Source organism: Bacteroides faecium, assembly GCF_012113595.1.
Lineage (GTDB): Bacteria > Bacteroidota > Bacteroidia > Bacteroidales > Bacteroidaceae > Bacteroides > Bacteroides faecium.
The window spans coordinates 1,903,156-1,960,826 of sequence record NZ_CP050831.1 but is presented as its reverse complement, the minus strand read 5'-3'; the positions used below and the strand labels follow the sequence as shown (position 1 = coordinate 1,960,826).

The 57,671-nt window shown below is 42.7% G+C and carries 47 protein-coding genes (2 of these 47 only partly in view); 22 read left to right on the top strand and 25 right to left on the bottom strand.

Features of this window, described 5'->3' with window-relative positions; all coding sequences use genetic code 11:
• The 6 genes from BacF7301_RS06890 to prfB all read right to left on the bottom strand — a co-directional run.
• Window positions 1-163, bottom strand: partial view of a hypothetical protein gene (locus BacF7301_RS06890; protein ID WP_167961445.1) — the beginning only. 1,211 nt of this gene lie to the left of the window's left edge; 163 of the gene's 1,374 nt are visible here — the first part of the coding sequence; its start codon is at window positions 161-163; the stop codon falls past the left edge of the window.
• Window positions 163-1,398: a DUF3575 domain-containing protein gene (locus tag BacF7301_RS06885; RefSeq protein ID WP_245208395.1), complete on the bottom strand. Its 1,236-nt coding sequence runs from the start codon at window positions 1,396-1,398 to the stop codon at window positions 163-165. Before BacF7301_RS06885 ends, BacF7301_RS06890 begins: the two co-directional genes overlap by 1 nt.
• Before the next feature lie 406 nt (window positions 1,399-1,804).
• On the bottom strand, window positions 1,805-3,097 hold the full coding sequence (locus BacF7301_RS06880) for an MgtC/SapB family protein (RefSeq protein ID WP_167967134.1): 1,293 nt from the start codon (window positions 3,095-3,097) through the stop codon (window positions 1,805-1,807).
• 55 nt (window positions 3,098-3,152) lie between these two features.
• Window positions 3,153-3,620, bottom strand: a complete 468-nt coding sequence (locus BacF7301_RS06875) for a CYTH domain-containing protein (RefSeq protein ID WP_167961441.1) — start codon at window positions 3,618-3,620, stop codon at window positions 3,153-3,155.
• 133 nt (window positions 3,621-3,753) lie between these two features.
• Window positions 3,754-4,806 (bottom strand): porin, encoded by a 1,053-nt coding sequence (locus BacF7301_RS06870; protein ID WP_167961439.1) that lies wholly within the window; start codon window positions 4,804-4,806, stop codon window positions 3,754-3,756.
• A 449-nt stretch (window positions 4,807-5,255) separates the two neighbouring features.
• Window positions 5,256-6,372, bottom strand: a protein-coding gene (gene prfB, locus BacF7301_RS06865) for a peptide chain release factor 2 (protein WP_167961437.1) whose coding sequence is annotated in 2 segments (ribosomal slippage) — window positions 5,256-6,308 and window positions 6,310-6,372 — 1,116 coding nt in all. Because the reading frame shifts where the segments join, the coding sequence is not laid out codon by codon here.
• A gap of 99 nt (window positions 6,373-6,471) precedes the next feature.
• On the opposite strand from prfB, the gene BacF7301_RS06860 reads away from it, so the two are divergent.
• Window positions 6,472-9,390, top strand: a complete 2,919-nt coding sequence (locus tag BacF7301_RS06860; protein WP_167961435.1) for a M16 family metallopeptidase — start codon at window positions 6,472-6,474, stop codon at window positions 9,388-9,390.
• Between the two features lie 96 nt (window positions 9,391-9,486).
• On the opposite strand, the gene BacF7301_RS06855 is transcribed toward BacF7301_RS06860, so the two are convergent.
• The gene (locus BacF7301_RS06855) at window positions 9,487-11,298 is read right to left on the bottom strand and encodes an AMP-dependent synthetase/ligase (RefSeq protein ID WP_167961433.1); all 1,812 of its coding nucleotides are present in this window, start codon (window positions 11,296-11,298) and stop codon (window positions 9,487-9,489) included.
• A gap of 110 nt (window positions 11,299-11,408) precedes the next feature.
• Here BacF7301_RS06855 and BacF7301_RS06850 point away from each other — a divergent pair, with 110 nt between their 5' ends.
• Entirely contained in the window at window positions 11,409-12,476 is a 1,068-nt protein-coding gene (locus BacF7301_RS06850) for a M20 family metallo-hydrolase (protein ID WP_167961431.1), read from the top strand.
• Window positions 12,477-12,721: 245 nt separating this feature from the next.
• Complete coding sequence (locus BacF7301_RS06845) at window positions 12,722-13,180, top strand: hypothetical protein (protein WP_167961429.1); 459 nt, start codon at window positions 12,722-12,724, stop codon at window positions 13,178-13,180.
• Between the two features lie 98 nt (window positions 13,181-13,278).
• Here BacF7301_RS06845 and BacF7301_RS06840 read toward each other — a convergent pair whose 3' ends face one another.
• The 6 genes from BacF7301_RS06840 to BacF7301_RS06815 all read right to left on the bottom strand — a co-directional run bounded on the left by BacF7301_RS06840 (window position 13,279) and on the right by BacF7301_RS06815 (window position 21,445).
• The gene (locus tag BacF7301_RS06840; RefSeq protein ID WP_167961427.1) at window positions 13,279-14,286 is read right to left on the bottom strand and encodes a DUF2059 domain-containing protein; all 1,008 of its coding nucleotides are present in this window, start codon (window positions 14,284-14,286) and stop codon (window positions 13,279-13,281) included.
• 51 nt (window positions 14,287-14,337) lie between these two features.
• Complete coding sequence (locus BacF7301_RS06835) at window positions 14,338-15,240, bottom strand: hypothetical protein (protein WP_167961425.1); 903 nt, start codon at window positions 15,238-15,240, stop codon at window positions 14,338-14,340.
• A 256-nt stretch (window positions 15,241-15,496) separates the two neighbouring features.
• Window positions 15,497-17,452, bottom strand: coding sequence for a hypothetical protein (locus BacF7301_RS06830; RefSeq protein ID WP_167961423.1), 1,956 nt, complete (start codon window positions 17,450-17,452; stop codon window positions 15,497-15,499).
• Window positions 17,453-17,507: 55 nt separating this feature from the next.
• Entirely contained in the window at window positions 17,508-18,671 is a 1,164-nt protein-coding gene (locus tag BacF7301_RS06825) for an IS4 family transposase (protein ID WP_167961421.1), read from the bottom strand.
• A gap of 139 nt (window positions 18,672-18,810) precedes the next feature.
• Window positions 18,811-20,289 carry an O-antigen ligase family protein gene (locus BacF7301_RS06820; RefSeq protein ID WP_245208393.1) on the bottom strand — a complete coding sequence of 493 codons (1,479 nt, stop codon included), beginning with the start codon at window positions 20,287-20,289 and terminating at the stop codon, window positions 18,811-18,813.
• 499 nt (window positions 20,290-20,788) lie between these two features.
• Window positions 20,789-21,445 (bottom strand): hypothetical protein, encoded by a 657-nt coding sequence (locus BacF7301_RS06815; RefSeq protein ID WP_167961417.1) that lies wholly within the window; start codon window positions 21,443-21,445, stop codon window positions 20,789-20,791.
• Between the two features lie 479 nt (window positions 21,446-21,924).
• On the opposite strand from BacF7301_RS06815, the gene BacF7301_RS06810 reads away from it, so the two are divergent.
• Window positions 21,925-22,632, top strand: a complete 708-nt coding sequence (locus BacF7301_RS06810; protein WP_209319508.1) for a hypothetical protein — start codon at window positions 21,925-21,927, stop codon at window positions 22,630-22,632.
• 275 nt (window positions 22,633-22,907) lie between these two features.
• On the opposite strand, the gene BacF7301_RS06805 is transcribed toward BacF7301_RS06810, so the two are convergent.
• The 3 genes from BacF7301_RS06805 to BacF7301_RS06795 all read right to left on the bottom strand — a co-directional run bounded on the left by BacF7301_RS06805 (window position 22,908) and on the right by BacF7301_RS06795 (window position 25,932).
• The gene (locus BacF7301_RS06805; protein WP_167967132.1) at window positions 22,908-23,708 is read right to left on the bottom strand and encodes a hypothetical protein; all 801 of its coding nucleotides are present in this window, start codon (window positions 23,706-23,708) and stop codon (window positions 22,908-22,910) included.
• A 230-nt stretch (window positions 23,709-23,938) separates the two neighbouring features.
• A complete protein-coding gene (locus BacF7301_RS06800; protein ID WP_167961415.1) occupies window positions 23,939-24,574 on the bottom strand; it encodes an HU family DNA-binding protein in 636 nt (211 codons plus the stop codon).
• A 65-nt stretch (window positions 24,575-24,639) separates the two neighbouring features.
• A complete protein-coding gene (locus BacF7301_RS06795) occupies window positions 24,640-25,932 on the bottom strand; it encodes an ISAs1 family transposase (RefSeq protein ID WP_167961413.1) in 1,293 nt (430 codons plus the stop codon).
• A 359-nt stretch (window positions 25,933-26,291) separates the two neighbouring features.
• Between BacF7301_RS06795 and tnpB the strand changes: the two genes are divergently transcribed.
• The 3 genes from tnpB (at window position 26,292) to BacF7301_RS06780 (ending at window position 30,240) form a co-directional block, all read left to right on the top strand.
• Window positions 26,292-26,801: an IS66 family insertion sequence element accessory protein TnpB gene (tnpB, locus tag BacF7301_RS06790; protein ID WP_073347688.1), complete on the top strand. Its 510-nt coding sequence runs from the start codon at window positions 26,292-26,294 to the stop codon at window positions 26,799-26,801.
• Window positions 26,802-26,870: 69 nt separating this feature from the next.
• A complete protein-coding gene (gene tnpC, locus BacF7301_RS06785; protein ID WP_167959613.1) occupies window positions 26,871-28,484 on the top strand; it encodes an IS66 family transposase in 1,614 nt (537 codons plus the stop codon).
• A 391-nt stretch (window positions 28,485-28,875) separates the two neighbouring features.
• On the top strand, window positions 28,876-30,240 hold the full coding sequence (locus BacF7301_RS06780; RefSeq protein WP_167961411.1) for a VapE domain-containing protein: 1,365 nt from the start codon (window positions 28,876-28,878) through the stop codon (window positions 30,238-30,240).
• Between the two features lie 159 nt (window positions 30,241-30,399).
• Here BacF7301_RS06780 and BacF7301_RS06775 read toward each other — a convergent pair whose 3' ends face one another.
• The 7 genes from BacF7301_RS06775 to dut all read right to left on the bottom strand — a co-directional run bounded on the left by BacF7301_RS06775 (window position 30,400) and on the right by dut (window position 39,436).
• Window positions 30,400-31,488, bottom strand: a complete 1,089-nt coding sequence (locus tag BacF7301_RS06775; protein ID WP_167961409.1) for an acyltransferase — start codon at window positions 31,486-31,488, stop codon at window positions 30,400-30,402.
• 34 nt (window positions 31,489-31,522) lie between these two features.
• Window positions 31,523-32,653, bottom strand: a complete 1,131-nt coding sequence (locus tag BacF7301_RS06770; protein ID WP_167961407.1) for an aldose epimerase family protein — start codon at window positions 32,651-32,653, stop codon at window positions 31,523-31,525.
• An 11-nt stretch (window positions 32,654-32,664) separates the two neighbouring features.
• On the bottom strand, window positions 32,665-35,142 hold the full coding sequence (locus BacF7301_RS06765) for a glutaminase domain-containing protein (RefSeq protein ID WP_167961405.1): 2,478 nt from the start codon (window positions 35,140-35,142) through the stop codon (window positions 32,665-32,667).
• Window positions 35,143-35,336: 194 nt separating this feature from the next.
• Window positions 35,337-36,650, bottom strand: a complete 1,314-nt coding sequence (locus BacF7301_RS06760; RefSeq protein ID WP_167961403.1) for a murein hydrolase activator EnvC family protein — start codon at window positions 36,648-36,650, stop codon at window positions 35,337-35,339.
• Window positions 36,647-37,213, bottom strand: coding sequence for a lipoprotein insertase outer membrane protein LolB1 (lolB1, locus tag BacF7301_RS06755; protein ID WP_167961401.1), 567 nt, complete (start codon window positions 37,211-37,213; stop codon window positions 36,647-36,649). Before lolB1 ends, BacF7301_RS06760 begins: the two co-directional genes overlap by 4 nt.
• Entirely contained in the window at window positions 37,210-38,979 is a 1,770-nt protein-coding gene (locus BacF7301_RS06750; protein ID WP_167961399.1) for a tetratricopeptide repeat protein, read from the bottom strand. The genes lolB1 and BacF7301_RS06750 overlap by 4 nt, the downstream gene beginning before the upstream one ends.
• Window positions 38,980-39,004: 25 nt before the next feature.
• Complete coding sequence (dut, locus tag BacF7301_RS06745; RefSeq protein ID WP_044653486.1) at window positions 39,005-39,436, bottom strand: dUTP diphosphatase; 432 nt, start codon at window positions 39,434-39,436, stop codon at window positions 39,005-39,007.
• 124 nt (window positions 39,437-39,560) lie between these two features.
• On the opposite strand from dut, the gene BacF7301_RS06740 reads away from it, so the two are divergent.
• A complete protein-coding gene (locus BacF7301_RS06740; protein ID WP_209319507.1) occupies window positions 39,561-40,907 on the top strand; it encodes a deoxyguanosinetriphosphate triphosphohydrolase in 1,347 nt (448 codons plus the stop codon).
• Here BacF7301_RS06740 and glsB read toward each other — a convergent pair.
• Window positions 40,879-41,892, bottom strand: coding sequence for a glycine N(alpha)-acyltransferase GlsB (gene glsB, locus BacF7301_RS06735; RefSeq protein WP_167961397.1), 1,014 nt, complete (start codon window positions 41,890-41,892; stop codon window positions 40,879-40,881). The two genes, BacF7301_RS06740 and glsB, sit on opposite strands and share 29 nt — an antisense overlap.
• 26 nt (window positions 41,893-41,918) lie before the next feature.
• Window positions 41,919-42,737, bottom strand: coding sequence for a lyso-glycine lipid O-acyltransferase GlsA (gene glsA, locus BacF7301_RS06730; RefSeq protein WP_167961395.1), 819 nt, complete (start codon window positions 42,735-42,737; stop codon window positions 41,919-41,921).
• A 258-nt stretch (window positions 42,738-42,995) separates the two neighbouring features.
• Here glsA and BacF7301_RS06725 point away from each other — a divergent pair, with 258 nt between their 5' ends.
• From BacF7301_RS06725 to ftsA, 14 genes are all read left to right on the top strand, one after another.
• Window positions 42,996-43,499 carry an RNA polymerase sigma factor gene (locus BacF7301_RS06725; RefSeq protein WP_167961393.1) on the top strand — a complete coding sequence of 168 codons (504 nt, stop codon included), beginning with the start codon at window positions 42,996-42,998 and terminating at the stop codon, window positions 43,497-43,499.
• A 468-nt stretch (window positions 43,500-43,967) separates the two neighbouring features.
• Window positions 43,968-44,438 (top strand): division/cell wall cluster transcriptional repressor MraZ, encoded by a 471-nt coding sequence (gene mraZ / locus BacF7301_RS06720; RefSeq protein ID WP_044654523.1) that lies wholly within the window; start codon window positions 43,968-43,970, stop codon window positions 44,436-44,438.
• Window positions 44,425-45,339 carry a 16S rRNA (cytosine(1402)-N(4))-methyltransferase RsmH gene (gene rsmH / locus BacF7301_RS06715; RefSeq protein WP_044654532.1) on the top strand — a complete coding sequence of 305 codons (915 nt, stop codon included), beginning with the start codon at window positions 44,425-44,427 and terminating at the stop codon, window positions 45,337-45,339. Before mraZ ends, rsmH begins: the two co-directional genes overlap by 14 nt.
• Window positions 45,340-45,345: 6 nt before the next feature.
• Window positions 45,346-45,702: an FtsL-like putative cell division protein gene (locus BacF7301_RS06710; protein WP_167961391.1), complete on the top strand. Its 357-nt coding sequence runs from the start codon at window positions 45,346-45,348 to the stop codon at window positions 45,700-45,702.
• 72 nt (window positions 45,703-45,774) lie between these two features.
• On the top strand, window positions 45,775-47,904 hold the full coding sequence (locus BacF7301_RS06705) for a PASTA domain-containing penicillin-binding protein (RefSeq protein WP_167967130.1): 2,130 nt from the start codon (window positions 45,775-45,777) through the stop codon (window positions 47,902-47,904).
• Window positions 47,905-47,934: 30 nt separating this feature from the next.
• Window positions 47,935-49,383 (top strand): UDP-N-acetylmuramoyl-L-alanyl-D-glutamate--2,6-diaminopimelate ligase, encoded by a 1,449-nt coding sequence (locus BacF7301_RS06700; protein ID WP_167961389.1) that lies wholly within the window; start codon window positions 47,935-47,937, stop codon window positions 49,381-49,383.
• Between the two features lie 54 nt (window positions 49,384-49,437).
• Window positions 49,438-50,706, top strand: coding sequence for a phospho-N-acetylmuramoyl-pentapeptide-transferase (gene mraY, locus BacF7301_RS06695; protein ID WP_167961388.1), 1,269 nt, complete (start codon window positions 49,438-49,440; stop codon window positions 50,704-50,706).
• 183 nt (window positions 50,707-50,889) lie between these two features.
• On the top strand, window positions 50,890-52,224 hold the full coding sequence (gene murD / locus BacF7301_RS06690; protein WP_167961386.1) for a UDP-N-acetylmuramoyl-L-alanine--D-glutamate ligase: 1,335 nt from the start codon (window positions 50,890-50,892) through the stop codon (window positions 52,222-52,224).
• A gap of 37 nt (window positions 52,225-52,261) precedes the next feature.
• Window positions 52,262-53,587 (top strand): FtsW/RodA/SpoVE family cell cycle protein, encoded by a 1,326-nt coding sequence (locus tag BacF7301_RS06685; RefSeq protein WP_167961384.1) that lies wholly within the window; start codon window positions 52,262-52,264, stop codon window positions 53,585-53,587.
• Window positions 53,588-53,640: 53 nt separating this feature from the next.
• The gene (gene murG, locus BacF7301_RS06680; RefSeq protein ID WP_167967129.1) at window positions 53,641-54,759 is read left to right on the top strand and encodes an undecaprenyldiphospho-muramoylpentapeptide beta-N-acetylglucosaminyltransferase; all 1,119 of its coding nucleotides are present in this window, start codon (window positions 53,641-53,643) and stop codon (window positions 54,757-54,759) included.
• Between the two features lie 41 nt (window positions 54,760-54,800).
• Window positions 54,801-55,187 (top strand): GxxExxY protein, encoded by a 387-nt coding sequence (locus BacF7301_RS06675; RefSeq protein WP_167961382.1) that lies wholly within the window; start codon window positions 54,801-54,803, stop codon window positions 55,185-55,187.
• A 29-nt stretch (window positions 55,188-55,216) separates the two neighbouring features.
• Window positions 55,217-56,593 carry a UDP-N-acetylmuramate--L-alanine ligase gene (locus tag BacF7301_RS06670; protein ID WP_167961381.1) on the top strand — a complete coding sequence of 459 codons (1,377 nt, stop codon included), beginning with the start codon at window positions 55,217-55,219 and terminating at the stop codon, window positions 56,591-56,593.
• A 5-nt stretch (window positions 56,594-56,598) separates the two neighbouring features.
• Window positions 56,599-57,336 (top strand): cell division protein FtsQ/DivIB, encoded by a 738-nt coding sequence (locus tag BacF7301_RS06665; protein WP_167961379.1) that lies wholly within the window; start codon window positions 56,599-56,601, stop codon window positions 57,334-57,336.
• Between the two features lie 78 nt (window positions 57,337-57,414).
• Window positions 57,415-57,671, top strand: partial view of a cell division protein FtsA gene (gene ftsA, locus BacF7301_RS06660; protein WP_167961377.1) — the 5' end (the start) only. 1,198 nt of this gene lie beyond the right edge of the window; only the first 257 of its 1,455 coding nucleotides appear in the window; it begins with the start codon at window positions 57,415-57,417; the stop codon falls past the right edge of the window.

Genomic DNA, 57,671 nt, shown 5'->3' with positions numbered 1-57,671 from the left:
GTGTCTCATCATCCGACAATTCTAAACCGCTCCAATCGTATGTTACAGAAAAACCATCCACCACATGAGGATGTGTTCCCTCGTCACATAAATCCACTTTCGTACAACCGACCAGCAATAATGACGCAAATATGATCTGATATATATTAGTAGTTGCTTTCATCATTCTTCACCTCCCATATTTGTAGTTTCCGGATTATCCTCCCGACTTCCTGAAGATGGTGGAGTCACAGCCTGCGGATCAGACGACTCTGGCTCCGTAGACTGCTTCTCCTGAACAGGTTGCTGTTCATCTGGGGATTGTTCTTTTATCTCCGGTGTTTCCACACCTTCTTCTATTCTTTTATCTTTTTTCTTTTCTTTCGAACGCTTCTTTTCTTCTTTGGCAACATTCTCCAAAGAGTCTTTCATTAGCTTGGCCTGTTCTTTCTCTAGTTTTTGAACTTGTTCCAAAGAGTCCTTCATCAACTTAGCCTGCTCTTTGTCAAGCTTACGGACTTGTTCCAAAGAATCTTTCATTAATTTGTCCTGCTTCTTTAGCGAATCCTTTATTTGCGATAAAGAGTCCTTAGCCAAATCCAAAGAATCTTTCTGTAGCTTTTTCAGTTCTTTAATCTTTGTCCTGGCCTCACCAATAGAGTCACGTCGCAACTGCTTTTGTCGTTTAGCTTCCGCACGCGCATTGATTTTATCGTAATCTATCAACTTATATTTGTTCTTGACAGAAGTCGAAAAACGATAGACAAATGCCACACGCAAGTCACTAACGACCGGGAATGGAACCAAATGCCCACCCTTGCTCTTTTCAGGCAAACGGGGATAACAATTACTTTCTTCATCATGCCGATAAGCATCATATTTAGTATATACAAATCCTACACTAGCACCTAATTCCAAATCTACAAAATTGTCACGATAGCCGTATAAAGGAATACTAAACCCTCCCGATACACCAAGTCCCAAAGCAGAACCCTGCATACCACGCTTGCCGAACTTAAAATTATAGTTAGCGTAATCGGCATATACTCCCCAATAGTAGGCACGCCAATAACGGGGATGGAAACGTTTGATTGTAAACACCTCTTCTTTTAAACGCTGAAAAAAACTGGCTGAGTCCAAATGATGGAAGTTTCGCTGAGTAGTACGAAAGTAGTTCCGAAACTCCAAGCGAGTATCGAACAGATTATAAACAATACTTGGCTTGTAATTTTGAGAGGTACTCCAATTACCTTTTATGCCAAGACTCAATGTGTAATGTTTATAAGGAGAGCCGAATAGATCGAATTCGGCAGTAATATTAGGTAATAACACAAGCCAATCGACCGCATTTGTCTTAAATGCCAGCCGAGACTTGAAAGGCATGATTGAATCTTTGTTCTCTACTGCCTTTTTACGCATAGTTGGAGATTGAGCATAACACTCCACTCCAGATAAGAAAAATAAAGAAAATAAAATACAATACAGTATTTTCGTTCCATTATATTTCCCCTTTCTTACGCATTTTCCTATAAATAACACCAGCTTTCCTTGTACAAGGAAAGCATTATGTTCGCCCTCATTTCCCATAATCCGCGTTTGCGCCCTTATTTTTGTTTATTTGTCCGCATTGTTCCCTAATACAATGCTACTCTGGCTGCAAATGTATGGCAAATGCCTAAATATAACAAATAAAATCGAAGATTTAATATAAAGAAATTTAAAATACAAATCAAAACTTCTTTATTTTTGCACTATTTCCGTCCAAAAAATCATAATATAAAGAAAGAGAATAAATTAGCAAAAGAATGATATGACAATCTTTTTCTTAAAGATAAAAGAACAGTAACAAAACAAGATTGCAGCCAATCACCACTCCGAATCCTCCCAAAATCCAGGGACGGAGCTTACTTCCCTTTCCTGCAAAAAACAGTGCATAAAGCATGTTTACCAGTATATTACTGATAATAGCCTGCATACTACAAGCAGTAATAATCAGTACGGCAACACTACCCGTATTCTGCAACAGGTTTAATATAAAAGGAGTGATATCACTAAAGCCGGATACAAAAGAAAGAAGATTCAGTCCGCCTGTACCGGCATAGACCAATGTATAATGAGTCAGAATAGTAAAGACTACAAAAAGTACGGCAAAAATTAATGCCACTTTGAATTCCAACGGATTACTACTATCATCATCGTCTTCTGTAGCAGGCTGACCTTCCGGGCGTTTTTGCCGGGAATGAATAAACCATCCCACAACAGCAGCCACTACCGACATAATCAACAGATACGGATAAATGGTAAGGAAGATTTCTCTGCTAAAGATAAGTATTAGTATCATAAAACGCAGGAACATCATGCTAATAGCCAATAACATGGCAGCAACGTATTCCGTAGCTTCCTCCGCCGAAGCTTTCCGGCTCTTACGGGCGAGTACAGAGATAGTGGCCGTACTGCTGTACAATCCACCAATAATACCTGATACTAAAGTTCCGGATTCATGGAACACATACCGCTTCAACAAGTATGAAAGATAGGAGATACCGGATACCACGACTGTTGCCAGCCAGATAGAATAAGGAGTCAGATTTATATCGGGAATCAAATTCTTGTTTGGAAGCATTGGTAATATAATACCACTGATAGCCAGGAACTTCGCCAACGTAATCATTTCGTCGTTCTTCATTCGTTGGGCAAATTCGGTAAAGGTATGTTTGAGCTCAGTCAATAGAAGCACTGTTACTATTACCATAACGTAGAACCAGGAAGGCTGGGTGGCTACGATAGGAGCCATACAATAAGTAATCAAGGCAATGATAATAGTGGTAACGCCAAAGACATGGAATTGGGATTGCTTTACATAATAGTTCAACCCCAGCAGTAAACCCAGCACTGCACCGCCACCCATAAACAAACGCATGTCCGTAGGATCCAGTATATAGAGCAAATATCCCAATATACCTATAAAAGTAAAAGTACGGTCGGTTCCGAAAAGAGTAGTTTCTCCCTCACGCTTCAAGCTAATCCGACGCTGTGAGAGTCCGATTAATAAAGAAAACAAGGTCACCAGAATAAAAGTGACCAATTCCCGCGGCACATAATTGTACAACTGTTCCATATCCATATATTGCTCTTTTTAGATAAAAACAAATATACGGTTTATTTGTTAACGCTCACCACGTTTTATACGGTTTTTTCATTAACTGGGAATTGTAATAGCGTATATCTCCTGTAACCTCTTCACCAATAAAGTCAGGTTTCACAAATGCTTCATCCTCCGATTCAAGCTCTACTTCCGCCACAACAAGCCCTTCGTTCTCACCATAGAACTCGTCAACTTCGAATAGATGTTCGCCGCTACGTACCAGATAACGGGTCTTATCAATGATACCCGGTTCGCAAAGCTTCATCAACTCTTCCGCTTCAGATAAAGGAAGTTCCTTCTCCCACTCATAGCGACTGGTGCCGGAAGCATTGGAAGCGCCCTTAATAGTCAGATACCCTTTATCATCTCGAATACGAACCCGGACAGTTCTCCCGCGAGCACTGCTGATATACCCTTGTACGATACGGCTCTGCGCAAATGCAAAAGGCTTGAATTCTCCAGAAACTAAAAATTTACGTTCTATTTCTTGTGCCATGGCACAAAGATAAATTAAAAATTGAAAATTGAGAATTAAAAAATGATAGTTTAGTACCTCACACCTCATACCAGAAAACTACAATGTTTTAAATCTTCATTCTCAACTCTCAATTCTCAACTCTCAACTTATTTCAGAACCTCGTCATAAATTCAATTACGATTTTATCCTGTTCCGATTCTTTAGGTATGCCGGACTTCTTATAGAAATACTTCTCGAAGTTCAATCGCAGGTCGGCTATAAAAGCTTTAGAAAGACTTAATGTGATTCCGCCTGTCACACGATGGCGGGCATAGTCATTGATTATCAAAGCTTTAGCATCCTCATCCATTTTACCGTCACTATGGTCCGTCATCATGTCATAACGGGCAAGGAAGGAAATCTTATTGAACACCTTCTTTAACGGTAAATCATAATTAATGAAACTATTCACAGCATGTACATCTTTAAAAGCTTCATGCCCGTACATCTTATATAAGTATTCCGCTTCAATATGAAAACGATTGTTCTGATAATAAATACCGGCATCGTACATATTAATCCGCACCTCTCCCGGTTTTATCATTTGGGTGCTGAGCGTTACATTCCAATTTTTATTAGGTAATAGCTGTGCTTTCACCGAATAATTCAGTGTCTTATGCCATTCCTTCTGATTGGTCAGACCGGAACCGTTGAATAATCCACCTTCAAGAATAAAAGGAAGACCGCCTTTATTTGTATAGGCAGCAGTAAAACCGACATCACGCACATTACCCACTTGCTTGGCAATGAACGAACGGTTGGCGAAATATTGCTGATGAGGAGAACGATGGGCGTCTATCGTGAAAGGAACACGCATCTGCCCTATTGTAAAATTCAGGTCTTTCAGTGGAAAGACACGCGCATATGCATCGAGCATCTTGATAGAACCCTCGTCAGAAAGATCAATTTCAGCTTTATAAGCCACCAAAGGATGCACATTCCCCGAAACGCTGAAACGCGCATTACGTACTTCGAAACGACTTTCCTGTGTTTCCGTCTGGAATTCGTATTTCCCCCGGATTGTTCCATGAATTTCGGGCAGATAATCCTTAAATTCCATTGTTTCCATCTCCAGTTTCTTGCCATCCCCGGCATCTTCTTTGGCCTGCCCGAAGGCCGCTGTCGCTAACAGAAGTGTAACGACTGTTGTTGTGATTCTACTCATTTCAGTTGTTTGCTACTTAATTCGTGGCAAAAGTACAACTGTGAGGATACACAAAAATGACAATTTGAATACGGATGAATTACAGAAAAGTTACATTCCCGTTACATGGGTTACAGAAGCATTACAAAACAAAATTCACCACAGATTATATGATTTGCCGGAGTGTTCAACAACTGAGACGTAACCGTTTCAGTTTCTCTGCATAATCTCTATAATCTGTAGTGAATCAATCAGCCGAAAAAGGAATATGCGATCAGCATAATCAGTGCCAAAATAATTAATGAGACGAATACTATTTTGACAACTTTCTGGGCTTTCTCTTCTTCCTTCTTACTTATCGCTGTTTTTTTCTTACTCTTACCCATAATAGTTAGCTTTAAAGTTCAACGCTAACAAAGTAAGAACAATTCTTTTAACTTTCCAAAAATAACACTCGCTAATTTTGCTTTTTATGATTCCTGTGAAGAGAATTCCATCAGATAAGCTTTGATGAAGTCTTCTATTTTACCGTCCATCACTCCGTTTACATCCGAAGTCTGATAGTTGGTACGATGGTCTTTCACACGTCGGTCATCAAACACATAGCTTCGTATCTGCGAGCCCCATTCGATTTTCTTCTTGCCGGCTTCCACCTTTGCCTGTTCAGCCATGCGGTGCTGCAACTCCTTATCATATAAGATAGAGCGTAATTGGCGCATTGCATTCTCACGGTTCTTCGGTTGGTCACGGGTTTCGGTATTTTCGATCAGGATTTCTTCTTCCTCGCCGGTATAAGGGTCTTTGTACTGATAACGCAGACGAACACCGGATTCTACCTTGTTCACATTCTGCCCACCGGCACCACCACTTCGGAAGGTATCCCACGAGATATTGGCAGGCAAAATATTCACCTCAATACTGTCATCCACCAACGGAGTAACGAATACAGAGGCAAAAGAAGTCATACGTTTCCCCTGTGCATTATATGGAGAAACACGTACCAGCCGATGCACACCGTTTTCCCCTTTCAGGTAACCGTAAGCAAAATCTCCTTCGATATTGATTGTACAGGTTTTAATTCCCGCCTCGTCACCTTCCTGAAGGTTGGCAATGGTAGCCTTATAACCATTTGTCTCGGCATAGCGCAGATACATACGCATCAGCATGGAAGCCCAGTCCTGACTTTCCGTACCACCGGCACCGGAGTTGATTTTCAACACGCAAGCCATCTGGTCGGCTTCATCACGAAGCATATTTTTGAGTTCGAGTGCTTCCACAGCTTCGTAAGCTTTCGCATAAGCCGCGTCCACATCTTCCTCAGTCACCAATTCTTCCTTATAGAAATCAAATGACAGTTCGAGTTCATCTGCCAGCGTCTTGATTTCATTATAGCCGTCAATCCACTTTTGCAGGTCTTTCACCAGTTTCATTTGAGCTTCAGCTCTCTTCTGGTCGTCCCAGAATCCCGGAGCTTGTGTTCTTAATTGTTCTTCTTCGACTTGAATTTTCTTCCCGTCGACGTCAAAGATACCTCCTCAGCGCATCAGTGCGCTCTTTCACGTCTTTAAGTTGTTCAATAGTAATCATTTGATTTAGAATTTTATTATTTACAAATTTCTGATATCGGGCACAAAGATAAGCAAAAATCCGCTACCTTTGTTTCTGATACTAAAATGTTATCACATTATGAACAAACGACTAAAGCTTTCATGCTTCTCACTTCTCCTCGCATTAGTGATCGGCAGTTGTAGCGCACCAGAGAAGTACAGCTACGAGACAGTGCCCTATGACCCGCTAAAAGCCCGCATTTACACACTGGACAACGGACTAAAAGTTTACCTTACCGTAAACAAGGAAACTCCACGCATTCAAACATTTATCGCCGTACGAGTGGGTGGAAAGAATGACCCGGCCGAAACGACCGGACTTGCTCATTACTTCGAGCATCTGATGTTCAAAGGAACAGACAAATTCGGCACACAAGACTACGCGACCGAGAAACCACTGCTGGACGCCATCGAGCAACAATTCGAAATTTACCGCAAGACTACGGACGAAGCAGAGCGCAAGGCTATCTACCACACCATCGACAGCCTTTCTTACGAAGCATCCAAGTATGCTATCCCCAATGAATACGACAAACTGATGGCTGCCATCGGTTCTACCGGAAGCAACGCCTATACATGGTATGATCAGACTGTTTATCAAGAAGATATCCCTTCCAACCAAATAGAAAACTGGGCAAAGATTCAGTCCGACCGTTTTGAGAACAATGTTATCCGTGGTTTCCATACGGAACTGGAAGCTGTATATGAAGAGAAAAACATGTCGCTCACCCGTGACAACGAAAAAGTGCAGGAAGCCATCTTCTCCTCTCTTTTCCCAAAGCATCCATACGGAACGCAAACGGTACTGGGTACGCAAGAGAATCTGAAGAATCCTTCTATCACCAACATCAAGAACTATTATAAACAATGGTATGTGCCCAATAATATGGCTATCTGTATGTCCGGCGACTTAGACCCGGAGAAGACAATCGCCCTAATCGACAAATATTTCGGCCGACAGCAACCGAATCCCGAACTTCCAAAACTCAATCTGCCGAAAGAAGAGCCTATCAGCCAACCGGTTGTGAAGGATGTATTAGGCCCCGATGCTGAAAGTATTGCACTGGCATGGAGATTCCCCGGCGCATCCGACAAGGATTTTGAAACCTTGCAAGTAGTTTCGCAAGTATTATATAACGGTACGGCAGGACTTATCGACCTGAACCTAAACCAACAACAAAAGGTATTGAACAGCTACGGTTACCCGATGGGACTGGCAGATTATTCGGTATTGCTATTAGGCGGGCTTCCCAAGCAAGGTCAGACGCTAGACGAAGTAAAAGACCTCCTGCTGAAAGAAATCAATAAACTCCGTACCGGAGACTTTGACGACAAGATGCTGGAAGCCAATATCAACAACTTCAAACTTGCCCAATTGCAAAGCATGGAAAGCAATGAAGGACGTGCCGATATGTTTGTCAGTTCATTTATCAACGGAACGGACTGGAAAGACGAAGTGAACGCCATCGACCGTATGTCCAAACTGACCAAAGAGGATATCGTAGCCTTCGCCAACAAATATCTCAAAGAAAATAATTATGCCGCCATCTACAAAAAACAGGGAAAAGATCCGAACGAAAAGAAGATGACGAAACCGGAGATTACTCCTATCATATCCAACCGGGATGTAGCGAGTCCCTTCCTTGCAGAAATACAAGAAAGCGCCGTGCAACCCATCGAACCTGTATTCCTCGACTTTAAGAAAGACCTGAACCAGTTGACCGCAAAGTCAGACATCCCCATTCTTTATAAACAGAATGTCACCAACGACCTTTTCCAACTAATCTACGTCTTCGACATGGGCAATAACCACGACAAAGCTTTAGGTACCGCTTTCGACTATCTCGAATACCTCGGAACTTCCGACATGACACCGGAAGAACTGAAAAGCGAATTCTATCGCCTGGCCTGTACTTTCTTCGTATCTCCGGGCAACGAACGTACCTACGTTGTACTTTCCGGCCTGAACGAGAATATGCCCGATGCCATGCAACTGTTCGAGAAGTTACTGGCAGATGCACAAGTCAATCAGGAAGCTTATATTAGTATGGCAGGAGACATATTGAAAGCCCGCGCAGATGAAAAGCTAAATCAAGGGAAGAACTTCTCACGCCTTATGAGCTATGCCATGTACGGTCCTGATTCTCCTACTACCAACTTACTGACAGAAGCAGAGCTGACTAAATTGAATCCGCAAGAATTGGTAGACCGGATTCACAATCAGAACAGCTATAAGCATCGCATCCTATATTACGGTCCTAGCAGTAGCAAAGACCTGTTGGCTATCATCAACCAACATCATCAGGTTCCGGAAACCCTGAAAGACATTCCCGCCGGAAATGAATATCCTTATCTTGAAACTCCGGCTACTAAAGTCCTGATAGCTCCTTATGACGCCAAACAGATATATATGGCGCAAATCTCCAATCTGGATAAGAAATACGATCCGGCCATCGAACCTGTCCGCGAATTGTACAATGAATATTTCGGCGGCGGAATGAACTCCATTGTCTTTCAGGAAATGCGTGAGACACGCGGACTGGCTTATTCAGCCTGGGCAGGCATGATGGCGCCAAGCTATCTGAAATACCCGTACGTATTACGTACGCAGATTGCGACACAGAACGACAAGATGATTGATGCCGTCAATACATTCAACGACATTATCAACAATATGCCGGAATCAGAAGCTGCCTTCAAACTAGCCAAAGACGGATTAATCAACCGGATGCGCACCGACCGCATCATCAAAGGTGATATTATCTGGAGTTATATCGACGCACAGGATTTGGGACAAAGTGTAGACCCGCGTATCAAGCTTTACAATGATGTGCAAAATATGACATTGAAAGACATCGCCGATTTCCAAAAGCAATGGGTGAAAGGACGTACCTATGTTTATTGCATCCTGGGAGACAAAAAAGACCTGGAACTGGATAAGTTGAAGACAATCGGTCCTATTGAAGAACTGACACAGAAACAAATCTTCGGCTATTAAAAAGAAAAGAAACAACTAATCAATAAACGCCAAACGGTGAACAAGCTGCATTATTTCGCATCCTTGTTCACCGTTTATCATTTATGCCTTATCGCTTTACACGTTTTCTTCGTACATCTTTTCAATTATATCCTTATAATTTTCAGAAACAACCGAGCGTTTCAGCTTCAACGTATTAGTCAGCTCTCCACGTTCCATGCTGAACGGTTCGGGAAGCAAAGTGAAACGTTTGATTTGCTCATAATGCGCAAACTGCTGTTGTAAAGTTTCTATCCGTGCACGGAACAGACCTACAATCTTGGGATGCTGCAACAACTCAGCCATATCTTTATATTCGATGCCTTTCTCCTTTGCGTACTCTTTCACATATCCATACACAGGAACAATCAGAGCAGAGACAAACTTACGCTGATCGGCGATAATGGCAATCTGGTCAATATAGCGGTCGATAACCAGTTTCGTTTCCAAAGCCTGCGGAGCAATATACTTACCGTTCGATGTTTTGAACAAGTCCTTGATACGTTCCGTCAAGAAAAGCTGGCCATTCTTGAAATATCCCGCGTCACCTGTGTGAAACCATCCATCGGGTTCAATGGCGGCAGCCGTAGCTTCCGCTTTCTTATAATACCCTTTCGTGATAGTTTTACCCCGGAGCAGAATCTCATTGTCTTCGCCAATCTTCACTTCAATTCCCGGCAATACAACACCTACCGAACCAATATCATAACCAACCGGCAACGTACAGGATACAGTAGCCGTAGACTCTGTCAGTCCATAGCCAACTACCATATTAATGCCTACCGAATGAACAAATTCATTGATTTCATCGGGCACGGCAGCACCGGCTGTCGGGAAAAAGTTACCGTTCTCAATGCCGATAGTCTTCTTCAGTAAAGAATAGATAGTCTTTTCGTAGAACTTATATTTCAGTTGATTCATCACCGGCGGAGTCTTACCCTGACGCAGATAATCCAAATTATGGATTCTACCTACCCGGATAGCATCGAGCATCAACGCTTTCTTCACACCTGTCGTTTCATTTATTTTCTCCTGCACACCTGCATATACCTTTTCCCAAAAACGGGGAACACTGCACATCAGTGTTGGGCGAATCTCCTTAATGGTTGTCTGAATATCCGCCGGGCGAAGATTGATGCAAATCTGCACTCCCTTATGGATACAGAGATAACACCATGCTTTCTCGAACACATGAGTCAAGGGAAGGAAGTTCATAGATACATCCTTATCGGACATCGTAGTCAGACGGTCATCATGTGTATGGAATTGTTCCAGGTAGCAGGAATGATGAAGCATTACTCCTTTCGGCTCACCCGTTGTTCCGGATGTATAGAGGATATTCGCCAAATCATCATAAGAAGCACGGTCCGTGCGTTCTTCCACCACATCATTTTGCAGAAGTCCCTCTCCCATCGCCATAAACTCATCAAAATAGATAGACGATACGTCACGAGGGTCTTTCACCACCGAACGGTCAAAGATAATCAACTGTTGCAAAGAAGAACAGAAACCAAAGATACTGAAAGCAGCATCATACTGATATTGTTCACCTACAAAAAGGTAACGTATCTGTGCATCATTGATAATATATTGCGCTTGAGCCGGAGAACTGGTTGCATAGAACGGAATGGTAACAGCCCGGTTGGCGAATGCCCCAAAGTCTACATAAAACCATTCGGGCTTATTCTGCGAAAAGATTCCAATATTTTCTTGTTCCTCTACTCCCAGTGCCACAAATGCGTTGGCAGCCTGCTTCACTGTTCCGGAGAATTGATTCCAGGTAATCGGAATCCATTGTGCTGTCTCATAGTCACGGTATTTCAGAGCTACCTTGTCGCCATACTTTTCAGCCTGACGATGGACTAAGACAGATAAATGATGATAAGTCATACTCTTTGTATTAGTAAATATGGTACAAAGGTATTAGTTTTATTTGAAACTATTGCGCAAAACGACTATCTTTGTGCAAATATTATGGTAATAGATAAAAGATTTGCACTATGAAATATGATATTCCGTATATGGCAACAGAGGCTGTAAGCCTGCTCAAATCATTAATTAGCATTCCCTCAATCAGCCGGGAAGAGACTCAGGCTGCGGATTTCCTGCAAAACTATATTGAAATGGCAGGCATGCAGACCGGACGCAAGGGAAACAATGTATGGTGCCTCAGCCCGATGTTCGACCTGAAGAAACCGACTATCCTGCTTAACTCTCACATTGACACGGTGAAACCTGTCAACGGCTGGCGGAAAGACCCGTTCACTCCGCGTGAAGAAAACGGCAAACTGTATGGTTTGGGAAGCAATGATGCCGGTGCCAGCGTTGTCTCTTTATTACAGGTGTTCCTGCAACTATGTCGCACTTCGCAGAAGTATAATCTCATCTACCTTGCTTCCTGCGAAGAAGAAGTTTCAGGTAAAGACGGAATTGAAAGCGTACTGCCGGGACTTCCGCCTATTTCATTTGCCATCGTAGGCGAACCGACGGAGATGCAACCTGCCGTTGCCGAAAAAGGGCTGATGGTATTGGACGTTACCGCAACAGGCAAAGCCGGACATGCGGCACGCAATGAAGGAGACAATGCTATATATAAGGTATTGAACGATATTGCCTGGTTCCGCGATTATCATTTTGAAAAAGAATCCCCACTGCTGGGTGCTGTAAAAATGAGTGTGACTGTAATCAATGCAGGTACGCAACATAATGTAGTTCCCGACAAATGCACTTTCGTAGTTGATATTCGCAGCAATGAGCTTTATTCCAACGAAGAACTATTTGCCGAAATCAAGAAACATATTTCTTGTGATGCCAAGGCACGTTCATTCCGCCTCAATTCTTCACGAATTGACGAGAAGCATCCGTTTGTACAGAAAGCGGTAAAATTGGGATGCGTTCCATTCGGCTCTCCCACCCTGTCCGACCAGGCATTAATGTCCTTTCCATCGGTAAAAATAGGACCGGGACGTTCTTCACGCTCGCACACGGCAGAGGAATATATCATGCTGAAAGAGATAGAGGAAGCTATCGGAATCTATCTGGAGTTATTGGACGGACTTCTGATTTAGCCACACCGTCTTCATTATACTCTTTATTGATTGTCATCACATCTACTTTACTTAATACAAACCACTAACAGCTTTTTCAACACAAAGTTGTCAGTGGTTTTTTCATTACTACCGAAGCTTCTTTATGGCATTTAACTTTTTTATACTTTCCCGTTGTGGGGATAGCCTCTTTTCAAGTGTATTTATATAAAGAAAGGCTCAAAAGCATAAACCAATGCCACTTTAAACTAATAAAAAATAGAACCATGAAAAAAAGAATTTTATTACTATGCTTACTTTGCATCACTTTAGGTTTCACCCATGCACAAACTCCCATCCGGCATATTACAAGTAAAGTTACCGTCCATACATACGACACGGAAACAACCGCCCTTATTAAAAACGAAAATCTGAATAAAGCATGGAAGCCATCATATATCCATGTAATTTCAGTAAATCCAAAAACCAATCTTAAAGCCTTTATGCGTCTGGAAAAGTTGTTGACAGAAACCCCTATGTTATATAATCCGAAGAATACACTGATTATCTGTAGTGATGAAAATGAAAAGTTTGTAAGAGAAGCAGCAACGGGATATAATATTTTGAAATTGCCGGCATTAGGTTCTGCCGAATCCATGATTCTTGAAGGGACGATAAGACCTCTAATAAAAGAAGATAACGAGCCGGAATACGACTTCAAATTTACATCGGAGAGAAGTATATAACTATAAGGCGGCTCAGTATTTCCGGATAGTCACTTTGCCTACCCGAAAATACAGTGGTGGAATGGCAAATGCATTTGAGGTTCCACCAGCCGCTTAAACTAGAAATAGACCTTTTTATTTTTTTTCCTGGAAGAAACCTGGTAGTCCTTCACCCTTACATTAAAATATGATTTAGCCTTTCCGTCGTCATTAGAAGGCAATAGTTCCTTATCCTTTGCATGAGGCAATTCAAGGATATCAATATCCTTCACACTTTTCTTCAATTTCGGGAATAGGAGACTGATATAAATATATTTATGATTAAACCCTTCAACAGTCAACAGTTTATTCATAGAGGCCCCACCATCATATCCTCTCACATTATATTCGTCACCACTTTCTTTATCTATAATCTTGAATCCCGGACTATAATACAACCATTGCGAATCCCAATAAACAGGTTGTGCGAATGTAACTTTAGTATCATTCTTTCTTCTCTCAATCGAGTACAATGAAGGAGTTGTAGACATTCCGTTCTTATAGACTTTTCCGGGGACTACGACTATACTATCTTTCGGAAGCATATAAGCCTGTGAATACAATTCTTTATCACGTTTTCTTTTTTGCTCATACTCTGTCATTGCCTGTTTGTTCTCAGTCATTTGTTTATCCATGTCAGGCCTCACCTCTTTAAACATCTCTGTCTGGAGTTCCTGCACCAATAATGGCATTGCTTCACGCATCACAGCCAATGAGCTTTCTTTATATTTTCTGCCGACAGGAGATTCATAAAACGCGGCAACTGCTTTCAGTTCTTCCAATGTCAAATGTTTCTTATAAACAGGCGTACATATTTCGATCACCCTATTTTCTATTTTTTCTTTCCAACCTTTAGCAAATTCATTCCAATAGGCATCATCTTTTCCCGGCGCATTAAGTTTCATTACAGAAAGCATTTTCGGATAAAGGTCGTCCGTAGTAGCCGCAGTTCCGGAAAGCTCCATTATCTTCTTCAATGTTTCTTTGTATTCATCTGTCGCATTCGGGTTTTGTGCAGAAACCGGCAAAGTTAAAGTAAACAGTGCAATTACACACACTATTACCTGGGAAGGAAAAAAGTTTTTCATAATTATCGAATTTTCTTTATTAAATAAAACATATTATCATCTTTTCTATTCTTAGTCTAGCCATGCCATGAGTTTCTTTAGAAACTGTAATTCATTCTGTTCTTTCCGGTTATCATTATTTCCCAGAAAGTGTACCTTTTCTCTAACTCTAATTATTCCGTTTCTATCTATCACATACCATTGATATAAAGCAGAGCTATCGAGACAAGACTTATCTTTATCAATGTAAACAATCGGGAACTTTGTCTCTTTTGAAAATTGAGTTTTTTGATTCAGTTCTTCAAGCTTGTCAAGACAAATCAGAGATAATACAGCGACCTCTTTATTTTCTTTAAACTCATCCTGTACTTTCTGTAAGAAAGACAATCCGATTTCATTTGCCTCATCGTTTTCGCCGCCGACATAAACAATCAGGTTTTTGTTCTGAAAATAAGTTGTGATACTATCCGACAGCAAAGAAGAATCTGCTTGTTTTAAGATTTCAACGACTTCCAATTTATCAAACCTGCTATCTTTAACAAAGTCCAACTCATTCCAAACGACAAAGCCATAAGAAGATATAGCAGTACAGACCAATAAATTTACTATTGCCAGCGTCACCTTTCCTATGTTATTGAGCCGGGCATACCACCAACCTGATAAAACGACTATTATCTGTAAAAAAGTATCAGGGAATGAAGGCAATGCGATAATGAAATGCCCCATAAACACCCTGACAATAATATCCGGTAGTAAGTCCGCCAGTAACACCAACAATACAATTTTGTATGGCTTCACTATACTACTATATTTGGCAAGAAAATAAACAGTCACTCCCCAAAAGATTACTCCACGTATCAATGTGCCCAAATAAAGTGGAGGATTCTCGAAAAGTTGGAACATACGCAATGGTGCAACTGCAAAAGTGAGTATCAAAGATATTACCAGAATAAGAAAATACGCTTTGTGTTTCATAAGTGTGTCATTTTTCAATTATCAACAATGTCCGTCAAACAATCCTAAAAAGAATATTTTCTATAAAGATAGGAAATATTTAATTATCAGACAAAGAAATGTCATACGGTTTTCATCAATTTCCTCTGACTATTACTGCATATAAATAAACCTCTGCTGTCCGTTATCATCTATATAGAATGGAAGTTCCTCTCTTCCCCCTGTCAGATTCCTGAGCCATAAGAGTGAACCGAACGGAACACTGACCGCAAAATAGTTATGCCTGTTGACTCAGGATTTTCTTCCATTCGCCATTATCCCAACAGAACAACTCATATTGATTGCCCGCTATAATACCATTGTCAGCATTCAATGGCATCATTCGTACTTTTGTGACCAACTGAGGTTTCTTCAACATAAAACGTATAGTCGGGTAAGGCTCCGGAGATGTTTGCGGATTACCATCATATTCAGCCTTCCACTTAATCCGTTCCAAAGGTTCATCCATAAGCCGAACTTCTGTATTATCTTCTGATAAAGTATCCCCAGATGACAGTATCGGCAAAGGAGATGCTGGAATGACATTCTCATATCCATATCGAATATCAGTAATAAATTCCAGTTCCGACAGGACGGCATGAGGATATTCATTCGTTGTCTTTACTTGGTAATATTGATAAGGTCCTTTTTTCATGTCAAGTTTTATATCTTGAAAATAAGGTTGCAGTGTATCCGCTATTATCCCAACTGTATCACAGGGCTGAAAACTGGGTTCATTGCTCGCCTGAATTATCGTTCCAATCAATTTTACCGCCTTATCCACCAACCCTTGCTTCATAGGGAACTTACGAAGCAATGTCACATCGTCAGCCTTTCCTTCTATATGAGATTTTATTATCTTCCCATCTTTGTCGAGATAAAAAGGCTTTCCAAAAGAGAATGACTTGCCAAATGGTGAATAGTAGACAGGGAAATAGTATCTATCTGGAATTACGGACAAGAAAGTGACATTCTGTTTCGTACGGTTTATTTTCCCCCAAGTTACGGGAATGATGCCAGAGGGCACTCCACTATTAAAAGCGGCAAGATATGCCAGATTATTATTGCCGGTTTCCTGATAAGGAAGAATCAATGGAACAGTCTTCAACAGATGAGAAGTTACGTCTTTCAGAAATGGAGAATCAAAAATGTCCGGGATATATTCACCATTCTTCTCCATAAAGAAAGGCGTATCTTTTTGTTCTGAAAACATAAAACGATAAATATTCAGTATGTCTTTCGTATCAAAAGAACTATTGTCGCTGGTCGGTATTGACGATTCCGGATTAAACGCCAGCCAATTTCCATTTTTATCCAATACTACTCCATGATAATGCCTTCCTTGAAACTGTTTATAACATGCATTAAACTCCACAGCAGCAGGTATACCACAAGCCCTCAATATAGACACACCATAACTTGCAATCGGGATGCAGTCATGAAAGCCATAAAAAAACAGTTCCTGATAACCTATTTCTTCTTTATAAGGATATAAAGGAAAAAATTTACATAACTGATTTATTACGAAATTATATCGCTGAACCACATTTTGCACGGAATCTTTATCAATATCCTTCAAATATTTATCCATAAAAGCAAAATATATATCCGAAAAATCAGTTAATGAGTTATCGGGAATACTTCGATAAGGAAGAACATATTCATAAAAATCCTCCGTAGGCAACTGTCGTATACTATTCATCTGCCTCTTCCACTCAAAAACATGATCTATATGATTGATTAATTGCTTGGCTGTAATCCAATTAAAATCATAATCTTCTTTCCAGAATGTTTTGACAGATTGCTCCGAAACTCTGACATCATTTTGTTCTCTGAATCCAATGCGAACACTATCTATCAATTTTTGTATATTCCCATTATGAAAACTATCAGTAGCCATATACACTGAATAATAGAAAAGAGAGTCCGCGGCTCTTGTCAATGAGTCTAACAACGGATGTTGCCGTGGATTCCTTACGGAATAATACGAATGGTGATATCGCATATTCGCAATCAAGAACTTTGCGGCTTTCAATTTTTGAGGTTCATGCTTATAATGCTTCAAAACAGTTTCCAACTCAGTCCTGTTCGACCCGGAGATTGACAAGACAGTATCAACACGTTTATCAACTTCACTTGCACAGCCTGACAATAGAAACAGAAAAAAAGTAATAACAAGGCTCTTCTTTGTCATATTCAATTCTATTTTATAATATGATTTCATTGCTGTCCACTAAAAAAGCGGACGGTTAAAATTTAAATAAACTTGGTTCACTAAAACCGCATCGTTCTTTGTCATTATTGAAATTAGTTTTGTTAAAGAGGTCTCTAAGTCTAGTTTTATCAGTTAGCGATATGCTCAGGATTTGAAGAATCTCATAAGTTGTTCTATCAATTTCCATGTCATGCTGAATAATTGCTACAAGGCAATAGGCAATGATTGCAGAGTATATTTGTATTCTTACAGCATTCTCTGTATTGCCCCAGAACTTCTTTATTTTCAGATGTTGCTTAAGCCATTTAAAGAAAAGCTCAATCTGCCACCTGTTTTTATAAAGTTCTGCAATTTGTAGCGGAGATAAATCCATAGCATTGGTAAGGAACGTAAACTTACGTTTTTGCTCTTCATCCCAAAAACAAACCTTTCGTATGTGAGAAGGATAATCCTTGGAGCTTTTATAAATAGTGAGTTCGCCAATTGCATCAGAAAGTATATTTCTGGGTAAACGGCGTTTCCAATTTATAGCTTTGAACTGTAAGTTTGATTTTGCTCTTACAACGAAATAGGACTCTAAGGTTTCTATTTTGAAAAGACTCTTAAAACAGTTATAACCACGGTCAAAGATGTAGTAAGCACCTGTCTCATAAGGAATTTCACTCATAGCTTTGCTATCGTGAACCGAAGCTGTAGTTATATGGAAGAATGCAGGTATTTGAGTTTCTATATCATATAGTGTATGTATTTTAATACCTCCTTTTTTCTTTCGGAACTTTGCCCACCAAAATACAACCAAACACAAGTCAATGGTTGTAGAATCGAAAGCATAAACATTACTACCGAGATTAAAGATACTAGTTTTGAGTTTCTTTTGTGCCTGTTCAACCATGTAATAAGCAAAAGATTCAAAGATACGGTAGTCTCTATTTTGATTGGCTTTGGATAAATTGCTTCTGGTTACATTTTTTCCAAGACCTAAATGGTATGTTTTCCCTTGATGGGCTTCCAAAGCGATAATAAGGTCGCGTAGACTTTCTCTGTTTGAGAGTTGCCCGAACATCAAAGCTAGTAGTTGATTCCAGCATGTGAAGTACTTCACATATTTGTCTCCATCATACTTAGTAACGATGCGATTAAATTTACTTCGGTCAAGGAATGATACCAACTGTGAGAAAACGTATTTATCTTGATGCATCTGCTATCATATTTAATATGATGCAAATCTACAATTTCAAATCCGTTCTCTCAGGAATCCTTTGTAACTAACTATATTTCAAATATTTCAAAGAACTATTGCGATTTTTTAGTGGACACTAATGATATGATTTCTTTAGTCATTCAAAATTCTCTTCTGCCAACAACCTCGTTTGTTCTCTTTTCATTTCCCTTTTCATCATCCTGATAGCTGAGGTTTTAATTTTCATAGGTTTATCTATAATCGCTCCGGCAGTATCAAGCATATGTTCCCGGCTACCCACATCCTTATATAAATGAAATAACTTATAAAAAGGCATGAAACGGGAAGGGCACATCATAGATGCATTATTATAATACTTCTCCGCCAGCCCATGTTCATCCAATTCCTGATAGTTTTCACCGATTATAAGTTCCAAATCATAGTCCGCCCAATACTTACGGCATTGCAATGCTATTCTCAAGCTCTCTTCATATTGCTTATTTTCCAAAAGTATGGCTGCATAGTTATAAAGAAAATAAGGATTATCTTCAAATTTCTTCTCTAACTCTTTATAGTCCGAAAGAGTCTTGCCGGACGCTCCGCAAAGTGCAAGTCCGGACGTCTTGCCCCATTCTTTTTCCGCCATTACGCGTTCCACTAATTTGTAAATTCCTCCAAGTGAACAAAAAAGAACGAAAACACATATAGTATTCTTTATCATTGGACGAGCAAAAATCATAGCAACATATTCCCTTGTAAGAATGACGATGCACAAGAGCATAACAATCCACGTAAAAGGATAAGTGAACGGATAGGAGAAGAATGAAAATAGACCTATTGAAATAAGGGAATAAAGAGCTATTCGTTTCTCCAGGCAAGGATATTTTTTATAGCAGTACATTATCAAAGTTATCATTGCAAGCATCACTAACAAGCCGACAAATCCAAAATTCAGGAGAATTCCCAAATATTCATTAAAAGGATGTTTCACATTATCAGCTAACATGGAATAACGATTCTGCCCATGTTGTCGGAAATAATCTGCTTGATAATCCATATAGCGAGCCTCAAAACTACCTATTCCATGTCCCAACCACGGTGCATCTTTTACCATATTTACACTGCATCGCCAAATAAGTAACCTGCCATCAGCGGAATCTTTTTTCATCCAGTAACATCCTGACAATAATAAGACGAAACAGACTAAAGAGAGATACTTCATCCATCTTTTATGAAAGAACTTCATATTCAAAAGAATAAAACAGATAAAGGCAATACTCATAATGCCAGCTCTTGATTGCGACAGAATCACAGCTACCGCAATTACGAATCCTGCCATCCATCCTCCATACCTGATATATTTATTATTATCCGACAATAAGAATCCGACAAAAGGGAAGCCTGCACAGAGACATGCCGCAAAACCTGCAGGATTGTCAAAACTTCCTGTAACTCTGAAAGCAGTAGATGCCTGAAAGAAACCGAAAAACTGAACAACCCCGAATATTGCTTGCAAAAAGCAAGCAGTAACAATGATAAAACCATATACTGAGTTCCCTATATCTTTCTGCTTATTCTGCCTGCCAAATAATATATTTACAGCTTCATATACTAATATTACTAATAATATAAACACAACAAAGCACCATTTAGGAACAATGTACGAGTCCGTAAATTGTCGTGAATAGACAAAAAGACTGCCTAAACACAATGCAGCAAACAGATAATGAGATGTTCTTATCATTTTACTCCATCCTTACAAATTGTATGATTTAGATATTTGCAATATTCCAAAGTCAAATTCATCTATCAGTAGATACTTATAGAAGAGAGAGATAAATCCAACTTCGGAATTTTTCTTACATTAAATTATTTATCATTCTATAAATAATCATCAATATCACCAGAACTATACAAAACATTGACAAATAAATCCAGATACTTTTTTTTTCTTTATTCAAGTTTATTTTCGCCAATATAAACAGTAACATTGCCCATACTAATATACTGCCTAAAGAAGAATACAGAGTATCTATTCGATAGAAGATATCTACTGCAATGATTATTATGTCAAACAAACATAAAAGACATAACGCAATATAATAACGTTTCATTTGTTTAGTCTGTATCTAATTCTAGTGAATACTTCTCATGCAATCCTCATAAGCTCTATCCGCAAGTCTTATATCGTTTGCATAATTGGCCATAGCAAGCGCATAACATGCGCAGGCTGCAATTGGTATCTCCCATAAGCATGTACAACCTATCAGAGCGATATCTGCTTGAGCTCTAGCCCATGAGTAGTCTTGAGCTCTTCGTTGGTCACACTCATTAGAAGTCATTTCCGAACGAGTTTTCAACATAATTGAAGAATTTCGCTTCGCAGTTTCTAAAAAAAGCTTAGTCCGCTCCGTTTCATTCAAATTTAAAAAATCTGTATTATTTAAAAGTTTTTCCTTTGCTTTTGTGATTGCTGATATCTCATTCTTAATATTAGCTTTAGTCACAAATTCTTCCATATAATCATCATTATTCAAATTATACACAAGCTCGTCAAACTCTTCTTGAGATAAAGTAGAGGTATAAGATAATGTCTTTTTGGACAAGACTTCACTCATATCCACAAAATCAATAAATTCATCAGACTCTGCAACAGAATCCATTAGTGCATTTTTAGTTCTGTTATCAGAGCCATCTTCATCAGAACTACAACTAGAAATAACCACACTCATGCCGGCGATAAAAATAATAGCACCAAAGCACAAAACCTTTTTTTTAAAATTCAAATTCATACTCTTTTTTATTAGATTTAATTTATTAATAGTTATTCAAATAGCATACATGAATATCACACAACAGATACATTGTCTGTATTATTTTATTGCAAATGTATGAGCTATTTTTACACAATACAAGAGAGTGTTACACTCATTCAAGCTTTACAAAAGCCCAGAAAGGATTCTAGCACAATATTTTTTCATCTTTCTCCAATATTGTAACAATATAAAATGGATTTCATGTTCTTTGGAAAAATGAATTTATCCTTTTCAGAATAGGTCTACTTCTATTCTTATAAATGTTACACTCATAAAGTCGCTAAACCAATCCAGAAAAGATTCTCACAGCTTTCTATCTCTTAATTTAATACAATATTGTAACACTGTAATATGTATCAAAGCTAAATACGTCCTTATTTTTTTCCTTAAAAATCATCCTTAGAATATTTTTTTTCGTTACTTTACACTCTAAATCTAACCAAACACTTATAATCATGAGAAAGAAAAGACATTTTTTGTATTATGCAATGGCACTTGCCTGTGGATTAGCAACAATCTTTGTTATTTATAGCTGCAGCACGGACGAATATTGTTCTGACGAACTACAAATAAAAGGAAACAGAATACCAAAAAAATCCGCACTTTCATCAGACACAATAAATAATGCGAATTTACTTATTGACTCTATTGCTATTTCTGATGAATTTTGGGAGTTTGAAAAGAATAGTAAACTCTTATCTGACAAATTTCAGGCTTATACTTCAACACTGAGTGAAGAAGAGTATGGCAAACTTATGGAAAAACTGAATGATGATGATTACATGGAAGAGTTTATCAAAAAAGCGAATTTAGAACAAGAATTTCAACAGATGAATGAAGCTAAGGAAAACTTGCTTCTATATACTGGATTCTCCAGACTAAGCGAAGATGAACGTATATCTCTATTCAGACAGTATGCTGAGAGCCATGAATCTACAGGTAAAACACTCATAAAAACACGCACTGAAGGCGGAGATGCTAATAGCTGTGAAGCAAAAAGACAAGCAGCGTATGCACAGGCAAAAGCGGATTATGATAATGACATTATTAACTGTAGAATAGGGCCCTCTACAAATAATTGCTACGCACAGGCATTATCGAGATACGAAAGAAACCAAAGGGCGGCCGAAAAGGAATACAAATCATGTATACAAAGAAATTAATTATATATATAGTTCTCAATAGTGCAATGTGGCTTATCAGTACCGCAATGTGTTATTTAGATTGTTTTATTGGCAACCTGAACTACACATTTCAAGATTTTCTAATATTCTTTTTTGAGCTTCTTGCACGAATAACACTTGTGGTTGGAGCTATCAGTCTATTTCCACAAGAACCATACTCCAATAGGCGAGTATGGTTCTATTATATCATCATGGGTGGAAGTTTGGCTACTATCTACACATTTATGAAACTGGCAGGCACTCTGCAAAAGTTATTATTTTAGCTCCGCTTGTAGAAAAGCCTCCAACTCCTCATCGCCAAGTCCTAAACGTTTTCGGACACGAGACCTCATCGTGCGATAAGCCCCATCAGCAATGCAAAATATAGACAATATTTCTTCTTTCGTTTTATACATTCGAATAAGCACACATAGTACAATATCCCGCGGTGGAAGTTGACAACCTTGTTTCTTCAGCCAAGCAAAGAATTCGGGATCAATCATTTGGCACTCTTCTACTAGTAAAAGATAGTCTTTGGCGGAAAATTGGGCGATAGACCGATTTTCCATAAGTTTACGAACTAAAGTTATATTTTTCTGTTTTGTCGGAGGAGAATCCAGTAATTGCTGTATTCTCTGAGTTTGAAGAATAGTTTGTCGTCGTTCGTCCGCCAATTTCTGATACAACGTTGTGGAGACTTTAATAGTAGCAGCTATCATTATGCCAACAACGGCCAACACGGGAATGGTATATTCAGATAGGGTCGGCGCTGCCTCCATATAGATTTCTCTCGGCATTATCATATAAATCTCATCTGCCGTAATTAAAATAAAAGCAGCTATAAACTGCCAGTCTATTACTTCAGAAATTCCGATACGCTCTCCTTTTGCATGAAATGTCCATAGCAACGCCCCAACGAAAAGGATCAGCCACATCAATAGATGCATGGAAGATGAAAATGCATCAACATACATTTCAGGGAAAAAAGCCTGGAATATATAAGCCGCCAGCAGAATCAAACAGCAGAGTAAACCACCTGACAGTAATTGCTTAAAAGGATAAGTCGGAAATTTCATCACTCATTTTATCTTGTGTTCTTGAGCCACAAATATAGCGAAAAGAATATTCACATTGACAATCATCTTCAATATTCTTTTCATAAAACGAAAAGTCCCGGATTACCCAACAAAGTCACTGCACCTTCATCGCTTTCACCTTTTTTCCCGAAACCTCTATCCGAAGTAGGAAAGCGGGTGAAAGCGATGCTGTAAAAGTCGCCTTACAGTGCTTTCAACGCTTTCACCGCTTATCGCCGCACCAATTCGCGCGACACCCCGTAATACCCTGCCGCAGGTACATAAATCGGTTGCATAAGTTTACCTATATTCCGCAATTTCCCTTCTTCCTGCAATCTTCGGAGATGACGGTTCGCCGTAGTCCGCGTCATGCAGCACACTTCCTGAAAGTCGTAACGAAGCATTACATCGTGTTCGACAAAATATTCCTTCAAACGCATATCTATCTCTACTTCCGACAAGGATTCCGAATGGCGTGCATACTTGCTCCGGCTGACCTTGACACCTCTAAGCTCACCCTTCAGACGGGCATCGGGACGAAAACCGATTGTTTTCAACTCCATTTTCGATGATTTGTTCTTAGTGCTACGAGTCACTTTTTCCGTGCTTCTTAAGATAGGAGCAAAATAGCCAAGCCCTTCGATATGCACTTCACGCCCTTCGCGCAGTTCCTCACCACAGATTTGGGCTAGCATCTCGAACGCGTTTTTCACATCACCTACAGAAAGGGAACTGCGGTTGTGAATCATCCAGCACAGTTTGTCCGTCCCCAGCTTTCCGTTCAAAAAAATGCGGGGGTGCAAGCCTTTCTCTTCCGAATCGTCGGACTCACCGGGATTCTCATACCAATCGTAAAGTATAGCCATAAGCAGTTAACATCTTTATAATGAATACTTTTCATGCAAAACCTTTAGCAGGGAAAACGCACGAGTTAAAAGGCTTTAATAAAGGTATCTATCAAATTAGTTAGGTAGTCATCACTCCATCCTGCCTTCTTCCTTTTCCTATTGAGCGAAGTCTTCTTGTCTTCATCCTGATAATTCTTCAAAATGGTCAATGCCATTTTCGTTAAGGTGGAAAAGTTTTGTGCGGAATTCATCATTTTTCTTCCATCATCTTCATTAAATGTAACATCCAATTGCCAATGCAATCCATTTTCTACCGCCCAATGCTTTCTCTTATATTTAAGAATAAGCTCTGGATTGTTCACTAATGAAGAGATGAAACAATGTTTCTCATTTTGTATTTCTCCTGTGGCTATATTAATTTTTTCGGTCTTTATTATTCCATAAGTCCTAAGATTTTTCCAATCACGATAACAGAACCCTAATCTACTGGGTTCAGAGCAGGATATGCAGGTCCTTGTCACCATAAATCCATGACCTTCTGTGGTTTCTTCGGCTCTTTTGATAAAATCATTTTTTCTTCCGGAAATTAGCAAGTACTCCGCATCGTTTTCGATATTTTCCCTTAGTTTTAAATGATTATTTTTTACCTCCAAAAGATAATCGGCTTGTTTCTCTACTATTTTTTCTACAATTTTCTTTTGGGTACCAAGCGCATCGATGGTAACTACATCTCCTTGTCGTATATCAATGTCGTCCAGTAATTTGGGTATTGCTACTATTTCATTCTCTTTTATTGAGACCCGTTCCTGCCCTAATGACAGACTCATATCAGAAAGAAAGGCACTGACAATATGAAGTTTGGCTACTGATGCCTGCTCCTTTGTTATTTTATCCGCTGACTCTTGTACCAGTTTATCAGCATTGATGGCACCACAGATCGTTTTTCCGTCAACAGCTATATGTCTATTCGTATAAAGATCATTACCCTCACCTATTTGAACTTTCGACCAGTCGCAATCTTCTATGGACGGTGAATCACCTCTCATATTACAGGCCCATTCTCTGTAACAACTCTCTAATCTTTCTGTTTTTAGGATACAAAAAAATCGACGTAATGTATCATGTGAGGGGGTAGTTTCTAAATCCGGTATGAATCTCCTAAGAAAATCTTTCTTATAACGGGCGAAGTCTGCTATATCATTCCAACTCTGACAATCACAAAAAATACCTGCTAAAGTGACAAGCATTATCAATTTGCCCGAATAAGTGACTTTATTCTTTTCACGTGGGTCAATTGTATCAATAGCTTCAGACATACTGGCCATATGACGTGCTAATTCGTCATTTATTAAAAAATCCTTTGCAATCTTATCCATTACTATTTATTATTTAGACGTGAAGATAATGAAATACTAGAAGGAATACAATATAAATAATCAATATATCAATTGAAGAACCCCGAAGATAAAAAAAGGATGAAAGCAATAGGTATCATGACAATGTGAAGTTGTGACACGTCTATATGAGGAAAAGAAAGTAGGAAGACTTTATTTATTAGTTGATATAAAAGAGTATTGCCATCAAATAAGTTTTGAGAAGAAAAGAAAATGCTGGTTATTAAATAATTAGCACTCGTGCGTTTTCCCTGAAACCTTGTAAGTATTCGGCCTTGTGCGTGTTTGTTTCCCTTGTTTTCCTTCCTACCTTTGTGACTTCATAATTATCTTACTCCATTATGTGTTCAGTCTTAGTATTTTCTAATGAAAGTGAAAAGCTGCGTAGTCTCTTGTCTGAGTCTAATCATTTTGATTCTGTTCTTTTCATATTTGATGGTGGTCGTCGTTATAAAGTATCGGCTTCCAGTCTTGGTATCCATTCCCCTCAGGACCTACTTCTCCCTTTAGGTCTTGGTCTTTTCCGTAGCAGTCCTTTCTGGTCTTATTACCTTTATCCCCAAGGTTGTAATTTCCATAAAGGAATTGACGGTCTTTGTGGTGAGGTCATCCGGCACACGGGTTCTTACGTGTCAGAGCAGAGCTGCCATATTTTTCTTGACCGTTCCCGTAGCAGGTTGCATATCCTTTATCGGTGCGACGATGAATACCGTCTGGAATGCCGTCGTCTGAACCACGGTTCTTTCCTCTTGAAAAAGGACGAACGGAAGAGGGATTTTCTTCAAATTTCCTGGAATCGCCTGAATGAGCTGCTTACTGTTAAAAAGTATCGGAAAACAGTTGAAAAGTAATCTCCCGTCCTATAAGCCGTACAGCTTTATTTTGATAACTTTGCCACATAATAAAAAAGTGGATATACAGTGAAAGAACCAGTCATTACCCTTACTTTGGAAGAGTACGAAGAGTTGCGCAAGGAACGTGAACGTCTTGAAAAGGAGCATGCGGAACTTCAGAGAAAATACGAAGCCTCTTTGCAGGAGTATTCCCGCCAGGCCGGGGAAATCTCAGCCTGTACAGCCGTCATAGCTGACTTGAGATGGAAATTGGCTGACTTGACACGCCGTTTATGGGGTAAATCCAGTGAAAAACGTCATCTTCCCGAAGATGCCAGCCAATTGAGCATCTGTTTCGAATCCCCGTCCGATGTCAATGACCCGGTAGCGGAAGAACAGAAAATAGCTGAGAAATCTGTCAAATCGGAGAATGGTTACAACCGTTTCCGTAAGAGCTTCACCCAAAAGATTACTCCCCACGCCCGTAAGCCCATCGACCCGTCCCTTCCCCGTGAGGAAATCATCATTCCCATGCCGGAAGGTCTTTCCCTGGAGGGAGCGACAAAGCTGGGGGAGGAAGTGAGCGAACAATATGCCGTCAGCCCTGCGCGATTCTATGTGAGACGCATCATCCGCCCTAAATACCGACTTGCCGACGGTCGTATCATGACTGCTCCCATGCCCGTAATGGCACACCCTCACAGCAATGCGTCGGAAAGTATACTGTCCCACATTGCTACCGCCAAATATTACGATCATCTGCCTCTGCACAGACAGCTGGACATTTTTGAGCGTGAAGGCATCCATCTGAGTCCTTCCACCGTAAGTAACTGGATGATGGCCGCCGCACAGCGTCTGGAGCCGGTCTATAATGAGCTTCGTGAACTGGTCAAGGACAGTTATTACGTCATGGCCGATGAGACGCCCCATCCCGTACTTGAAAGCGACCGTCCCGGTGCCCTTCACCGCGGGTATATGTGGAACTTCTATCTGCCCCGGTTCCATACCCCCTTCTTTGAATATCACAAGGGACGTGGCAGCAGTGGAATAGACACACTGCTGGCAGGACAGGTCCGGGTGGTACAGAGTGACGGTTTTGCAGTATATGACGAGTTCGACACGCTACCCGGAAAGTTGCACCTGTGCTGCTGGGCACACGTCAGGCGCAAGTTTGTGGAAGCGGAAGGAAATGACCCTCCCAGAGCAAGGCATGCACTTGAACAAATAGGCAGACTGTATGCTGTGGAGGAGAAAATCAGCATAGAACATCTGGAAGGCGGGGCTGTAGTAAAGCTTCGCCGGGAAGAATCGTACCCTATTATCAAAGGACTGGAAAAATGGTGCAAGGAGGAATATGAACATACGGTTGAGAAATCGCCTATTGCCAAGGCCATATTCTATATGTACACACGATTTGAACAACTGTCCGGATATGTCAACGATGCACAATTCTGCATTGACAATAATCCGGTGGAGCGTTCTATAAGACCATTGACTTTGAACAGAAAAAACACTCTTTTCTCCGGTTCACATGAGGCGGCACATGCAGCGGCAATATTCTTTTCACTGATGGGATGTTGCAGGGAAAATAAGGTGAACCCAAAACTATGGATGCAGGACGTGTTGATCAGGGTACAGGAGAAAGAAAGAGAAGAGAAAAACGACTACTCCGATTTACTGCCATTTAATTGGAAAGGATAAACAAGATAATTTAGTAAAGTCAAAAGCCAGACGAAGTATGTCTGGCTTTTGACTTTATTATAGCTTGGAGAGAAATACGCAAAAGGCCGAATGCTTACGAAACCTTTAGAGTTGTCAATAAACCACTACTGTGGTTCATTCAAACTACTATTGTTATTCAATTAAACAACTTTAGTTATTTAATTAAACCACCCTAGTGAATCATTGATAACTCTACGGCAAAGATACGATAAATAGTAGTGAAAAAGGTGATAAAAAGCCGACTTCTTCCGTTAAGGAAAAAATATCTTTTTTCTAGAGAAATACTTGCAAACCGGTATCGTCCTATAGTAGATTTGCAGTATCAGCGCTGATAAACAAACCTATTTTAGTCACTTAAAAACAAAAAATAATGAATGCAATGACATTAGTGTGGAAACAGATAGTGAAAGGACTGAAACTGTTCCAAATGAAGGAGAATAAAGAAGACGCGACAGAGAAAGCGGAGAAATCCCGGACAAAGCCGACAGAATGTTGTGGAGACATGCATATAGGCAGTCTTACGGACACTGAACTGTCTGCCGAAAAGGAGAAAAAGGAGAAAGAGAAAAAGGAAGAGACGGAGCGAAAACAACCCGTCCGGCTGACACAAGAGGTACGCGCATTCCTGCAAAAGCAGTATGATTTCCGCTACAACTTACTGACAGAAGAAACGGAATATCGTCCCGCCGGCAAACGTGGTACACCCTTCGAGCCCGTAGGCAAGCGGGAACTGAACACATTCTGCATGGAAGCGCATGACCAAGGCATACCCTGCTGGGACAAAGACTTAAGCCGCTACATCTACTCTACCTGTATTTCCGGATACCATCCTTTCCGGCTTTACATGGAAGAACTGCCCGGTTGGGACGGAACAGACAGACTGGAGTCTTTGGCACGGCGTGTCTCCGACCACCCGCTCTGGGTGAAGAGCTTCCACACATGGCTGCTGGGACTCACCGCCCAATGGCTGGGCATGACGGGCATACATGCCAACAGTGTAGCGCCTATACTCGTCAGCAGCGAGCAGGGACGACAAAAATCCACCTTTTGCAAGGCACTGATGCCACCAGTACTATCACGCTATTACATGGACAACCTAAAACTGTCGGCACAGGGAAAAACGGAAAGGCTGCTTGCCGAGATGGGGCTTCTGAACATGGATGAGTTTGACAAGTACGGTACGCAGCAAATGCCGTTATTGAAGAACTTGATGCAAATGGCGAACCTGAATATCTGCAAGGCTTATCAGAAGAATTTCCGCAACTTGCCGCGCATCGCTTCTTTCATCGGCACAAGCAACCGTTTTGACTTGCTCACCGACCCTACCGGCAGCCGGCGGTTCATTTGCATTGAAGCGGAACACCTCATTAATTGCGAAGACATGGAGCACGACCAAATATATGCACAACTGAAAGAGGAACTACTCTCCGGCATCCGCTATTGGTTTACTAAAGAGGAAGAACGGGAATTGCAACGCCACAACACCGCCTTTTATCATCCTTGCCCGGCGGAAGAAGTCTTTCATGCCTGTTACCGGATGGCCGGAGACGACGAAGTAGGAAGCGAACGGCTTTCGGCTTCGGACATATTCAGGAGACTGAAAATGTATAACCCGGCTGCCATGCGTGGAAGTAATCCGGCTACATTTGCACAAGTGTTGCTTGCGGCGGGAGTCACCCGCAAACATACCAAATATGGGAATGTGTATCTGGTGAAAGCGTTGAAAGCGGCATAGTCCCTGATTTCGAGCAAGGGTTCACCCGTAATAAGCTGTATTAAAAGAGAATATGCATCTGATGAAAGAGGTGAAAAAGAATGTGTACTCAAAAGAAAAAGGTATCGTTTCCACCGATAGAAACGATGAAAACGATACCTTTTGGATGAGATATTCATTTTATCCTATTATCCACTTACTGCCCGGCACAAACGAGATAATCTTCGTCGTTACGAAACAACTGATGAATGTAGCCACAGCGATGCAAGGTATGGCGGCGACGGTAGGCAATCCCAGTGTTTGCTTGAACAAGGTTACCCACAGTCCGAGCCAGAATATGTGCATAAGATACATGCCATAGCTGAGTTTCGACATTTCTGTTACAGCTTTCGGGGCTTCCTGCCGTTTGATGCAGGTGAACAAAAGGAACGTGCCCGTTGTGAGAAGTACACAGTTGATTGTACAGAAAGCCCAACCTATTTCTATGACAGGAGTGACATGAAGCTCGCCGGGTACGGCCTGGACATAGAATGAATAGATAGTCCATACAGCACCGACAACCATAAGGATGGTTCCAATAACGAAACGCTTGGAACGGCTCCAAGTCAGGTGTGTACGTATGTAATGCGCCAGTACGAGGTATCCCAGATAGCCGGAAAAGTACCATAACATATGATATTCGTTCCAGAAACATTGTCCCCACACTTCACCGCACCAACGGTTGAGGTAGGGCATACAGGTGGACAGCAGGAACAATCCGATGAAGAAACGTTCTTCTTTCGCCGTAGCTTTCCTCAACCATGGAGATATGACAGGTATGAACAGGTAAAGGCTAATCAGAGGATACATGAACCATAGGTGTCCGGCAAGTGTCGGGAAGTTCAAGAGTATCCGCGACATATCCTTCAATGAGGTTTCTCCGTCCAATTGTCCCCACAGCAATGGCAAGGTGCTGTATAGTATCATAAATATGACAAACGCCGGCAGGATGCGGAGACAACGCTGGCGGTAGAATTGCCACATCGTCTGTCCCTCTTTCATCGGTGCGAGAAGAAAAGCGGAGACAATCATGAACAGGGGTACTGCCATGCGTGAAAAGCCGTCGTACACAGACACCCACAATCGGTCTACTTCAGTAGCCAGAAAGGATTGCGGTCCTGCCATATCTGTGGCTCCGGGAGCAATGTAGAAGTTTTCACTGGCGTGGACAACCATAACGAGGAAGCAGGCGAACACACGGATATAATCTAAAAAAACAATACGTTTCATTTTTGAGGTTTTCTGATTTGATTAGCAATTTGTATTACTTGTCTACTGAGAACTTGAAGATACATCGGCTCATATATTTTTCGCCTGGACGAAGCACGGCCGAAGGCCATTCAGGTTTGTTCGGAGTATCCGGATATTTCTGTGTTTCAAGACATACGGAAGCACGCTGATTGTAGGCAATGCCTTTCTTTCCGGTCAGAGAACCATCAAGGAAGTTTCCGGCATATACTTGAACTCCCGGTTCGTTGGTATATACATCCAATACAATGCCCGTTTTCGGTGATTTCAAAGAGGCGGCCTTCCGGTTGATATCTCCTTTGGCATTCAAGACCCAATTATGGTCATAGCCATTGCCATTTTTCAATTGGACAAAGTCATAATCATTGATGCGTGTGCCCACCGGAACCGGTGTGCGAAAATCCATTGGAGTACCTTCTACAGGAGCTATTTCGCCCGTAGTCATGAATGTGCTGTCCACCGGTGTGTAATAATCAGCATCAACTGTCAACAGGTGGTCGGCATTGCTGCCGGCATCTCCGTCAAGATTGAAATAAGAATGGTTCGTCATGTTCACGATAGTGGGCTTGTCGGTTTCCGCTTCATAACGGATATCAATGGCATTGTCATCTGCCAGTTTCATCAGGACTTTGCAGGTGATATTTCCCGGAAAGCCTTCTTCACCGTCTTTTGCGACATAAGTAAGTTCCACTTCCTGAGGATTCGGTTGCACAGCGTCAAACACACGATACTGGAAACCTTGCGGACCACCGTGCAGGCAATGCCCGTAGTTATTGCGCGGCAATTGATATTCAACGCCATCCAGTGTAAATTTACCTTGGTTGATACGGTTCGCATAGCGACCGATACTAGCTCCAAAATCGGAAGGCTTACTGATGTAATCTTGAATAGAATCAAAACCAAGCACTACGTCACGCATCTGCCCGTCCTTATCGGGAACCATGACGGAAACAATACGTCCACCAAAGTTTGTGATACAAACTTCCATATTGTTTTTGTTACGCAAAGTGAACAGCCCAGTCTTCTTTCCGTCCACTTCTGTCCGGAACTTACTCTGCAATAACCCGGAATCCGTAGCCTGTTCAGCCTTTGGCGTACAAGCCGCCATCAGAAGGGCGGCAACTCCCCATACACATAATTTTCGCATGTTCTTTCGTTTTATTTAGTTAGTTTATTTTCGAGCATCTTGATAAAATATCCGCCTACTACGGAGCGTGCCTGGAAGCCTTTCTGTGTCGGGGTATCCGTAAATACCCAGTCGGACATCGGCACACGGTCTGTCGTTTCGTTCATAAACAGATATACGGGGTCAATGAATTTCCCAAAAGTGGATTTATCATTGGCCAATGTAGCTGTCCACATAATCCAGTCTGTTTTGGTATATGTTTCACGGTTATCCAGTGGAAGACCGTATTTGTCTTGCTTGGTCAGATAGTAGGCAATTTCCGTTTCAGCCACACTTTCCGGGAAGATTTGCAGTTTTATTAATTTATCCCATACCAAATTATATTTCTGGCTCCAGGTTCCCGGCTTGTCAAATGTCAGACGATAATGGTCACCGTCATGAGCCATTTTCATCCATTCGGCAGCCATTTCCTTCGCTTTCCGGGTATATTTGTCCGCAATATCCTTCTTGCCCAGTTGCTCCGCCAGGTAACCGTAAGAAGCAATCCCTAGGATAGCTTTGATAGAAAGATTGGCATTGTGGGCAAAGTGTCCGGCAAAGTCATCGGTACAAAGCTGATTTTCGGGATCCAGGCCGTACCCTACCAGGTAGTCCGCCCATGTCGTCAGAGTTTCCCAATGCTTCCGTGCATAGTCGGCATTTCCTTCAACTGCCGCAATAGCTGCCGTCAGAAGCAACATATTACCGGACTCTTCCACAGGCATATCACCGCCATAAGTCTGCCCGTTGGCCAATGGATATGTACCCACGTCATGGGCTGCAAAAGGTTTCGTCCATTTGCCGCTTTCACTGTAATAGAAGATATGATTCATCATAGCTTTTACCAGCTCCGGGTTATAAAGCAGAAAGAGAGGTGCGGAAGGATATGTGATATCCACTGTTCCGATGGAGCCATTACTGAAATTTTCTTTGGAAAGGAAAAGCAGGTCACCATTCGGCGCTTCCACCAGTTTGTGGGCTGCAATAGCCTGGCGGTAAGCCAATGCACAAAGTTCGGCATATTTACGTCCGCCGGCAGCGGTAGCCTCATCCATCATTTTCCGGTCGAAAACAGCACAATTTTTCATTTGTGCCTCATATTCTTTCTCCGCTTTCCGGAATTGGGAAATAATTGTCTCGTTATCCTGACGGTTCCAGTAAGGGCGCAGGTTCTCACCAAAATATTGGATAGAATAAATGTCATCATATCCTATCAGCAGATGCCCCTCGCTCTTTTTCGTTTCACCCAGTGAACGTACCAGAGCCAGCTTATCATACCCTTCCGTAGACGGGGCTTCCAACTTATTTTCAATAAAGCTTTTACGCAACTTCTTGCCATCACCAATGGCATACATACTGTTTTCTTTTTCAGCAGCCAGGTAGAAACGTCCCCAGTCGATACGTACATCATCACCTTTCTTCTCCAAAATGTCCTGAATACGGTTTCCAGTACATAAGAACAATAAGCCATCCTCAGTAAGGCTATCGGCAACCGACTTCTGATGAGGAGTATCAAGCGCCCACTGTGGAGAAGCTTCGAAATACAGTTCAACTTGATGTTTTCGCCCATCATTTGAGACGACCTCGTAAGAGATATAATTGACCGGACGCGACAACAGATCCAGATTGTCCATAAACAAAGGCGCGGTAAAGGTCACTTTCAAGTCTACCGGGCCACAAATAAATGAATAATACGTCTGCATGGGTTGTACATCAACAGAAGTTTGTTCCGCCGTCTGATGGAAATAGCGGTAATCATCCAGTTCTACCAGCAAGCCGAAATCCAGCAAACCGTTCCCTACGCGGTTGTGGCAGTAAGCGGCAATCATATTCTCTCCCGGTTTTAAGGATGCGACCGCTTCTTCCGACAGTTTTACCTGTACATGCTTCTTACAGGCATTTCCCGTATCAACTACTTTAATACCGTTGATATAGATAATCACATCATCATCGTGAGAATACTCCAGATATACATTTTTACCTGATAAGTCTTCAGGAATATCAATGATCCTGCGCACCCAGATAAATTCTTCTCCCCATTGGGTTTTGGCGGTATGTTCATTCTCCATAGTACCGAAAGCGGCTTCGCCTTCTTTCCATGCTTTGTCGTTGAATTCGGGATTCTGCCATCCGTCAGCAGGTTTCCGGGTAGTATATTTGCCTGTCCAGTTACCTTGCTCCGAGGTTTTCGCCAAAGGCCGAAGTTCCAGTTCTTCCGTTCCCATGAAACGGTAAGTCTGACCGTCGACTTTGGCTACGCCAACCAAAGGAAAGTCTTTGCCGGTCCAGTGTTTTACGGAACCATCATACAGATTATCTGTAAAAGCCCAGGCACTGGTATAAGGGTCAATTGTCACTAGCGGATAAGCCGGAGCCCGCAAATCATTCTTTTCGCGCTGTGTCACCTGGGAGTCACAACTGCAAAGTACAGTTGTCGCACCCAGCAACAGCGTCATTAGTTGTTGCTTCATATATCTATTCCATTTAAAGTCTACGCCGCAAAATTGGGAAATCTTCAATAATTTGAAGATTAATTATTAACCAATAAATAACAAAAACTAACCAGAATCATTACGATTCTGAACATTTCACTGTTTTTGCGGGTAGCTTATCATATAGAATTGCTATGAGAATGTCACTTATAAGGGCTTAATACAGTCATCTATTATCGGTTGAGCCAAGGCTCCGGATTCAGTTTTTCTTTTTCCCGCCGTAACTGGAAATGCAATACCGTCCGTCCATTGTCCGTTCCGTCGGAAAAGACTTGTCCGATACTCTGTTTGGTCTTGACCGTATCACCGGACTTTACAGAAGCGGAAGAAAGATTGCAATAAACGGAAATATAGTTACCGTGACGGATCAGCACATTAAATAATCCGTTTAGCTGGAATACAGCCGCCACTTTACCATCGAAGATGGCACGTGCCTGCGCACCCGGTTTTCCCTGAATGTCTATTCCCTTATTATCCAGCTTCACATTGCGCAAACCCTCTACTGCATATTGTCCGTAATGGCTGGTGATGATATAAGCGCCGGATATAGGCATGGGAAGTTTTCCGCGGTTGGCGGCAAAATTACCGGACAGTTCCCGGTCTGCCTTACTCATCGTAAAAGTTTCCAGAGGTTTCGAGCTCGTTTTTGCTGCTGCCCCCGTTCCCGTTCCAGTAGATTGTGCTTCTTTCCCTTCCGCCTTCTTACGTGCAGCCGCTTCACGACGGGCTTCTTCCTGAGCGCGCTTGCGGGCGCGTTCTATTTCTTCGGCAATGAGCTTGTCGATACGGGCGTTCAGTTGGTTCGCCTCTCTTCGCTTCTTATTAATCTCACTTTGCAAGCCTTTCTGTTTCTTTTGCAGGTTAGCGACCAAGGTACGTTTTTCTTTTTCCTGCTCTTCCAGTTTCACCTTTTCGCCTTCACGCTCTTTCAGCAGACTCTCCTTGGCAGCTTTCACTTGCTGGCGTTCTGCTTTTTTCTTGCGTATCTGCTCCTGCTTCTTCAGGATTTCCTCTCCTTGCAAACGTTGGTAAGTGGCATATTCACGTACATAGCGCATACGTCGGTATGTCTGCCCCAGATTCTTGGCCGAGAAGATGAACATTAATTTTTCCTCTATTGATTTATTCTTATACAGGTATTGGACAGAGGCTTCATATTTCTTCTTCTTGTCTTTCAAATCCTTCTCCAGTGCCCGCAACTGGCGTTCCAAGGAGTTCAATTCACGTTCAATGGCATCCACATCATTGTTTATAGCCAGAATATAGCGTTTCCGCTCTTCAATCTGTCCGGTCAATGCAGCCAGGCTATTTAATTGGCTGCCTACGTCTTTCTTTGTATCCTTCAATATAGATTCCGACTCGGCAATCTGCTTTTGCAGGGCACCGCGCTTACTTTCCAAGTCACGAATCAATTTATTCGACTGAGCAGAGAGCGGAACTGCCAACCACAGGCAACTGATAAGAATAACAAAGAAGCGTTTCATCATAACAAAGCCGTCAGCATTTTTACTAATTGTTCCAAAGGAACTTGCCTGTATTTAGCAGTAAGCTCCGTAGGAGTCATGGAGAATTCTTTCGTGGAAAACTCATAAAGTTGCACTTTTGCTTTTTCCAGTGAAGGGATGCCTACATCTTTTCCCGTCAGTTCTGTTTTTCCACCAGGCAGGGATGCATCCATCAATATTTTTTCCAACCGGGAAAACTCCGCGTTCTTCGGTAACATACCTTTCAATTCTTCTTTAGTCGCACGGACAAATCTCCTGTTCATCCGGTCTACCAGCAACACCTCGTCAGGGGTAATCTCAATACGCGCCACTTCCGTGCGCAAGATAGGCATCAATAAAGAGACTTGTACCCGTTCATGGGTTTTCATCTTCATTGTTCCTCCTACGGACATGCTTCCCCCTTTTTTATTGGGAATGGTCAGTTGAAGTTTGGAAGTCAGATAACTGGATACGGGAGCCTTTGTTTCTGAAGTCGCCAAATGCTTTGAGCTCTTACAACCAACCAATACGACTACAACCAACAATAGATATACAAACCTTTTCATTCTGCAATATATTTCTTCTTTTCTATTTTCTGTTTCAATGTTTTCGACTCACTACCCATTTCCAACGCCTGTTTCCAGTATTTCAGCGCACCTTCGACATCACCGGTCATGAAATAAATATCCCCGCAATGCTCCACAATCACATCACTTTTCTCTCCGTCACTCTTCATCGCATTATCAATATAAATACGCGCCTCGGCATAATTTCCTTTTTCAAAGAGAATCCAGGCATAAGTATCGAGATAAGTCGAATTATTAGGTTCAGCCTTTACGGTCTTATAACTCATTTCTTCCGCCTTATCCAAATCACGTCGTTCTACTGACAGGTAATAAGCATAATTATTCAATGCGCCGATATTGGAAGGATTGTACACCAAAGCCGAATCATAGGCGGCATAAGCTTCCGACATCTGTTTCTTAGTATGATAAATGTCACCCATTATCGAATAGAAATCCGAAATAACTTCTTTCCGCGTATCGGGTGTAATATGTTCCAGCGCCCTGCCGCAAACACTTAATACACTATCCGTTTGTTCCGCCTGATGATAGGCAATAGCCAGGTAATAATAAAGGGGCAAAGCATCTGGAGTGGCTTCGATTCCCGGCTCACAGACTTTTATAATTTGTTTGTAATCCTCTTTTTTCACGGCAGCATCGACCAGCATCAAGCGGGCAACCTTGTTAGTCGGGTCTAAATCGACCACTTGTTCTAAGACCGGGACAGCTTCCTGCTCCATATTCTTCGACAGCAGATACTGCGCATAAAGCATCGGAACTTGCGGGTCATCCTGGTCCTGCTTCATCATCCGGTCAAACAAAGCAATCACTTGGGTACTGTCTTTAGCCGCCGACTGTTCGTTTTCCACAATTATCTGACGCATGACATTGATTTTCGTATCAGGAGTCACCTTCTTATTCAGCAACAGTGTATCCAGTTGCTGTTGATACAACTCTTTTTGCCCGGTCTGTTCATAATAAGACGCCATCGAGAAAAGAGCCATCGGATTGTCCGGCTCTACCGCCAACACTTTCTGATATGCTTCGTAGGCTTCCTCTTTCTTGCCATTCTGAAGATAAACATCCCCCAAAATCACCTGATACCGCATATCCATCGGATATTCCTGTACCAAGCTCTCGATTTCCTGAAATGCTTTCTTATCATCCTTCATCTGGAAATAAATACGGAATTTCTCCATAGACAACTGTTCGTTCTTGCCCAAACGCTTCTCCAAACGGTTCAGTGTCGAAATTACCTCATTATACTTCTCCTGACGGCCGTAAATATCAAGCAGGCTGAACAATGGGTCTTGTTTTGCCGGGAAGCGAGTGACCATCTTCTCAAGCAAAACGACCGCTTTATCCAGTTCATTCTGCTGCTGATATAAATTAACCAATCCCTGACTATACCAGAAATTGTCGGGAGCATAAGCTACCGCTTTCTCCAAAGCTGCCTGACCTTGCGGTACCTGGCGGAGAAACATATAATACTGGGAAACCTCGTAAAGCGCAGATGAAGCACTCGGGTTAATATCCAGACAATGCTGCAACAAGCCAAAAGCTGCATCATATTCTTTCTTTTCCTTCATCCGCATGGCTTCCAGAAAGAAGTAGTCATACTTACGCTGTTGTTCGGCAGTCACCTGTATCTGTGGAAGGAAAGAAACTCCCTCACCTGTCGCGGATTTCGCCGTACGTCCTGTACGTGTCGTTCCACATGAGGCCAGTATCCAAACTGCGACCAGCAGCCATCCTATTTTTATCTTCATTTTATTTTCTTGATTTAAGCATTCATCATACTCCGGTATGACCGAAGCCACCGGCTCCCCGTTCTGTTTCATCCAGAACTTCCACTTCCTGCCATGTTGGTTGCTCATGCTTTGCTATCACCATTTGGGCAATACGTTCACCATCTTCAATCACAAAAGTTTCAGATGAAAGATTGACTAAGATAATACAGATTTCTCCCCGATAATCCGCGTCGATTGTTCCCGGTGAATTGAGTACGGAAATTCCTTTCTTGATGGCCAATCCGCTACGGGGACGAATTTGTGCTTCAAATCCCTTCGGAAGAGCAATATATAATCCTGTCGGTACCAGGCAGCGTTGTAGTGGTTCCAGTGTGATAGGTTCGGAAAGATTAGCACGGATATCCATTCCTGCAGATAATTCGGTGGCGTAAGCCGGAAGCGGATGCTTCGATTTATTGATAACTTGAATATTCATAAATGCATGTTTACTATTTAACGGGCGAAAATACACATTTTGAACTGAAAAATAGTTAAGTTTGCAGTTAAATAATGTACCGGCAACCAATTTGCGGACGGTAAACACTGAAATTACAAATAAAATGATGAATTGGAATCAATTAATATCAGCTAAACGTTTCGGAATGGAAGAGTTCCACGAAGAACGCCAGGAAAATCGCTCGGAATTTCAACGGGATTATGACCGCCTTATCTTTTCCGCGCCTTTTCGCAGGTTACAGAACAAAACACAGGTATTTCCCCTGCCGGGTAGCGTCTTTGTACACAACCGGCTCACACATAGTCTCGAAGTGGCTAGCGTAGGCCGTTCTTTAGGCGACGATGTCGCCAAAGCTATCCTGGAACGTCAACCTGAACTTGAGGACTCTTTCCTGCCGGAGATTGGTTCAATCGTATCCGCCGCTTGTCTGGCGCACGATTTGGGGAACCCACCCTTCGGACATTCCGGAGAACGGGCTATATCCACCTTCTTCTCCGAAGGAAAAGGGCTGCGCCTGAAAGAAAAACAACCCAATGGAGATCAAATTTCTGCGATGGAATGGGAAGATTTGACACATTTCGAAGGAAATGCAAATGCATTCCGTCTCTTGACTCATCGGTTTGAGGGACGTCGGAACGGTGGATTTGTCCTGACATATACTACATTGGCTTCTATCGTAAAATATCCCTTTTCATCGAGCCTTGCCGGAACAAAGTCCAAATTCGGTTTCTTCGTCAGCGAAGAAGACAGTTTCCGGAAAATAGCAACAGAGTTGGGATTGACTTTACTGAACGAACATCCCTTAAAATATGCCCGTCACCCCTTAGTCTATCTGGTCGAAGCCGCAGATGATATTTGTTATCAGATGATGGACATTGAAGATGCCCATAAACTGAAGATTCTCACTACGGAAGAGACGAAAGAACTATTAATGTCTTATTTTGATGACAAGCGGCAGGGACATATCCGGAATACTTTTCAGATTGTCAATGATACAAACGAGCAAATCGCCTATCTGCGCTCTTCCGTAATCGGATTATTGATTCGTGAATGTACCCGCATATTCCTGGAACATGAACAAGAAATATTATCAGGCACTTTCGAAGGGGCACTTATCAAACACATCGCCGAACGTCCGGCAGAAGCATACCGACACTGTGCCCAGGTATCTTTAAAGAAGATTTACCGCTCACGGGACGTACTGGACATCGAACTGGCCGGCTTCCGTGTCATCAGCACGCTGCTCGAATTAATGGTGGATGCCGTAACCTCACCCGAAAAGGCTTACTCCAAGCTTCTGATTGACCGTGTATCCAGCCAGTATAATATACAAGCGCCTGCACTCTATGAAAGAATACAGGCGGTACTTGATTATATTTCGGGAATGACCGATGTCTTTGCCCTCGATTTATATCGCAAAATTAACGGCAACAGTCTGCCTGCGGTGTAACCACTTTAGGAGTAAACGCTTCATCATCCTCACAAGGCATTTTCAGCGCATCCGGATGGCTTTCTATAAACGTCTGGATGTGCCGGATCCGTTTATCTTCCAGGATTTCATCCACAGCAATCAGGATTCCGGTTTCTTCCACATCACCGAATTCATAGTTGATAGCCGTTCCGAACATCCGCATGGTAGGACTCAGGCTCATATAAGCATTCACCAACGGCGGAATGTTATAGCCCAATTTGCGAATCTCACAATTCAATATTTTATAATCTTCCTTAAAGGTATCTTTGCAGAATAAAGCACGAAGTTCCTCTTCTGAAGTCTCCGGTATCAACGGGTCCAACGGGGTGACAAGCGTATCCTTATCATAGAAGTGTTTTTTGAGGAAATAAAGAATCATATCACGACCGCGGCGATGGTAACTGGGATACATGGTCACTTTTCCAAAGAAATATTTCACGTTCGGCATTACGACCGTCAATGCGCCCAATCCGTCCCACAGATTATCCAAGGCAAACAATCCTTTGCTTCCGGCACGGGTAGACTGATATTCAAGCGTAACGAACGAACGTCCCAGCTCAATCGTCTGTGGCAAATACTCTTTGATAAAAGGGTCTGAAAAATGAAACATGTGGGAAGTAGCCAGAATCGGAGCCCCTTTTTCATCAAAACAAACATCCGTTCCAAGCAAATACCGATAACCGCCCAAGATTTCTTCCGCTTCCGGATTCCACACAATCAGTTGTTTGTATGGATGCTCCATTGTGTCGTATTCGTCTATATCCATCGACATGCCCGTTCCACCACCAGCAGCACGGAAAGCAATTTCACGCAAACGACCAATCTCTTTCATCACGTTGGGAGCATTCTGGTGAGTAATAATATAAATCTGATTATTACTCTTATTCGTCATTCGTAAGCGCCTGTCTTCCGTCAACTCGGCTTTCAGCAGTTCCTTGCTTATCGGTTTGATAATCTCTTCCATATTTCTTGTTATAGTTGTTCTATCAGTTACAGTTTATATACAATATCCTTTACGTATTCGGCCCATTGAGCCGGAGTTTTCGATTTATCGAACGTCTGCCAGGGTATTGGCTTGCCAAAAGTGACAGTAAAAGTTTTGTGGCGGTTCTTAAACATTTCATCCGCAAGATACAACATAGCGATGTTAAACTTAATACCCAGTGTCTTACAGACATTTGCCAGATTGTAGAAGAAATCAGAATTTCTGCCCCCAAAATGTACAGGTATCACATCACGTTCTGCTTGTATGCTTTTCACAACAAATGTTTTTTTCCATTCCAAGTCACGGATTACTCCGTTCTGACGGCGCGAACATAACCCGGCAGGAAACATGATAAGCTGGTCGTCAGACTTAAATCCGGCTTCCACCATTCTTGGGAAATCTTTCGCCTGTTTACCGGTTTTATTGATAGGGATACAAAGCGGAGCCAATCCGCGCAGGTTCATCAGCAAGTCATTCACCAGGTATTTCACTTTTCCGTCATAATGACGTCCCAGCACATAACCGAGTGCGACACCATCCTGCCCCCCTAACGGATGATTGGAAACAAAGGTGTACAAACCGTCTTTGGGAAGGTTCTCGATACCCTTCACATCTACTTTTGCATCCAGAAAATCCATACATGCCTCCAGGAAGTCCACCCCTAATTTATCTTTCGACTCATTCAAAAACACATTAAGCTCATCCTGATGAACAATTTTCTTCAGATAAGAAACCACAAACTTAGGGATGTACTTATATTGCTTCGGAGCTTTCGTCCGAAGTATCTTATCGACATCGATTAAAAATAAAGAGTCATCAGTCATTCTTTTCAAATAAAAATGATGCCACAAAATTAACGGTTCTTTTTTATTAATTGCAATAAATCAGTAGAAAATGCAGGATTTAAGTTCAGAAGGCGAAAAAATACCACCTAAAAACTATCAAATAACACCTAAAAACTATCCGCGGATAGTTTTCGGGTGAAATTTAGTCGGATTCTCCCCCGTCAGGTTTTCAAAAATCCCGTAAACTTGTAACATCGAAATTAACGAACGAATATTCACAATTTAAAAGCAACGCATATGAAAAGTTTAAGCTTCAGAAAAGATTTAGTAGGAGTACAAGATGAGTTACTTCGCTTCGCTTATAAACTGACAACCGACCGCGAAGAAGCAAATGACTTGTTGCAGGAAACATCATTGAAAGCATTGGATAATGAAGACAAATACATGCCCGATACGAATTTTAAAGGATGGATGTACACCATCATGCGCAATATATTCATCAACAACTACCGTAAAGTGGTTCGCGACCAGACTTTTATTGACCAAACCGACAACTTATATCATCTGAACCTGCCGCAAGATGCAAGTTCGGAGAGTACAGAAAGAGCGTACGACCTGAAAGAGATGCACCGGGTGGTGAACAAACTCCCCAAAGAATACAGGATTCCGTTTGCCATGCACGTTTCAGGATTCAAATATCGTGAGATTGCGGAAAAGCTGAATCTCCCGCTAGGTACAGTGAAAAGCCGCATTTTCTTCACACGCCAGAAATTGCAGGAAGAATTGAAAGACTTCCGCTAAGCCGACCTTAACTATATAACTTTTGATTCCAGATTAAATATTTAAATGTAATTTTTTAGTTGTGTCAATGATTCAAAGGCAGAAGAGTTCAATACCTTCTGCCTTTTTTTTCATTAGCATAAACAGTTTGTCTGACACCCGGGTGTCAGGCATAACAACACCCGGGTATCAAGCATGCTGAGACCCGGGTGTCAGCACCTATAAGACCCGGGTGTCAGACAAGCCATCCTTGCATAAGAAATAAATCGGGTATGCAGCGCAACAAAAAACGGTTATAGACAAATAAAAGTTATTTTGACTACCATCCTTCCTGATTCCCCACGAATAAGGGCTTTGAAAAGCCCATTCATTTTCAAGCAAATAACCATTTAACAATCGGTTGAAAACTTATCTAAAAGTTTTCCATGGAAAATTGTGGGGAATTGTGGGGAATTTCATACTTTTACGGTCTCTTATTATAATAAGGTAATGATACGTTTTTTAGGTAATATTGAAGCCAAGGCGGACACCAAAGGAAGGGTGTTCATACCCGCCATCTTCAGGAAGCAATTGCAAGCTGCTTCTGAGGAGAGGCTCATTATGCGTAAAGACGTGTTTCAGGACTGTCTGACTCTGTACCCCGAGAGCGTGTGGAACGAGGAGTTGAACGAGCTTCGAAGCAGGCTCAACAAATGGAACAGCAAGCATCAACTCATTTTCAGGCAGTTTGTGAGCGACGTTGAGGTGGTGACACCCGACAATAACGGTCGCATATTAATCCCGAAACGATATTTGCAGATTTGCAGCATCCACGGGGATATACGCTTTATCGGCATCGACAATAAAATAGAGATTTGGTCGAAGGAGCGGGCAGAACAGCCGTTTATGTCACCCGAAGAGTTCGGAGCGGCATTAGAAGAAATTATGAACGATGAAAATAGACAAGATGGAGAAAGATGAATTGACATATCATGTACCTGTACTGCTAAAGGAAAGCGTTGACGGGATGAATATCCGGCCGGATGGAACGTATGTAGACGTTACTTTCGGGGGGGCGGGACATTCACGCGAGATTCTTTCACGGCTCGGCGAGGGCGGACGGCTCCTGGGATTCGACCAGGACGAGGATGCCGAACGGAACATTGTCAACGACCCCCATTTTATCTTTGTACGCAGCAATTTCCGCTACCTCTACAATTTCCTACGTTATCACGACATCGAACAGGTGGATGCAATCCTGGCCGACCTCGGCGTATCTTCCCACCACTTCGATGACAGCGAACGCGGTTTCTCTTTCCGTTTCGACGGAGATTTGGATATGCGTATGAACAAACGTGCGGGACTTACGGCGGCAGACATCGTGAACACTTACGAAGAAGAGCGTCTTGCAAACGTTCTCTATCTGTATGGAGAGCTAAAAAACAGCCGTAAGCTGGCTTCTGTCATCGTCAAAGCCAGGAGCGGACAGACTATCCGCACTATCGGAGAGTTCCTGGAAATCATCAAACCGCTTTTCGGCCGCGAACGGGAAAAGAAAGAGCTTGCAAAAGTATTCCAGGCACTAAGAATTGAAGTAAACCAGGAGATGGAAGCTCTGAAGGAGATGCTATTGGCCGCAACCGAAGCGTTAAAGCCGGGTGGCAGACTGGTAGTTATCACCTATCACTCACTGGAAGACCGCATGGTGAAGAATATCATGAAAACAGGAAACGTGGAAGGTAAAGCCGAAACGGATTTCTTTGGAAATCTACAGACGCCATTCCGCCTCGTCAATAATAAGGTGATTGTGCCCGACCAGGCAGAAATAGAAAGGAATCCACGGTCGAGAAGCGCTAAATTACGTATTGCAGAAAAGAAATAAGAAAAAATGGAAGAAGAAGTAGTAAACAAGAAAGCAGAAGAGGGCAAGAAGAAAAAACGTACCTCACTGAAAAGTATTCTGGGTGGAGACATTCTGGCTACCGACTTTTTCCGTCGTCAGACGAAGTTGCTGGTACTGATTATGGTATTCATCATCTTCTATATCCACAACCGCTATGCCAGTCAGCAACAGCAGATTGAGATAGACAAGTTGAAGCAAGAACTGATAGATATTAAATATGATGCGCTGACACGCAGTTCGGAACTGATGGAAAAGAGCCGCCAGTCACGCATTGAAGATTATATCTCGAGTAAGGAAAGTGATTTGCAGACATCCACAAATCCCCCTTACCTTATTAAATAAGTGGAGAGTTGAGAATTGAGAGTTGAGAGTTTTTAAAAGACAAATACTGTGGCAGTTAATAAAAAGAATATAATGACCCGTTACTTCTTCGTCCTTCTTTTGATGGCGTTGATAGGCGTGGCAATTGTCGTAAAGGCAGGCATCACCATGTTTGCCGAACGTCAATACTGGCAGGACGTAGCCGACCGTTTCGTAAAAGAAAACGTGACAGTGAAACCCAACCGCGGAAACATTATATCTTCCGACGGCAAACTAATGGCCAGTTCTCTACCCGAATACAGGATATATATGGACTTTATGTCCGGTGAAAAGGATGAAAAACGCAGAAAGAAGGACCAGGCACGCCGGGACTCCATCCTTACTGCCAACATGGATTCAATCTGCATCGGACTGAACAAAATATTTCCGGATAAGAGCGTGGCTCAATTCAAGGCGCACTTGAAAAAAGGACGCCAGGCTAAGAGCCGTAATTATCTGATTTATCCGAAACGTATCTCTTATATACAATATAAAGAGGTAAAAAGATTGCCTGTTTTCTGCCTGAACCGCTACAAAGGGGGATTCAAGGAACTGGCTTATAATCAGCGGAAAAAACCTTTCGGATCATTGGCAGCCCGTACACTGGGCGATGTATATGCCGACACTGCGAAAGGGGCTAGAAATGGTATCGAGCTTGCTTTTGATACAATCCTGAAGGGACGGGACGGATTGACGCACCGCCAAAAGGTGATGAACAAATATCTGAATATCGTAGATGTGCCGCCGGTTGACGGTTGCGACCTCATTTCGACTATTGACGTAGGTATGCAGGATATTTGCGAGAAAGCATTGGTAGACAAACTGAAAGAGCTGAATGCCAGCGTAGGGGTAGTCGTACTGATGGAAGTTGCTACCGGAGAGGTGAAAGCCATCGTTAATATGATGCAGGGCAAAGACGGCGAGTATTACGAAATGCGTAATAATGCCATCAGTGACATGCTCGAGCCGGGGTCAACTTTCAAGACAGCCTCTATCATGGTAGCCCTTGAAGACGGGAAAATCACCCCCGATTATGTAGTGGATACCGGCAACGGACAAATGCCGATGCACGGCCGTGTGATGAAAGACCACAACTGGCATCGCGGGGGATACGGAAAATTAACGGTTACCGAGATTTTGGGAGTTTCTTCCAATGTCGGTACATCTTATATTATAGACCATTTCTACGGCAGCAATCCGCAGAAGTTCATTGACGGATTGAGACGAATGAGTATCGACCAGCCGCTTCACCTGCAAATTGCGGGAGAAGGTAAGCCGAATATTCGTGGCCCGAAAGAAAGAAGTTATTTCTCCAAAACGGCACTCCCGTGGATGAGTATCGGTTATGAAACGCAAGTTCCGCCGATAAATATTCTCACGTTCTACAATGGAATAGCGAACAATGGCGTTACAGTACGTCCGAAGTTCGTAAAGGCTGCGGTGAAAGACGGAGAAATAGTGAAAGAATATCCGACAGAGGTTATCAATCCGAAGATTTGTTCGGACAAGACTTTGGCACAAATCCGTGAGATACTGCGTAAAGTAGTAGGCGAAGGGTTGGCCAAGCCTGCGGGAAGCAAGCAGTTCCATGTTTCAGGCAAAACGGGAACGGCACAGATTTCACAGGGAGCCGCCGGATATAAAACGGGAAGGACGAACTATCTTGTAAGTTTCTGCGGGTATTTCCCGTCGGAAGCGCCTAAATATAGTATGATTGTTTCCATTCAGAAACCGGGTTTGCCGGCGTCGGGTGGTTTGATGGCAGGTAGCGTATTCAGCAAGATTGCCGAAAGGGTGTATGCCAAAGACCTGCGTTTGCCGCTTGCGAATGCGGTTGATACGAACTCCGTAGTCATTCCGAACGTAAAGGCCGGAGAAATGAGGGAAGCGCAACGGGTATTGGAAGAGTTGAATATTCAGGTACAAGGCAAGATAGCCGACACAGGAAAGGAAGTGTGGGGAAATACCCATTCGGCACCTCAGGCGGTGGTTCTTGAAAGCCGGAGCAATATGCAGAATTTCGTGCCGAGTGTCATAGGCATGGGGGCGAAAGATGCCGTGTACCTACTGGAAAGCAAGGGATTAAAAGTCCACCTGGTTGGAGTAGGCAAGGTGAAAAGCCAGTCGATAGCCAACGGAACGATCGTAAAGAAGGGGCAGACGATTACCCTTTCGATGCATTAAAAGTAAAAATGAAGTATTAAAAAAGAGACTATGTTACTAAGCAAGTTACTGAAAGCAATTCAGCCGGAACAGATAGCCGGAAATTCAGACATAGAAATCACCGGAATCAACATTGATTCCCGTTTGGTAGAAACCGGACAATTGTTCATGGCTATGCGCGGCACGCAAGCCGACGGTCATGCCTATATACCTGCTGCCATTAATAAAGGAGCTATCGCTATCCTCTGCGAGGATATGCCGGAAGAACCTGTGGCGGGAATCACTTATATACAAGTAAAGGACAGCGAAGATGCGGTAGGCAAGATTGCCACTACATTCTATGATGACCCGACTTCCAAACTGGAACTGGTCGGCGTCACAGGAACGAATGGCAAGACAACCATTGCTACCTTATTATATGATACTTTCCGCTATTTCGGATATAAGGTGGGGCTTATCTCTACCGTTTGCAACTATATTGACAATGAGCCTATTCCGACAGAGCATACTACGCCCGACCCTATCACACTGAATCGCTTGTTAGGACGAATGGCGGACGAAGGATGCAAATATGCGTTTATGGAAGTTAGCTCTCATTCCATTGCACAGAAGCGTATCAGTGGATTGAAGTTTGCAGGCGGCATCTTCACCAATCTTACACGCGACCATCTTGACTATCATAAAACAGTGGAGAACTATCTGAAAGCTAAGAAAAAGTTCTTTGACGACATGCCGAAGAATGCGTTCAGCCTTACTAATCTCGATGATAAGAATGGATTGGTAATGACGCAGAATACTCGCTCTACGGTTTATACGTATTCATTGAGAAGTCTTAGTGATTTCAAAGGCCGGGTATTGGAATCTCATTTCGAAGGAATGTTGCTTGATTTCAACAATCACGAACTGGCTGTTCAGTTTATCGGTAAGTTCAACGCTTCCAATTTATTGGCTGTGTTCGGAGCGGCGGTTCTGCTGGGTAAGAAGGAAGAAGAAGTACTTGTCGCCCTTAGCACACTTCATCCGGTGGCAGGGCGTTTCGACGCTGTCCGTTCACCGAAGGGTGTTACGGCGATTGTGGATTATGCACATACGCCGGACGCGCTTATCAATGTGCTGAATGCCATACACGGAGTACTCGAAGGAAAAGGAAAGGTTATCACTGTGGTAGGTGCAGGCGGCAACCGTGATAAGGGTAAACGCCCTATCATGGCGAAAGAAGCTGCCAGAGCCAGCGACCGTGTCATCATCACTTCGGATAATCCCCGTTTTGAAGAGCCGCAGGATATTATCAATGATATGCTGGCAGGACTCGACGCCGAGGATATGAAGAAAACACTAAGCATTGCCGACCGTAAGGAAGCAATCCGCACGGCTTGCATGTTGGCAGAAAAAGGAGACGTAATACTCGTTGCCGGAAAAGGACACGAGAATTACCAGGAGATAAAAGGAGTGAAACATCACTTCGACGACAAGGAAGTACTCAAAGAGGTATTCCAATAACGTCGTCTGCATAGTAAATTGTAAATAGTAAATTGTAAAATAGTAAATTTCATCATGCTATATTATCTGTTCGAATGGCTGCATAAGCTCAATTTTCCCGGAGCGGGAATGTTTGGTTACACCTCATTCCGTGCTTTAATGGCTGTTATCCTCGCGCTACTTATTTCAAGTATCTGGGGAGATAAATTTATCAACCTGCTAAAGAGGAAGCAAATCACGGAAACACAGCGTGATGCCAAAATAGACCCGTTCGGAGTCAACAAGATAGGTGTGCCAAGCATGGGTGGTGTTATTATTATTGTAGCCATTCTCATTCCATGTCTGTTACTGGGCAAGCTGAGCAACATATATATGATATTGATGTTGATAACCACCGTATGGCTGGGCTCACTCGGGTTCGCTGACGACTATATCAAAATCTTCAAGAAAGATAAGGAAGGATTGCATGGCAAATTCAAGATTATCGGACAGGTCGGTTTAGGCTTAATCGTCGGACTTACTCTATATTTAAGCCCGGACGTGGTAATCCGCGAGAACATCGAAGTGCATACTCCGGGACAGGAAATGGAAGTGATACATGGAACGAATGACTTGAAATCGACTCAAACCACCATTCCTTTCTTCAAGAGTAACAACCTCGACTATGCCGATTTGGTTTCTTTCATGGGCGAACACGCTCAGGCAGCCGGTTGGGTATTGTTTGTTATTATCACAATCATCGTAGTTGCCGCCGTATCAAACGGCGCCAACCTGAACGACGGCATGGACGGAATGGCCGCGGGAAACTCCGCCATTATCGGTGCCACACTAGGTATATTGGCCTATGTGTCGTCGCACATCGAATTTGCAAGTTATCTGAATATCATGTATATCCCGGGCTCGGAAGAACTGGTAATCTATATCTGTGCCTTTATCGGTGCCATGATTGGCTTCCTGTGGTACAACGCTTACCCGGCGCAAGTATTCATGGGTGACACTGGTAGCCTGACAATCGGCGGTATCATCGCCGTATTTGCCATTATCATCCACAAAGAGTTACTGATACCGATTCTTTGCGGTGTATTCCTCGTAGAAAACCTGTCGGTTATCCTGCAACGGGCTTATTATAAGGCAGGAAAGCGGAAAGGAGTGAAACAACGGCTGTTCAAACGGACACCGATTCACGACCACTTCCGTACTTCTATGAGTCTGATAGAACCGGGCTGCACAGTGAAGTTCACCAAACCCGACCAACTGTTCCACGAATCAAAAATTACCATCCGCTTCTGGATTGTAACTATTGTGTTGGCAGCTATAACAATTATAACGCTAAAAATAAGATAGGATTGAGGCACGGATTACACGGATAACGCGGTTTTAGCTGCGTAATCTCTTAAAACCGTGAAATCCGCGTAATCCGTGCCTAATTAAAATATAGAGAGTATTAACCCGATTATTAACTTTTAAAGGATGTGCACAACTAATAAAGCAATTCAGCATATTGGAAACAAGAGCACATTATTGTAGATGAAAAGAATAGTAATTTTAGGAGCTGGCGAAAGCGGCGCAGGTGCAGCCGTACTCGCCAAAGTCAAAGGATTTGAGACATTTGTTTCGGATATGTCCGCCATCAAGGACAAGTATAAGGAACTTCTTGACAGCCACAACATTGCCTGGGAAGAAGGACACCACACCGAAGAACTCATTCTGAATGCCGACGAGGTCATCAAAAGCCCCGGTATCCCGAATGACGCCCCACTCATCCTTAAACTGAAAGCTCAAGGCACTCCGGTTATATCAGAGATTGAGTTTGCCGGACGCTATACGGATGCCAAAATGATTTGTATCACCGGTTCCAACGGGAAGACGACTACGACTTCCTTGATTTACCATATTTTCAAGAGTGCAGACCTGAATGTAGGTTTGGCAGGCAATATCGGCAAGAGCCTGGCTTTACAGGTAGCCGAAGAACATCATGACTATTATATTATCGAACTGAGTTCTTTCCAGTTGGATAATATGTATAATTTCCGTGCGAACATCGCCGTATTGATGAACATCACTCCCGACCACCTCGACCGTTACGACCACTGTATGCAGAATTATATCGACGCCAAATTCCGCATCACTCAAAATCAAACACCGGACGATGCCTTTATTTTCTGGAATGATGACCCGATTATCAAACACGAGCTCGCAAAGCACGGTCTGAAAGCACACCTGTATCCTTTCGCCGCAGTGAAAGAGGATGGAGCCATCGCCTACGTTGAAGACCATGAAGTGAAAATCAACGAACCGATTGCCTTCAACATGGAACAGGAAGAACTGGCTTTGACAGGACAACATAACTTATACAACTCTCTGGCAGCCGGCATCTCAGCCAACCTGGCAGGTATCGCCAAAGAGAATATCCGCAAAGCCCTCTCCGACTTCAAAGGGGTAGAGCACCGCCTGGAAAAAGTGGCGCGTGTCCGCGGAATTGATTTTATCAACGACTCGAAAGCCACGAACGTCAACTCCTGCTGGTATGCCCTGCAAAGCATGACTACCAAAACGGTCCTGATTCTTGGCGGGAAAGATAAAGGAAACGATTATACGGAAATTGAAGACCTGGTACGTGAGAAATGTTCGGCTCTCGTATATATGGGACTGCACAACGAGAAACTTCACGAGTTCTTCGACCGTCTCGGCCTGCCCGTGGCAGACGTGCAAACCGGAATGAAGGATGCCGTAGAAGCAGCCTACAAACTGGCGAAGAAAGGTGAAACCGTATTATTAAGCCCTTGCTGCGCTTCTTTCGACCTCTTCAAGAGCTACGAAGACCGCGGCGACCAGTTCAAGCAATGCGTGAGAGAACTTTAGATAACGTTTAACGGATAAGTAATTAGAGAGTAACGAAGTGGATTTATTAAAGAACATATTCAAAGGCGACAAGGTAATCTGGATTATCTTCCTCTGTCTCTGCCTCATCTCGATTGTCGAGGTGTTCTCGGCAGCATCGACGCTGACTTACAAAAGCGGCGACCATTGGGGACCGATTACGCAACACTCTATCATTCTTATGGTAGGTGCCGTAGTAGTGGTATTTCTGCACAACGTACCCTACAAATGGTTTCAGGTATTTCCAGTCTTCCTGTACCCGATTTCCCTGGTGCTACTGGCATTCGTCACATTGATGGGTATCATCACAGGCGACCGTGTCAACGGAGCCGCCCGCTGGATGACCTTTATGGGGTTGCAATTTCAGCCTTCGGAACTGGCAAAGATGGCTGTTATTATTGCCGTCTCCTTCATCCTGTCCAAGCGGCAGGACGAATATGGAGCCAATCCGAGCGCCTTTAAATATATCATGATTCTCACCGGACTCGTCTTTCTGCTTATCGCACCGGAGAACCTTTCGACAGCCATGCTGCTATTCGGCGTGGTATGTATGATGATGTTCATCGGACGGGTATCTTCCAAAAAACTGTTCGGAATGTTGGGAATCATGGCACTCCTGGGTGGAGTAGCCGTAGGCATATTAATGGCTATCCCCGCAAAGACACTACATAGCACTCCCGGCCTTCACCGCTTCGAGACTTGGCAAAACCGTGTTTCCGGTTTCTTCGAGAAAGAAGAAGTGCCTGCCGCCAAATTCGATATTGATAAAGACGCACAGATAGCTCATGCCCGTATCGCCATTGCCACCAGCAATGTAGTCGGCAAAGGCCCGGGAAACTCCGTACAACGCGACTTCCTGAGCCAGGCATTCTCCGATTTCATTTTCGCCATTATCATCGAGGAACTAGGGTTGATAGGAGGGATATTCGTTGTATTCTTCTATTTATGCCTGCTGTATCGAGCGGGAAAAATCGCCCAGAAGTGCGAACGCACTTTCCCCGCTTTCCTGGTCATGGGCATTGCGTTATTATTAGTATCGCAAGCGATATTGAATATGATGGTAGCAGTCGGATTATTCCCTGTCACAGGACAACCGCTGCCATTAGTCAGCAAGGGAGGAACAAGTACATTAATCAACTGCGCTTATATCGGTATGATATTAAGTGTAAGCCGATATACCGCTCATCTGGAAGAACAGAAAGAGCATGACGCACAGCTTCAGTTGCAGATAGCAACAGATGCAGCAGCCAATTCCGAAGCACAAACTGCCGCCGAACCGACCGCGCAGATTCTGAACAGCGATGCCAAGTTCGAAGACGAGAACGATATAAACAAGAACAGTTAACGGACGAAGGTGCATCGGAAAGGGTGAACAACGGATAGAAAGAAAGGATTATGATGGAAAAAGAACTTAGAATTATTATTAGCGGTGGGGGCACAGGAGGACATATCTTTCCTGCTGTCTCCATTGCGAACGCTATAATGGAACTGCGTCCCGACGCAAAAATACTCTTTGTAGGGGCAGAAGGACGTATGGAGATGCAACGGGTTCCCGATGCAGGCTATCAGATTATCGGTCTGCCGATAGCCGGCTTCGACCGTAAGCATTTATGGAAAAACGTATCGGTAGTAATCAAACTGATACGCAGCCAGTGGAAAGCCCGGAAAGTTATCAAGAACTTCCGCCCGCAAGTGGCGGTAGGTGTAGGCGGTTACGCCAGTGGGCCGACCTTAAAGACTGCCGGAATGATGGGCGTCCCTACTCTGATACAGGAGCAAAACTCATATGCCGGAGTAACCAATAAACTACTGGCACAGAAAGCAAAAGCTATTTGCGTAGCTTATGATGGAATGGAAAAGTTCTTCCCTGCGGATAAAATCATTATGACAGGCAATCCGGTGCGACAGAATCTGACTAAAGAGATGCCGTCCAAGGAAGACGCATTGCGTTCATTCAATCTGCAACCGAATAAAAAAACAATCCTCATCGTAGGCGGTAGCTTGGGAGCACGCACCATTAACAATACGCTGACAGCCGGACTAACGACTATCAAAGAGAACAGTGACGTGCAGTTCATCTGGCAAACAGGAAAATACTATTATCCGCAAGTGACCGAAGCCGTGAAAGCGGCAGGAGAACTCCCGAACCTGTACGTGACGGATTTCATCAAAGACATGGCAGCCGCTTATGCAGCCGCCGACCTCGTTATCTCCCGTGCAGGAGCAGGGTCAATCTCAGAGTTCTGCCTTTTGCATAAACCGGTCGTCCTGGTGCCTTCGCCCAATGTGGCGGAAGACCATCAGACTAAGAATGCGTTAGCACTGGTAAACAAACAGGCAGCCATCTACGTCAAAGACAGCGAAGCGGAAAGCATTTTGATGGATGTAGCCTTATCCACCGTTAACGACGAGCAGAAACTAAAAGAGCTAAGTGAAAATATCGCCAGGTTAGCCTTACCCGATTCAGCGAGAATCATCGCCCAAGAGGTAATAAAGCTGGCAGAAATAGATAAATAATAATAATTAGGCACGGATTACGCGGATTACACGGTTTAAGAATGATACACGAGAAATTGACAAAAGAAATTATAAATGCTTTTTATGAGGTACATAGCACATTAGGATTCGGATTCCTAGAGCAGGTCTATCAAAATGCACTTTATAAGGAACTCTTAAGAAGAGGACTCTTTTGCCAAACTCAAAAAGAGATGAAAGTATATTATAAAGGTGAAGTTGTTGGAAGGTATATTGCAGATATGATAGTAAATAATGAAATCATTCTTGAATTAAAAGCAGTAACAACTCTTCGTCCAGAACATGAATGGCAATTAGTAAATTATCTAAAAGCAACAGGAATAGAAGTTGGTTTATTACTAAATTTTGGTGTAACAGCAGAGATAAAACGTAAAATACTGACACATCATGAAACCGTGAAATCCGTGTAATCCGTGCCTAAAATAAAAAATAAAAAGAAATGAATATCGAAACAATAAAATCAGTCTACTTCGTTGGTGCCGGCGGCATCGGTATGAGTGCGCTTGTACGTTACTTCCTCTTCAAAGGAAAAGTAGTGGCAGGATACGACCGCACCCCTACTCCATTGACTGAAACACTAATCGCCGAAGGCGCACAAATACATTACGAAGAAAACGTCGGCCTGATTCCGGAAGCCTGTAAGGACAAGGAAAGCACCCTCGTCATATTCACTCCCGCCGTTCCGCAGGAACACGAAGAATTAGTCTATTTCCGCAACAACGGATTCGAAATACAGAAACGCGCCCAGGTATTGGGCACAATTACCCATTCGAGCAAAGGCCTGTGCGTAGCCGGTACTCATGGCAAGACCACCACTTCTATCATGACCGCCCATCTGTTCCACCAGTCACACGTAGAATGTACCGCTTTCCTCGGCGGAATCTCGAAGAACTACGGAACAAACCTGCTGCTTTCCCAGAAAAGCCCCTACACGGTTATCGAAGCCGACGAGTTCGACCGCTCCTTCCACTGGCTGTCGCCATTTATGTCCGTCATCACCTCGACAGACCCCGACCATCTCGACATCTATGGAACAGCGGAAGCCTATCTGGAAAGCTTCGAACATTACACCACCCTTATCCAACCGGGCGGTGCATTGATAATCCGCAAAGGCATCTCCCTGCAACCGAAAGTGCAGCCCGGCGTACGTGTCTACACCTATTCACGTGACGAAGGCGATTTCCACGCAGAGAACATCCGCATCGGCAACGGAGAGATATTCATCGACTTTGTAGCCCCGGACACCCGCATCAATGACATCCAACTGGGAGTCCCGGTAAGCATCAACATTGAGAATGGCGTAGCTGCCATGGCACTGGCGTACCTGAACGGAGTGACTGCCGAGGAGATTAAAAGAGGAATGGCCAGTTTCCGCGGAGTAGACCGCCGGTTCGATTTCAAAATCAAGAACGACCGCATTGTCTTCCTAAGCGACTACGCACACCACCCCTCTGAAATCAAACAGAGCGTACTGTCTATGCGTGAGCTTTACAAAGACAAGAAAATCACAGCCATCTTCCAGCCGCATCTTTACTCCCGTACGCGTGACTTCTATCAGGACTTTGCCGACAGCCTCTCGCTGCTCGATGAAGTAATCCTTGTAGACATCTACCCGGCACGCGAAGCACCGATTCCCGGCGTCACCAGTCAGTTAATCTATGACAATCTACGCCCCGGCATCGAAAAAAGTATGTGCAAAAAGGAAGATATACTGAACATTCTGAAAGATAAAAACATTGAAGTATTAATAACTTTGGGAGCCGGTGACATCGACAACTATGTCCCCGGGATTTGTAAAATCCTCGAAAACCGATAAAGCTTATGGTAAAGAGAATCCTTCTGTCCATCGTCATGCTGATGCTTATAGCCTACCTCGTCGTAGCTATCAGCGCCTTCAACCGCAAGCCTGCAGACCAGACCTGCCGTGACATGGAACTGGTTATCAAGGATACAGCTTACGCCGGCTTCATCACCAAGGACGAATTGAAAGGTATCCTTCAGCATAAAGGTATCTATCCCATCGGGAAAAAGATGGAGCGCATCTCCACCAAGTCGTTGGAACGGGAGTTAAGTAAGCATCCGTTGATTGATGAAGCAGAATGTTACAAGACTCCAAGCGGCAAAGTCTGCGTGGAGGTGACACAGCGTATTCCTATCCTGCGGGTGATGAGTGCCAACGGTGAGAATTACTATCTCGACAACAAAGGAACCGTCATGCCACCGGAGGCAAAATGTGTCGCACACCGGGTAATTGTCACCGGAAACGTAGAAAAGTCGTTTGCAATGAAGGATTTATATAAGTTTGGTGTATTTTTGCATAACAATAAGTTCTGGGATGCCCAGATAGAACAAATTCATGTGCTGTCCGACCGCAGTATCGAATTAGTGCCGCGTGTAGGCGACCACCTTATCTATCTGGGAAAACTGGAAAACTTTGAAAACAAACTGGCACGCCTGAAAGAATTCTATAAGAAAGGACTCAACCAGGTAGGCTGGAACAAGTATTCACGTATCAATCTTGAGTTCAGTAACCAAATTATCTGCACAAAGAGAGAGTGATGAGTAATAGATTATGAGTGATGAGTGACAAGTCTCTCTAAATAGTAAATTGTAAATAATTAAATTGTAAATAAAGAGATGGCAACAACAGAATTTATCGCCGCTATTGAACTTGGTTCATCGAAGATAACCGGTGTGGCCGGAAGAAAGAACAGTGACGGAAGTATGCAGGTATTGGCATATGCCCAGGAAGACTCTTCTACGTTCATCCGTAAGGGAGTAATCTTTAACCTGGACAAAACGGCACAAAGCCTTACTTCTATCATCAACAGACTGGAAGGTGAGTTGAAAAACTCAATTGCCAAAGTATATGTAGGCATCGGCGGACAGTCACT

Bases quoted from the DNA above. Each gene is read 5' to 3' on its own strand.
- rsmH (WP_044654532.1), top strand. From the start codon at position 44,425: ATGGAGAAAGATGAATTGACATATCATGTACCTGTACTGCTAAAGGAA.
- BacF7301_RS06855 (WP_167961433.1), bottom strand. From the start codon at position 11,298: ATGACTTATCATCATTTATCTGTCTTAGTCCATCGTCAGGCTGAAAAG.
- dut (WP_044653486.1), bottom strand. From the start codon at position 39,436: ATGAATATTCAAGTTATCAATAAATCGAAGCATCCGCTTCCGGCTTAC.
- BacF7301_RS06800 (WP_167961415.1), bottom strand. From the start codon at position 24,574: ATGGCTATACTTTACGATTGGTATGAGAATCCCGGTGAGTCCGACGAT.
- BacF7301_RS06845 (WP_167961429.1), top strand. From the start codon at position 12,722: ATGAAAAAAAGAATTTTATTACTATGCTTACTTTGCATCACTTTAGGT.
- BacF7301_RS06740 (WP_209319507.1), top strand. From the start codon at position 39,561: ATGATGAATTGGAATCAATTAATATCAGCTAAACGTTTCGGAATGGAA.
- BacF7301_RS06810 (WP_209319508.1), top strand. From the start codon at position 21,925: ATGAGAAAGAAAAGACATTTTTTGTATTATGCAATGGCACTTGCCTGT.
- tnpB (WP_073347688.1), top strand. From the start codon at position 26,292: ATGTGTTCAGTCTTAGTATTTTCTAATGAAAGTGAAAAGCTGCGTAGT.
- BacF7301_RS06875 (WP_167961441.1), bottom strand. From the start codon at position 3,620: ATGGCACAAGAAATAGAACGTAAATTTTTAGTTTCTGGAGAATTCAAG.
- BacF7301_RS06805 (WP_167967132.1), bottom strand. From the start codon at position 23,708: ATGAAATTTCCGACTTATCCTTTTAAGCAATTACTGTCAGGTGGTTTA.
- BacF7301_RS06710 (WP_167961391.1), top strand. From the start codon at position 45,346: ATGGAAGAAGAAGTAGTAAACAAGAAAGCAGAAGAGGGCAAGAAGAAA.
- mraY (WP_167961388.1), top strand. From the start codon at position 49,438: ATGCTATATTATCTGTTCGAATGGCTGCATAAGCTCAATTTTCCCGGA.
- BacF7301_RS06835 (WP_167961425.1), bottom strand. From the start codon at position 15,240: ATGAAACACAAAGCGTATTTTCTTATTCTGGTAATATCTTTGATACTC.
- BacF7301_RS06705 (WP_167967130.1), top strand. From the start codon at position 45,775: ATGACCCGTTACTTCTTCGTCCTTCTTTTGATGGCGTTGATAGGCGTG.
- lolB1 (WP_167961401.1), bottom strand. From the start codon at position 37,213: ATGAAAAGGTTTGTATATCTATTGTTGGTTGTAGTCGTATTGGTTGGT.
- BacF7301_RS06825 (WP_167961421.1), bottom strand. From the start codon at position 18,671: ATGCATCAAGATAAATACGTTTTCTCACAGTTGGTATCATTCCTTGAC.
- murG (WP_167967129.1), top strand. From the start codon at position 53,641: ATGGAAAAAGAACTTAGAATTATTATTAGCGGTGGGGGCACAGGAGGA.
- mraZ (WP_044654523.1), top strand. From the start codon at position 43,968: ATGATACGTTTTTTAGGTAATATTGAAGCCAAGGCGGACACCAAAGGA.
- BacF7301_RS06770 (WP_167961407.1), bottom strand. From the start codon at position 32,653: ATGCGAAAATTATGTGTATGGGGAGTTGCCGCCCTTCTGATGGCGGCT.
- BacF7301_RS06765 (WP_167961405.1), bottom strand. From the start codon at position 35,142: ATGAAGCAACAACTAATGACGCTGTTGCTGGGTGCGACAACTGTACTT.
- BacF7301_RS06860 (WP_167961435.1), top strand. From the start codon at position 6,472: ATGAACAAACGACTAAAGCTTTCATGCTTCTCACTTCTCCTCGCATTA.
- BacF7301_RS06870 (WP_167961439.1), bottom strand. From the start codon at position 4,806: ATGAGTAGAATCACAACAACAGTCGTTACACTTCTGTTAGCGACAGCG.
- glsB (WP_167961397.1), bottom strand. From the start codon at position 41,892: ATGGAAGAGATTATCAAACCGATAAGCAAGGAACTGCTGAAAGCCGAG.
- BacF7301_RS06885 (WP_245208395.1), bottom strand. From the start codon at position 1,398: ATGCGTAAAAAGGCAGTAGAGAACAAAGATTCAATCATGCCTTTCAAG.
- BacF7301_RS06665 (WP_167961379.1), top strand. From the start codon at position 56,599: ATGGTAAAGAGAATCCTTCTGTCCATCGTCATGCTGATGCTTATAGCC.
- BacF7301_RS06850 (WP_167961431.1), top strand. From the start codon at position 11,409: ATGAAATATGATATTCCGTATATGGCAACAGAGGCTGTAAGCCTGCTC.
- BacF7301_RS06815 (WP_167961417.1), bottom strand. From the start codon at position 21,445: ATGAATTTGAATTTTAAAAAAAAGGTTTTGTGCTTTGGTGCTATTATT.
- BacF7301_RS06725 (WP_167961393.1), top strand. From the start codon at position 42,996: ATGAAAAGTTTAAGCTTCAGAAAAGATTTAGTAGGAGTACAAGATGAG.
- BacF7301_RS06760 (WP_167961403.1), bottom strand. From the start codon at position 36,650: ATGATGAAACGCTTCTTTGTTATTCTTATCAGTTGCCTGTGGTTGGCA.
- BacF7301_RS06670 (WP_167961381.1), top strand. From the start codon at position 55,217: ATGAATATCGAAACAATAAAATCAGTCTACTTCGTTGGTGCCGGCGGC.
- BacF7301_RS06880 (WP_167967134.1), bottom strand. From the start codon at position 3,097: ATGGAACAGTTGTACAATTATGTGCCGCGGGAATTGGTCACTTTTATT.
- glsA (WP_167961395.1), bottom strand. From the start codon at position 42,737: ATGACTGATGACTCTTTATTTTTAATCGATGTCGATAAGATACTTCGG.
- BacF7301_RS06750 (WP_167961399.1), bottom strand. From the start codon at position 38,979: ATGAAGATAAAAATAGGATGGCTGCTGGTCGCAGTTTGGATACTGGCC.
- BacF7301_RS06700 (WP_167961389.1), top strand. From the start codon at position 47,935: ATGTTACTAAGCAAGTTACTGAAAGCAATTCAGCCGGAACAGATAGCC.
- BacF7301_RS06840 (WP_167961427.1), bottom strand. From the start codon at position 14,286: ATGAAAAACTTTTTTCCTTCCCAGGTAATAGTGTGTGTAATTGCACTG.
- BacF7301_RS06795 (WP_167961413.1), bottom strand. From the start codon at position 25,932: ATGGATAAGATTGCAAAGGATTTTTTAATAAATGACGAATTAGCACGT.
- BacF7301_RS06830 (WP_167961423.1), bottom strand. From the start codon at position 17,452: ATGACAAAGAAGAGCCTTGTTATTACTTTTTTTCTGTTTCTATTGTCA.
- murD (WP_167961386.1), top strand. From the start codon at position 50,890: ATGAAAAGAATAGTAATTTTAGGAGCTGGCGAAAGCGGCGCAGGTGCA.
- BacF7301_RS06675 (WP_167961382.1), top strand. From the start codon at position 54,801: ATGATACACGAGAAATTGACAAAAGAAATTATAAATGCTTTTTATGAG.
- BacF7301_RS06780 (WP_167961411.1), top strand. From the start codon at position 28,876: ATGAATGCAATGACATTAGTGTGGAAACAGATAGTGAAAGGACTGAAA.
- BacF7301_RS06775 (WP_167961409.1), bottom strand. From the start codon at position 31,488: ATGAAACGTATTGTTTTTTTAGATTATATCCGTGTGTTCGCCTGCTTC.